Here is a 57,671-nt window from a genome sequence, read left to right as displayed (position 1 = left end):
AGAATGGTTAAAAGAAAATGGTGAAAAACCGTTCCGTGCAGCACAGATTTTCGATTGGCTATATAATAAACGTGTAAAGACATTTGAAGAAATGTCTAACCTTTCAAAGGGATTACGCGAAAAGCTTGAAGCAAGTTTCGCATTGACGACATTGTCAACAATTATTCAACAAGAATCTAAAGATGGAACGATCAAGTTTTTATTTCAATTACAAGACGGCTATTCCATTGAAACTGTATTAATGCGTCATGATTATGGAAACTCTGTTTGTGTTACTACACAAGTAGGTTGCCGCATTGGCTGTACGTTTTGTGCCTCAACGTTAGGTGGTTTAAAACGTCACTTATTAGCGGGAGAAATCGTAGAGCAAGTTGTAAAAGTACAACAGACTTTAGATGAAATGGGCGAGCGTGTGTCTCATATCGTCATTATGGGTATTGGGGAACCTTTCGATAATTATGATGCGATGATGAACTTCTTAAAAGTTATTAACCATGAAAAAGGGTTAAACATTGGTGCACGTCATATTACCGTATCAACATCAGGAATTGTTCCAAAAATTTATGAATTTGCTGATGAACAGCTACAAATCAATTTTGCAGTATCTTTACACGCACCAAACCAAGAGGCTCGTCAAAAACTCATGCCAATTGCACGTGCATACAAATTGGATGAATTAATGGAAGCCGTACGTTATTACACAAAAAAGACAGGCCGACGTGTTAGTTTTGAGTACGGTTTAATGTCTGGTGAAAATGATTCAGTTGAAATCGCAGAAGAATTATCTGCATTAATAAAAGGAATCAAATGCCACGTGAATTTAATTCCTGTAAACTACGTACCAGAACGTGATTACGTTCGCACATCTCGTAGTCAAATTTTTGCTTTTGAAAAAACATTAAAGAAGAATGGTATTAACGTAACGATCCGCCGAGAGCAAGGTTCTGATATCGCTGCTGCGTGTGGTCAATTACGTGCGCAAGAGAGATCTGAAGAAACGAGGTGACCAGTGTTGAAATACACAGTCGAGAGTGATATTGGGTTAAAACGAGCAATTAATGAAGACCGTGCTGCATTTTTTGAACGTCCAGATGGGCTTGCACTAGCACTTGTAGCGGATGGCATGGGTGGTCATAATGCTGGCGATGTAGCGAGTGATATGGCGATGAAACAAATGGAATCCGCTTTTTTACAGGAAGAGGTACATCATTTTGCATCAACAACATCAAAAAGAGAGTGGTTATTACAAGCAGTCAAGCAATTGAATAAAAGTATATATGACTATTCTTTATCACATGAAGACTGTAAAGGAATGGGCACGACGTTTATTGCAGTGTTAATTGAAAAAAGTCATTGCTTTATCGCACATGTAGGCGATAGTCGTGTGTATTATTTCTTTGAAGATGGTGCACAACAAATAACAAGAGATCACTCATATGTAAATGTTCTCGTTGAAAATGGTGAGATTAGTGAAGAGGAAGCGTTAACACATCCGAAGAAAAATTTCATCTTAAAAGCTGTAGGTACAGAAGAAACGATTGAACCAGACTTTTATGAGATAGACTTAGCATCAGAATCGTATTTACTCATTTGTTCGGACGGTTTAAGTAATAAACTCACAGTGTATGAAATGGCATCAATTATTATGTATCCAGATTCAATAGAGGAAAAAGGACGGAAACTTGTAGAATTAGCAAATGCAAGCGGGGGGGAAGACAATATCTCCCTCGTGCTACTCACAAGGCAAGATGAGGAGGTGTAAGTATGCTTGTAGGTAAACGAATTAGTGATCGCTATAAAATTATAGAGCTCATTGGTGGCGGTGGTATGTCTAATGTTTATTTGGCACATGACATGATATTAAACCGTGATGTAGCGATTAAAATATTACGATATGATTTTACGAATGAAGATGAATTACATCGACGTTTTCAGCGTGAGGCACTTTCTGTTACAAGCCTTACACATCCAAATATTGTTAGTATTTATGATGTAGGTGATGATGGCGATCTGCATTATATTGTGATGGAGTATGTCCAAGGGAAAACATTAAAGCAGTACATACAGGAATTTGCACCGATTTCTCCTGCCAGAAGTGTGCATATTATGAAGCAACTAACATCTGCTATTGCCAATGCTCATGAAAATCATATTATCCATCGTGACATTAAACCCCAAAATATTTTAATGGATGCTGAAGGTAATGTGAAAATAACTGATTTCGGCATAGCAATGACACTTAGTGCGACGTCATTTACACAAACAAATTCTGTGCTTGGAACAGTGCATTATTTATCACCAGAGCAGGCTCGTGGCGGTACAGCAACAAATAAATCTGATATTTATGCACTTGGTATTGTTTTATATGAATTATTAACAGGGGAATTGCCATTTTCAGGAGAGTCAGCTGTTTCGATTGCTCTAAAGCATTTACAGGCTGAGACACCGTCTGTGCGTGCCTTCGATGCCACAATTCCACAAAGCTTGGAAAATATTGTGCTGAAGGCTACAGCAAAAGACGCATCTCATCGTTATGCAACTGTAGAAGAAATGCAAGAAGATTTAGAGACGGTTTTATCGCCAAATCGTATTAATGAACCTAAATTTGTAATACCAGTAGATAATGATGTTACAAAGGCTATTCCGATTATAAAAGAGCCGGTTATACGTAAGGACGAAGATTTAACGCAGACTAGAGCAATTGAACCAATTGCACAATCAAAGCCGAAACCCGAAGTTAAGAAATCTGTTGACAAGGTAACTCCTGTAAAGAAAAAGAAGAAATGGCCAATATTTGTTGGGTTAGTTTTAGCAGCCATCGCTATTTTCCTATATTTATTATTTGCAACAGAGTTATTTAGCCCCAAAAAAATCCCTGTTCCTTCTGTAGCTAATATGACAATTGAGGAAGCTACTAAGACGTTAGAGGCTGAGGGCTTCACTGTTGGTGAACAAGAGAAGCGTTATGATGAGGTGATAGAAAAGGATAAAGTCATTGAAACCAACCCTGCAGAGGAGACGCTTCGTGCAAAAGGAACAGAAGTAGATTTAATCGTCAGTCTTGGGGTAGAAATGACGAAAGTAGACAATTATATTGGGCGACCAATTAGCCAAGTCGAAGCATTGATAAAAGATACATTTGCTAATATTACAATTAACGAAGTGTACTCATCAGAGCAGCCTGAAGGATACATTACTAAACAAGAACCAGAGGCAGGTATAGACGTAATTGCCAAAGATACAACCATTATTTTTACGGTTAGTAAAGGTATAAGAATGGTTAGGGTGGATAATGTAGTGAACTATACGAAAGCTCAAATGGATGAGTATGTTAAAAGAGTTGGCTTGACATGGCGTGTTGTTCGTGAAGAATATGATGCTACAATCCCAGCTGGAAGTGTTAAATCACAATTGACAAAAGAAGGAACTCAGGTTGAAGAAGGCTCAGCAATTGCCGTTATTTTAAGTAAAGGCCCTGCTGAAAGGCCTGATAAAACTTGGGTGGAAACTGTGCCAATTGAATATAAACCAAATGAGGAAGGTTTAGAGCAAACAATTCGAATTGATATTCAAGATAAAAACCATAAAATGTTAGAAACAGTTGATAAATTTACTATTACGGCTGATACAGAATACCAAATAAAACTTGTTATTGGAGATGGTCAGGATGTGGCCTATAAAATTATTCGTGATTCAGAAATTATTGATGAAAAAACATTCAACTACAATGATGTCAAATAAGGGGGAATTGGATGGCGCAAGGCCAAATTCGTAAAGCATTAAGCGGTTATTATTACGTATATGATGGAAAACAGCTTATACAATGTCGAGGACGTGGGGTTTTTCGCAATCGCGGCGAATCCCCTCTCGTTGGTGACATGGTAGAATATACACTGGAAACAGAGGGATCAGACGGTACCATTCAAAAAATTATGGATCGGGAAAATGAATTAGTACGCCCTCCGATTGCGAATATAGATCAAGGTATTCTAGTGTTTTCTGTAAAAGAACCTAATTTTAATACCATTTTATTGGACCGATTCTTAGTTGTTTTAGAGTCGTTTCATGTACATCCGATTATTTGTTTAACAAAGATGGATTTGCTAGAAGATCATGAACGAGAGGAATTACAAAGTTATATAGAAGATTATGAAAGTATAGGCTATACTGTACTACAAACCTTTAAGGGCGAGGAAGAATTAGTTGAACGTCTGCAACCCATACTAAAGGGAAAAACTTCTGTATTAGCAGGACAATCTGGAGTTGGAAAATCTACATTGCTTAATACCTTAATTCCGGATTTGAATTTAAAAACAGGCATTATTTCACAAAGTTTAGGGCGTGGAAAGCATACGACTCGCCACGTTGAATTAATCGAGGTATGCGATGGTTTATTAGCGGACACACCAGGATTTAGTTCATTTGATTTTGATGAAATCGAAAAAGAGGAGTTAGGCGCTTGCTTCCCGGAAATGGCCCGAATTGCAGAAGATTGTAAATTCAGAGGCTGTTTACACTTAAAGGAACCAAAATGTGCGGTAAAGGCAGCAGTAGAGGCGGAAGAAATTCGTGACTACCGTTATAAGCATTACGAACAATTTATGCAAGAAATTATGGATCGAAAGCCGAGGTATTAATGATGATACAAATAGCACCATCAATTTTAGCAGCCAACTTTGCTAAATTAGGAGAAGAAGTAAAGGAAGTAGAAAAAGCAGGTGCCCAGCTTATTCATATTGATGTGATGGACGGTCATTTTGTGCCAAACATTTCATTTGGTGCTATCGCATTAGACGCCATTCGTCCTTTAACTGATTTACCGTTGGATGTTCATTTAATGATTGAAAATCCTGATCAGTATATTGAACAATTCGCGAAAGCGGGAGCGGACTATATTACGGTGCATGTTGAAACTTGTCGTCATTTACACCGTACAATTCAGTTAATTCGTTCGTATGGAGTGAAACCAGGTGTTGTTTTAAATCCACATACACCAATAGAATCTATTCAACATATTTTAGAGGATATTGATATGGTGTTGTTGATGACCGTGAATCCAGGCTTTGGCGGACAAAAATTCATTCATTCTGTTGTGCCAAAAATTGAAGCTTTAGCGGCTATTATTAAAGAACGTAATCTTGATATTGCTATAGAAATCGACGGTGGTATTAATTCAGAGACCATTATTCCTTGTGCAAAAGCGGGAGCAACAATTTTTGTAGCTGGTTCAGCAATTTATAGCAAAGAAGATCGTACGGCAGCACTTCAGGAAATTCTAGCTGCTGGTGAGGCTGCGATTAAAGGATGACAGTAGTCGTTGTTTGTGCTGGTGGACCAAAAGAGGAACTGTGTTCATTTAGTCTGTTTCAAGAGCAAAATGATGTCGTATTTATCGGAGCTGACCGAGGTGCTTTGTATTTAATCGAGCAAGGCATCACACCACATGCTATTGTAGGAGATTTTGACTCCTTAACACATGAAGAATACGAACTTGTGATGACACATACAAATGATAGACAACGATTTCAAGAAGAAAAAAATGAAACAGATACTGATTTAGCGTTGTTAAAAGCGTATACTTATCAACCAAAGGAAATTGTGCTTACAGGCGTTACAGGTGGACGCTTAGATCATTATGAAGCAGCAGTCCGTTCGATTTATCGGTTGCAAAAAGAGCATCCACAAGTTGCATTAAAGATTATGAATCATGCAAATATGTTGCAATTTTTATCACCAGGCACGCACATCATTCCAGCGGATAAACAATATCGTTATTTATCTTTTTTTGCACATGAAGAACCGATTCAAGATGTTACATTAAGGCAAGTAAAATATGAAACAACTAATGAAGAAATTTCTCTAGGTACATCCCGATTTACAAGTAATGAAATAATAGGTGATTCAGGGTCTATATCTTTCACGCAGGGCATATGTTTAATGATAAGAAGCATAGATTAGCGTAAGGGGGAGAGAGTCCTGAAAGTATATACGTTCCAGCTACCAAAAGTTGTGAGTAGTATTACGCGTACGTGTATCAACCTTTTTAAAAAAGACAAGAAAGTAAAAAAATCCGACAAACTCTAGTCGGGTTTTTTTATAATGACGAAAAACCAACCCGTCTTTTTGAGGAAAAGAAAAACTTTAGTATATCTTAATCACCATTACTATAGAAAGCATACGATTGGTTGTACTGGATTTGATGCTGCTATATCAAAATAAATCCGCTAGCAATTATAACAAGACATAATTGCTAGCGGATTAGTCATTTCATTCCTATTTAAAAGAAAGAAAAAAATCGATTTGCACCAAATGCGAAATCGATTTTTTGGATGCAACGATTAAACGCGCTCGATTTTACCTGATTTTAATGCACGTGCAGAAACCCATACACGTTTTGGTTTACCGTCTACTAAGATACGAACTTTTTGAAGGTTAGCACCCCAAGTACGTTTGTTAGCGTTCATAGCGTGGGAACGGTTGTTACCAGTACGAGCTTTACGTCCAGTGATTACACATTGTTTTGGCATGTTGTATTCCCTCCTTACTGTTGATGCTGAAAGATTATTATTTCAGTTCGGTATTTTACATACCATAATAATTTAACATACGATGACGTTCAGTGCAACAGTTTTCACATAACCTTTCAAGAAAAAAACCTTTACAGACTAAAATCCTTTAAACGTAGACGTATAAATTTCGTTATTAAATAGGGCACATCTTAAAAGTGATCAATTATACCTCGGCATAATGGCGTCCGGTATCGGCTTTGTGCTTGGGACTGTAGATGTTTTTTGTGCGAAAGCGCAGTGCTAACGTAGCGACAGCAACAAGATGTTGGTCACTCAGTCGTGTGTTGTTGTTGCTGTCGCTTCGCTTTCGCACAGAAAAAACCGTGTTGCTGTCGCTTCGCTTTCGCACAGATAAATTGCCACAGGACGTGGCATTCTTAGACTGAGTTCCTCTATTTCAGTAGGTGTTTGGACATCTGTACCTGTCGCTACGCTTTCGGTACAAAAAACACTCGCTGAAAGAGGGTAAATCTTATTTCTCTCGATAGCCAAGTTTCATAGAAATACGTTTACCAGTTTCTAACAAGTATTCAGTGAGAGTTTGGATATGTTCTTTAGAAACATTAAAGCTTACAAAACCTATGCTTACGGCACCGACTATTTCACCAAAACCATTTAAAATGGAAACTGCAATGGAGGAGGTTCCCGCTGTTCTTTCTCCATGGCTAGTAGCAAAACCTTGTTGTCTTATTTGTTCAAGCTGTTTCTCTAATTCAATGATTTCTTTATGTGGAATTAGCTGTTGGAGAATTTCTCTCGCTTGAGCAACAGGCATAGCGGCTAAAATAGCTTTATTTGCAGCACCAATATGCATCGGTATACGAATCCCTAACTGATCGTAAATACGAATTGGATTAGCTGCACTGTCTATTCTTTCTATAATAATTGTATCTAACCCTGCAGGTTTATTTAAATAGACGCTTTCTTCGACATCTCTAGCTAAACGCTCTAATTCCGGTCTAATTTTACTAATATAGTCCATCGTATCATACACTTGTAAGCCAAGTTCCATCCATATTGTACCGAGACGATACTGCTTTGTTTGTTCGTCTTGTTCAATCATTCCTTGTTTAATCATCGCTTTTAAAATTCTATGTAAAGTACTAAGTGGCAAATCACATTTTGACGAAAGCTCTGAAATGGACAAACTGTTTTCGCTTTCTTCAGAAGCCAATACTTTAGCAATTGTCATAGCTCGTTCTAATAATTGCATTCATGTCTCACCTCTCCCTTATTTATTGTATTTTTATTCCTTGTCTACGTCTAGCTCCATAAATGTTTGCGTTGCGCGAAGTTTTGTAAAACAAATTTTTTTCTGAATATATTGACTGTATAACAAAAAACAAATATATTTTTCGTATACACTTTCCTGTTAACGGAAACAATTTCCGGTACACGGAAAAATGAGGGCTGGAAGGATAGCAATTTAACATTTAAAATACTGCTTTATCCCTTAATCCCCATATGGGTTGTTTCTTTATTGCTTGCATAACTTTCTAAATAAACACAGCTTTTTCTGAGATTGAATTAAAAAATGAGGATTCATTTGCAATCTTGAAAAATCGGATAAAGGAGATTTATATGAATAATTATCTTTGGAATACACATGAGAAATTGCGAGCATTATTGTGTGAAATTGTCAGTTGGGAAAGTAGAACATTAACGAAAGGTGAAAATGAATTTGCCTATAAATTAAAAAATATTTTGCAAACGCTTTCATATTTTCAGAAAAACCCAGAACTTATTGAGTTACATGATGCGGACCTGGGTCGTAATGCTGTGACTGCCTTGTATAAGCACCCAACTGCAATAGAAACAGTAGTGTTAATTAGTCACTTTGATACTGTTCATACAGAAGAGTATGGTGAGCTTGAGTCGTTTGCTTTCAATCCAGAAGAGCTAACGAAAAAGCTACTGGAGCCAAAATACAAAAAGGATTTACCTGAAGCGGCAAGAATTGATTTAGAATCGGGCAATTATTTATTTGGTCGCGGAACGATGGATATGAAGATGGGGTTAGCTTTACATATGCAGCTAATTGAAAAAGCAAGTATTGAAGAGTGGCCAATTAATCTGATTTTAACGTCTGTCCCAGATGAAGAAGTGAACTCTGCCGGGATGCGAGCTGCAGTCGTTGAGCTTGTAAGACTTCGTGAACAGCATGGGCTATCTTATAAACTATTTTTAAATAGTGAGCCTTCTTTTTCACAAGGGCCAGCTGATACAAATGAATATATTTATTCAGGTACTATTGGTAAGATTATGCCTGCTGCACTATTCTATGGTAAAGAGACACATGTAGGTGAACCGTTAAAAGGAATGACGGCAAATTTTATTGCATCCTATATGACACAGTATATGGAATGGAACCCGATTTTCCGTGAAACAGATCTTGGTGAAAGCACACCATTACCCGTATCCTTACAATTAAAAGACTTGAAAATGGAGTATTCCACACAAACACCGTATCGTGCAGCAGCACTTTACAATGTATTTTTATTAAAACGCACCGCATCTGAAGTAATGGATATTTTTGAACAAGTAGCATTGGAGGCAATGTCATCTTGTAACCAGCAGTATAAACAAGTTTGTGAGCGGGAAAAGGTACAGGGGGTAGGTGAGGTAAAAGTACTTCGCTATGAGGCACTTTTAGCGCATGCAATCAATAAATTAGGAGCTGGGGAAGTCAATTCTATAAAACGTCTAGTTCTTGAAAACGATGTATGGGATGATCGCGAAAAATCTATTCGCATCGTGGATCAGCTAATGATTCGGTGCCAGGAACTAACGCCAGCAACAGTGTTGTTATACGCACCACCTTACTATCCTGCCATCAATTCATCGAATCACCCTCTAGTAATCCAATCGATTGAATTGATGAAGAGAACAGCAAAAACATTTGAAATTGAAGTGGAGCAAATTCACTATTTTAATGGTATTTGTGATTTGAGCTATGTTAATTATTCTGATGACTCAAATGGATGGACAGCATTTGAGCACAACACACCAGTATGGGGGGATACGTATAGTATTCCATTTGAAGCAATGTCTTCTTTACAAGGGCCTGTTTTAAATGTGGGGCCATTTGGCAAGGATGCACACCAAAAGACTGAAAGATTACATGTGGACAGCGCATTTAAGGAAATGCCTGTGATGATTGATACCCTTATTAAAAGCCTATTTTAATTTGATAATAAAAAACGTGATTTAAGTAAGAAAGCTGATGCTAAAAAGAGTATCAGCTTTTTGGTGTTATAAAATTCTGGATTTTGGATAAAGTATTTGGATTTTCTTCCGTTTTGTGGGATTGTTAGTGTAGTGAATTGTATCGAATTGTCTAGAGAGGAGAATCATAAAATGCTAGATAAGTTACCGAAAGTTAGATTACGGAAGAAGGAATTTTAAGACAAGATCGTTTAAGGGAGGGCATATTTGTAGATCGCTTACGAATGAGTATCCTTAAAGCAAAATTTAAGGAAATCGATCAATACTAACGTGATTCTTTGGAAGGATTGCTTTGTATTTTTTGAGTTTCAGTGGATTTGTTTAATGAAAATGTCTGGCCTAAAATCAATCATTGAGGAAATTCAATTAGTCTGTTAAACCATTTTATTCGTTTTTCAACAATTTTACGGAGGCCACTTGTGTTTTTCGTTATTTAGACGATAAAAATAGGTAATATTATTTGAAAGATTGTCAGGAGCGAACGTTATGGAAAATCAAGAAAAGCTAGCTTTATCTATACGCAAAGAAATGATTCAATTTAATTTAAAACGTATGCGAACTGTAGCGTGGACCCTGATGTATGTGTCAACCATCATTACTATTATTCATTATGGTGAGATCTTTTTTTCGAAAACTGAAAGAGCGATGGTGCCAGCTTATATTACCATTCACGTTATTTTGTTTTATATAGATTTAGCAGTTCTATTATTTGTGAAAGAAAAGAAGATACAGATTTCAACTCATAATTTGCGAAAATACGAGTCTATCTTACTTGCATATATATATACAGTTTTATTGTTAATCACAGTAATAACTGCTATTGACGTATACTTCTTCAAACATGCGGTTCTGTATGAGGTGCTGTTTTTAATGATTTGTACTGTTTTTGCCGTTCCTTTCCGTAAATTTTATTGGATTATTTTAATAACAGTACCAGCCATTTTGATAAGTGCTTATATCAGTCATGGGATATCAAGTGAAAGTATTGATATATTTCTACCGATGTCACTTATTATTCCAATTGGGCTGGTTATTCAGCGACATACTTATAAGGTACAAAAGCAATTTATGACACAGCACATTTTATTAGATGAAGAAATGATAAAATCCAAGCAATTGGCAACATTATTAGCAAAGAAAAATAATGAGCTATCAGAGCAAGCTTATCGAGACACATTGACAAACCTTCCGAATCGGCGAGCTTTTAATAATAAACTGACACAAATAGGGCAACAACTTAATAATTCAAAGTCTTTAACGGTAATGATGATCGATATTGATTACTTTAAAAATTTTAATGATTATTATGGTCATTTGCAAGGGGATGAAGCATTAATAAGAGTGGCAGCCCTGTTAAAAGAAATTGCTGAGAAGTATAATGCATTTGCTGCACGTTGGGGAGGCGAAGAGTTCGTTTTTGTTAGCCAACATGCTCTAAAATTTGCAGAACATGTATGTGAGGAAGTTTTAGAAGAAGTCCGCTACTTAAATATTCGCCACGAACGTTCTAAAATAGCAGATATTATAACAGTCAGTATTGGGATGTGCCATGTCAATGTATCAAATATTGAACAATTGAAAACATGCTGTGATTTAGCCGATCAAGCATTATACAAGGCAAAGCAAAATGGACGTAATACGTTCTATAGCAAAAATGAAAATTATGATGAAGGGGTATGTTCACCTATATAATGTCAGTAAAAACGTTGATACAGAGCGCTTCCTTGCCCTCCTAGGTTGCTTATTGTGTAACGAAAGTGTTACAATATAGCTTAGTCAAAAAGAGCCAAGGGGGCATTTCTATGTCAATTGAGTTAAACAATGAATTCGGCCAAATTGATATTTCAACAGATGTACTTGCGCAAATTGCTGGTGGCGCTGCTGTAGAATGCTACGGTATTGTGGGCATGGCATCTAAACATCAAATTCGTGATGGTCTAACTGATATTTTACGTAAAGAAAACTTTGCAAAAGGTGTTGTGATTCGACAACAGGACGACGATTTACATATTGATATGTACATTATTGTTAGTTACGGGACGAAAATTTCGGAAGTTGCTTATCAAGTACAATCGAAAGTCAAATATACAGTGGATAAAACATTAGGTATGAGCGTAAAATCTGTCAATATCTTTGTGCAGGGCGTTCGTGTAGCGAATTAAGAGGAGGAACTAAATCTAATGCAGTCTTTAGACGGAATAAAGTTTGCAGAAATGGTGCAAATGGGTGCGCATCACCTATTCCAAAATGCAAATTATGTTGATTCATTAAATGTATTTCCAGTACCAGATGGTGATACAGGAACGAATATGAACTTATCGATGTCATCTGGCGCAAAAGAGACAGAGCTTTCTGCATCAGAACATATCGGTAAAACAGCACAGGCTTTATCAAAAGGTTTACTTATGGGAGCGCGCGGAAATTCTGGCGTTATTTTATCGCAGTTATTCCGTGGCTTTGGTAAGTTTATTGAAAAAGAAGCGACAATTGATGCCAAAGGCTTTGCAAATGCCTTCCAAGCAGGTGTTGATACAGCCTATAAAGCAGTAATGAAGCCAGTCGAAGGAACGATTTTAACGGTAGCACGAGAAGCGGCGAAAAAAGGCGTAGAAGTGGCAGAAACTGAAACCGATATCATTGCAGTGATGGAAGCATTTACTGCCGAAGCACAGGCTTCCTTGGAACGTACACCTGAGCTTTTACCTGTTCTGAAAGAAGTAGGTGTTGTAGATAGCGGCGGTCAAGGTCTTCTATTTGTGTACGAAGGGTTCTTAGCATCCTTAAAAGGTGAGCCATTACCACAAAAAAATGAAGCGACTTTAGATGATTTAATCAATGCAGAGCATCATAGAGCACAAGATTTCATGAATACAGTGGATATTGAATTTGGTTATTGTACAGAAATCATGGTACGTTTTGAAGAAGGAAAAGAGCCATTTAGCGAAGAACAATTCCGCAATGAATTAAACCCTCTAGGTGATTCTTTACTCGTTATTTCAGATGAAGAAATTGCAAAAGTGCATATTCATTCTGAGCAACCAGGCGCTGTTTTAGCAATGGGTCAAAAATATGGTAGTCTCATTAAAATTAAAGTAGACAATATGCGTGAACAACATTCTGCCATTGTTGGTGAGGATCATAAAGCACCTACTCCAGCTAAAAAAGCAGAAAAGCATCCATATGCAATTGTAACGATTGCAATGGGCGAGGGAGTTGCGGAATTGCTTCGTTCAATTGGTGCTTCTTATGTGATTGAAGGCGGTCAAACGATGAACCCTTCAACCGAAGATATTGTTAAGGCAGTTCAAGAAATTGGTGCAGAAAAAGTGTTAATTTTACCGAACAACAAAAATATTGTCATGGCTGCAGAACAAGCGGTAGAACTTTTAGATATTGAAGCGGCTGTAGTTCCAACGAAAACAATTCCTCAAGGTATGGCAGCTATTTTATCATTCAATCCAGAAGCAGCAGTTGAAATGAACCAAGCAACGATGACTGAAGCCTTTGCGAATGTGAAAACAGGCCAAGTAACTTATGCAGTTCGTGATACATCTATTGATGGTGTAGAAATCCATAAGGACGATTTCATGGCTCTTGCAGAAGGGAAAATTGTGTTATCTACTCCAGCATTAAAAGATGCTGCTGAGAAGGTAATTACTGATTTAGTGGATGAAGATGCTGAAATTGTAACTGTTATTTATGGTGAGGATACAACGGAAGAAAATGCCTCGGAATTAGTACGATTTATTGAAGAGAGCTATCCAGAGGTTGAAGTTGAGTTATTTAATGGTAAACAGGGATTATATCCATATATTATTTCAGTAGAATAATACAATGCTACTTTACGTATAAGTAGATAAGGCAGTGCACAAGTCGTGTACTGCTTTTGTTTATGGTACGAGGAGAACAGGGCATAATAAACTATAAAAAATAGCCAAAAATAAATAATTCTCTGTATGCACCCAGAGGACAAGGTGCTTGGAAATATTGGAATATCAATCTTTTAAAATCTTTGTGTTTGTTGAATGGACAATATAAAAGCAACATTTTCAAAGTGTAAATTATAGTCGTGTAAATTTTCTGAAAGTTGATAAATTAGTGCTTTACTTTTATAGTAGCAATCAAGCATGATATAAATAAATATTATTATAGGAATAGAATTGAGGGGTGTTTGTATGAAGTTTACTTCTGTATTTGATATTATTGGACCCGTAATGATTGGGCCTTCCTCCTCTCATACGGCAGGTGCAGCTCGAATTGGACGCGTTGCAAGGGATTTATTTGGGAGACAGCCGAAGTGGGCAAAAATTCATTTATATGGTTCGTTTGCAGAAACGTACAGAGGGCATGGAACCGATGTAGCGTTGATAGGAGGCCTATTAAATTACGATACATTTGATGAGCGAATTAAAACATCTTTTGCTGAAGCGGAAAAAGTAGGGTTAGAGTATGAATTTATCCCAGAAACAGCTAATACAGAGCATCCGAATACAGCTCGCCTTGTCATTGGTGATGATGAAGGAGAAATATCAGTTGTTGGGATATCAATTGGTGGCGGTAAAATTGAAGTGAGTGAGGTAAATGGCTTCAAGCTGCGTTTAACAGGTGGGATGCCAGCGATTCTTGTTGTACATGATGATCGCGCTGGTTGTATTGCCAATGTTGCAAATTGCTTAGCGATGCATGAAGTTAATATTGGACATATGGAAGTTTCACGTATTGAACGCGGTTTAATGGCCCTGATGGTGATAGAAGTCGATCAAAATATCGAGGATAAAGTTCTACAACAAATTTCGTTAATACCACATATTACAAAGGTATCTAAAATAAATAATTAAGGGGGTGTCCTAGCATGGACGTATTGTTTCATAATGTTCGTGAGCTAGTAGAACGAGCAGAGCAAGAAGAAAAACTAATTTCTGAAATTATGATTGAGCAAGAAATGTTAATAACTGGACGCTCTCGCGAAGAAATTATAAAGCAAATGGATCGTAATTTAACGGTCATGGAGGAAGCTATTGAACGAGGCTTAAAAGGTGTGCAATCTGTGACAGGTTTAACTGGTGGTGACGCAGTATTGCTTCAAAATTATATTGCCCAAGGAAATTCCTTATCAGGGGATTTATTACTTGACGCAGTGAGTAAAGCGGTTGCAACAAACGAGGTGAATGCTGCAATGGGTACAATATGTGCAACACCAACGGCAGGCTCAGCTGGAGTTGTACCTGGAACACTATTTGCTGTGAAAAACAAGCTAAATCCGACACGTGAGCAAATGATTCATTATTTATTCACATCGGGTGCATTTGGCTTCGTTGTAGCCAATAATGCATCGATTTCAGGTGCTGCAGGTGGCTGTCAGGCAGAGGTTGGCTCTGCTGCGGGTATGGCTGCTGCAGCGATTGTAGAGATGGCGGGTGGTTCCCCTCAGCAATGTGCGGAAGCTTTTGCAATTACCCTTAAAAATATGCTTGGACTCGTTTGTGACCCAGTAGCTGGATTAGTAGAGGTGCCTTGTGTAAAACGAAATGCTATGGGTGCGGCGAATTCGCTCGTGGCAGCGGATATGGCACTTGCAGGTGTCACAAGTCGTATCCCATGTGATGAAGTGATTGGTGCGATGTATCGAATTGGACAATCAATGAGTCCGAATTTAAAAGAAACTGCTCGTGGTGGTCTAGCTGCAACACCAACAGGTAGGGCTATTAGTAAAGCCATACTGGATAACGGCAATTTAGAGAGTATCCAATCACTTCAAAAATAAAAGTATTAAACACGCTTTCTCTTATTGGGCGTGTTTTTTTATGAGCTTCTAATTTTATTGAATAGAGGAACGCTGACACTTTATTTTGATAGTTTTTTTTACTACTAACATTAAGCCAATAAAAAGCCTTTTGGTTTTTACCATAAGGCTTTTAGGGTTTTAGTATGGGGTAGGGGTTGGATAACAGGCAACGGCATCTATCAGTCCTTCGTCAAATCCGTAGAACTCCCAATAAGCAACGTTCCATCGATATCCAGATACTTCACCCATTTCAATACGAGTAGGGTAAAACCAAAACTGTTGCCCATTTCTAAGCCATACATAAGTGTTTTGATATATACAGTCAATGATATAAGACGCATAAGGTTTTGGTGGTCTGTTGGCTGGTGGAGGTGATTGCGGTCTCATTGTTATGATTTCACTCCTTTTAGTTAACCTCTCAACATTATATGCTGAGAAAAAGTTATTGGATTATTTACGAAGAAGCGTAAAGCACAGGGAGTTAAATCAAATAATATGTGTACCTTTCTGCTATCTTAGTGAAAATGAAAAGATATATAATACTATTGAAGATAAAAATGCGCAGTATGAATTGTTCAAAAAGTGCCTAATACAAGTAAGAATATGAAAGCTAAGAGTAATCTAATCGTAACGAAAGAGGAAACTCTTAAGCTAAAAAGTAGAATGGTTATGCTAATGACTACAGGTAAGGCACTTGTAGTAAAAATCTTTGAAGGAGCTGTCGTGTAAGGTGAATGATTTAACGAGTCCCGTTACCGATTTAAAGGGAATCGGGAAAGAAACAGCAGGACATTTAGAGGCATTAGGTATCGAGACGGTAGCGGACTTATTATGGACGTTTCCACATCGTCATGAAGATTTTCGTTTGAAGGATTTAGCACAAACACCACATAATGAACGTGTCACTGTTGAGTGTAAAGTTGAACGTGAACCAACAATATTGTTTTTAGGGCGCAATAAATCAAGACTGCAAGTGACGGTGCTAGCAGGGCGACATTTAGTAAAGGTTGTTTTTTTTAATCAAGGCTATTTGAAACCAAAACTTGTTCCAGGAGCTATTATTACTGTGACAGGAAAATGGGATCGAGGCAGACAAGTTATAAATGGAACGACTGTTACATTTGGTCCGAAAACAGATCAGGTCGACTTTGAACCTGTTTATAGTTTAAGAGGCTTGATTCCGCAAAAACGTTTTCGTAAGTACATGCGACAAGTGTTGGATGATTTTGGTGTAGAGGTACAGGATGCTATCCCACAGCATTTACAAGCGGATTATAAGCTTGTCTCGATGCGTGATGGGCTTGAGGGAATTCATTTTCCCCTTGATGCGGGACATGCAAAGCAAGCGAGAAGACGCTTTGCCTATGAAGAATTACTAAACTTTCAACTACGAATACAAGCTTTGCGTAAAGTTCGAAAGGATAGTGAGAAAGGGACAGTTATTCAGTTTGATGTGCATAAGTTACGTGCCTTTATTGCATCATTGCCATACGATTTAACAGGTGCTCAAAAACGCGTCGTTAATGAAATTTGCAAAGATTTAAAAGAACCTCATCGTATGAATCGTTTACTTCAAGGTGATGTAGGATCGGGGAAAACTGTCGTTGCGGCAATATGTTTATATGCAGCTGTTACTTCTGGTTTTCAGGGAGCGTTAATGGCGCCCACGGAGATTTTAGCTGAGCAACATGCTGAAAATTTAAAAGTTTGGTTTGAGCCATTTGATGTGCGTGTAGCTTTATTATCAGGATCAACGAAAGCAAAGGAGCGTCGATTGCTTTTAGAAGAGCTTGCAAATGGTGATATAGATATTTTAATTGGTACGCATGCGCTTATTCAGCCCGATGTAGTTTTTTACAAGCTTGGTTTTGTTATAACAGACGAACAGCATCGTTTTGGTGTCGAGCAACGTAGAATATTACGGGATAAAGGAGAGAATCCAGATGTGCTCTTTATGACGGCGACACCTATTCCGCGTACACTTGCTATCACAGCATTTGGTGAAATGGATGTCTCGATGATTGACGAAATGCCAGCAGGTCGTAAACAAATCGAAACACATTGGATGAAAAAAGAGCAATTAGGCTCTGTTATGTCAAAGTTAGAATTAGAGCTTGCTGCTGGTAGACAGGCATATGCTATTTGTCCCCTTATTGAGGAGTCAGATAAACTTGATGTACAAAATGCTGTAGAAATCTACGAGCAGCTTGCCACATATTTCAGTGGACGATACAATGTCGGATTAATGCATGGCCGCCTAACAGCAGATGAAAAAGATGCCGTTATGCGAGCCTTTAGTGAAGGTACTATTCATGTGCTCGTATCGACAACAGTCGTTGAGGTTGGAGTAAACGTTCCGAATGCTACTTTTATGATTGTTTATGATGCTGAACGCTTCGGATTAGCTCAATTGCATCAGCTACGAGGGCGTGTTGGACGAGGTGAGCATCAATCATACTGTGTGTTGCTTGCTGATCCAAAGTCTGATGAAGGTAAAGAACGAATGCAGTCAATGACCGAAACGAATGATGGCTTCAGACTAGCAGAAAAAGATTTGGAATTACGTGGACCAGGTGATTTCTTTGGACGTAAACAAAGTGGCTTGCCTGATTTCAAAGTAGCGGACTTAGTGCATGACTATCGAATTCTTGAGACAGCAAGAAAAGATGCTACGGACATGCTTGAGAGTGATGCTTTTTGGCGTGATGATGAGTATAAACATTTACGTGAAATGCTTAAAGAGTCGGGTGTGTTACTAGGCGAACGTTTTGACTAACGATAAATAGTGAGTTACTGCTCGAAGAATGCAAGCGCTTGTTTTTAAAACAAGTCTTGCATTCTTTTTTTATACTCTATATACTGATATTAGTACCAAGTGCTAATAACAACTAAAAAGGTGGCGAATGATGTTGAGACGAACAAAAAAAGAGCGACAGCGACTATTAACTGAAACGATAGCTGAAAACCCATTCGTCACAGATGAACAGCTAGCAACACAATTTCAGGTTAGTGTCCAAACGATTCGTTTAGATCGTATGGAATTAGCGATTCCAGAATTACGAGAACGAATTAAAGATGTTGCTTCGAAGACCTATGAAAATGAAGTAAAGTCACTACCGATTGATGAAGTAATCGGGGAAATTATTGATATTGAATTGGATAATCGTGCATTATCTATTTTTGACGTTAAAGAAGAGCATGTTTTTCAGCGCAATGGCATCGCACGTGGACATCATTTGTTTGCACAGGCAAACTCATTAGCGGTAGCCGTTATTGATGACGAATTGGCATTAACCGTGCATTCCAATATTACATTTGTGAAACCTGTTAGAGCTGGAGATCGTGTTATTACAAAAGCTATCGTTATCGGACGTGATGAAAAAAATCATCGTACAAAAGTAGAGGTAACATCCACCGTTAACGGTGAAACAGTTTTTGTTGGTGAATTTGATATGTACCGCACGAAAGGTAAAGGTGAATTACAATGAAATTAGCGCTTGATGGAATGGGTGGCGACAACGCACCAAAATCAGTTGTTGAAGGTGCTTTATTAGCTTTAGAGCAAATTCCGAATTTAGAAATTCAACTATATGGTCGGCAGGAAAAGCTTGAACCATTTTTAAAAATACATGAACGATTGACTGTAGTGCATTGTGAGGAAGTTGTAGAAGGGACAGATGATCCAGCACGTGCTGTTCGTCGAAAAAAGGATTCTTCTATGGCAAAAATGATGGATGCAGTGGAAGAAGGAAAGGCAGATGCATGTCTTTCTGCAGGTAATACAGGTGCTTTAATGGCTGGAGGCTTATTTAAAGTAGGACGTATTGAAGGGATTGCTAGACCTGCTTTAGCCACTACACTACCGACTTTGGACGGTAAAGGCTTCTTAATGCTTGATTTAGGGGCAAATGCAGATGCGCGACCAGAGCATTTATTGCAATATGCGATTATGGGCGATATTTACGCGAAAAAGGTAGGCGGCTTACAAATGCCACGTATCGGCTTGCTAAATATCGGTACTGAGGATAAAAAAGGGAATGAATTAACGAAAGCTACCTTCGAGTTATTAAAAGCAGCGGACTTGAACTTTATCGGCAACGTAGAAGCTCGTGACTTACTTGAAGGGGTAGCGGACGTTGTTGTAACAGATGGCTTTACAGGTAATATGGTGTTGAAATCGATAGAAGGTACTGCTGGCGCGTTATTTTCCATGCTAAAAGAGGCGTTTATGTCTTCAACAAAAACAAAAATTTCAGCAGCACTTATGAAAAAAAATTTACGTGATTTGAAAAATAAAATGGATTACACAGAGTATGGCGGTGCAGGTTTGTTTGGTTTACAAGCGCCTGTGATTAAGGCACATGGATCATCCAATGCCAAGGCAATTTACAGTGCAATTCGCCAAGCAAATACGATGGTAGAGCATACAGTCATCTCGACGATTACAGATACAGTACGTCACTTAGAAATTGATTAACTTCTTTCAGTAGGTGCCTTTTGTACCTAAAGTGTAGCGACAGGTACATGTGTCCAAACACCCGCTGAAATAAATATTGAAACTCAGTCTAAGAACGTCACCTGTGGCAATGACTGAGTGACCAACATCGTGTTGTTGCTGTCGCTACGCTTTCGCACAGACAAAACCATGTTGCTGCCACTGCGTTAACACTACGTTTTCGCACAGAAAACATTTGTTGGCCTAAAGCCTCCGGCGGATGTCACGGAATCGGAAAGGAGTTCAATAATGGATGTTAGCCTAAAATCATCGCATTCATGCGATAACGGCTAACTGACCTGCATCGGTAAAAAACGCCACGTCCTGTGGCTTTACCGAAATGACCGACGTCGTGTCGGCCCTCTCGCAGGCCTAGGCACAAAGCCGATTCCGGACGCAAATTATGCCGAGGCATAATTGATAAAAGGGGATGAATGAAAAATGACGAAAATAGCATTTATTTTTCCAGGCCAAGGTTCTCAAGTAGTTGGAATGGGGCAAGAGTTTGTAGAGAATACCGTTGAAAGTAAAGTGTTTTATGACCGTGCGAATCAATCACTTGGATTTGAACTATCTAAGCTTATGTTAGAGGGTCCAGCTGAGGAGTTAACATTGACATACAATGCACAGCCGGCATTATTAACTACTGGTGTGATGGTTGCAGAGAAATTACGTGCAGCCGGTATTACGCCAAACTATGCGGCTGGCCATTCACTTGGAGAATATGGTGCATTAGTAATCGCTGGTGTGCTTTCGTTCGAGGATGCAGTTTCAGTCGTTCATAAGCGTGGTCTTTATATGAATGAAGCTGTGCCAGCAGGGAAAGGTGCTATGGCAGCCATTCTTGGGATGGAGCTTGAGGCACTGCATGAAGTAACTGAAAAAGTATCTGTAGCAGGAGATCCGGTTCAGGTAGCGAATGTAAACTGCCCGGGGCAAATCGTTATTTCTGGTACAAAAGAAGGCGTTGAAAAGGCTTCTTTAGCTGCGAAGGAAGCAGGAGCCAAACGAGCAATACCTTTAGTTGTTAGTGGACCATTCCATTCAGAGTTAATGCGTCCGTCATCTGAAAAATTAAGAGGAGCGTTAGCTGATCTTTCATTGTCAGCTCCACAAATCCCTGTAATCGGTAACGTAATGGCGAAAGAATTAGAGGATATACCGGCTATTCAACATGAGTTAGTAGAGCAAGTATATAGCGCAGTGCAATGGGAAGCATCTGTGCGTGAAATGATTGCACAAGGTGTCGATGTCTTTATTGAATGTGGACCAGGCAAAGTATTAAGTGGATTAGTGAAAAAAATTGATCGATCTGTTGCAACATACTGTGTTTATGATGAAGCATCGTTAGAGACTGTGCTAGAAGCGGCGAAGGAGTGGACAATTAATGCGTAAATTAGAAGGTAAAGTAGCTGTTGTAACAGGTGCTTCACGTGGAATAGGGCGCGCTATTGCATTAAAGCTCGCTGATGCAGGAGCTAAAGTTGTCGTTAACTATAGTGGCTCTCAGACAAAGGCAGAAGAAGTTGTCGCAATAATTCAAGAGAATGGTGGCGAGGCTATTGCCGTACAAGCAAGTGTGTCAAAAACAGAGGAAGTTTCAGCTTTAATGGATGCAGCGGTGAAAACATTTGGCTCACTTGATATTTTAGTAAATAATGCTGGTATTACACGTGATAACTTGTTAATGCGTATGAAAGAAGACGAATGGGACGATGTGTTAGATACAAACCTTAAAGGTGTTTTCCTTTGTACAAAAGCAGTAACGCGTCAAATGATGAAGCAGCGAGCAGGCCGTATCATCAATATTTCATCGATTGTTGGTGTAGCTGGTAATGCAGGGCAAGCTAACTATGTGGCTGCAAAAGCAGGAGTCATTGGGCTAACGAAAACGACTGCTAAGGAATTAGCCTCACGCAATATTTTAGTCAATGCGATTGCACCAGGTTTTATAGAAACTGAAATGACTGATCAACTACCTGAAGATATAAAGCAAGGAATGCTTACTCAAATTCCTCTTGCTAAACTTGGGCAGCCGGAGGATATCGCAAAGGCAGTGGTTTTTCTAGCTTCAGATGATGCTAACTATATGACGGGTCAAACGTTACATATAGATGGCGGCATGGTGATGTAATTTCAATTAGTCATAGATAATGTTTTTTTGTATAATCATTTGAGGGGAGGTGAATGATTTGTCTACAGTATTAGAACGCGTTACAAAAGTAATCGTGGACCGTTTAGGTGTTGAAGAAAGCGAAGTAACTCTAGAAGCTTCTTTCCGTGATGATTTAGGTGCTGACTCATTAGACGTAGTTGAGCTTGTAATGGAGCTTGAAGACGAATTCGATATGGAAATCTCTGATGAAGATGCTGAAAAAATCTCAACAGTAGGTTCTGCAATTTCATACATCGAAGGTAAATTAAACTAATTTCATTTTAACTTTATTTAGCAAATATTTATCACCTTTATAGGTGATGACACTTCAATTAGTGTTTATAAATTAGGTGAATAAAGTTAAAGCTTCTGGCAGAAATTTTGGCTGTTCTTATTCGAATGGAAAGAGCGGGTATACTTTGCTAAGATGTATTTAAAAGGGTACGAAATGGTTCGTTTTTCGAACTATGGACGTCCCTTTTTTTATTTTGGAAAAAAATTTGCAAAAAAATTTCCAAAACATTGTATTTGAGCCGAAATAATTTTGCATAAACGCCTTGAAAAAGGTACACTTAGACGGTAGAAACTATTAGGAAGGCAGATTGTTCAATGGCTATGAAAAGAAAAGGAACTATGCAGAAATCAGGCGTACTTCCTGAAAAAGTACGCAACCAATTCGAGCTGTTACAGCATGAATTAAATATCACATTTATTAATAAAAATTTATTGTATCAAGCATTCACGCATTCATCTTATGTGAATGAGCATCGCCGTAAATTGTTTACGGATAATGAGCGTCTTGAATTTTTAGGAGATGCAGTACTTGAACTGTCTGTTTCTAAATACCTTTTTGAGAAATACCCTAATATGAGTGAGGGTGAGTTAACGAAGCTACGAGCATCAATTGTATGTGAGCCATCCCTCGTTATCTTTGCAAATGAATTAGGTTTTGGTCGCTTCGTATTACTTGGAAAAGGTGAGGAATTAACAGGTGGACGGGAACGACCAGCGCTACTTGCAGATGTTTTTGAGTCATTTGTAGGAGCTCTCTATTTAGATCAAGGTTTACAAACGGTCGTGTCATTTTTAGAACGAATCGTGTTCCCAAAAGTAGAAATCGGTGCTTTTTCGCATGTGATGGATTTTAAAAGCCAATTACAAGAAATGGTACAGCAAACAAATAACGGCCTTCTCCATTATGAAATTGTTGATGAAAAAGGTCCTGCACATAACCGTACCTTTGTATCGAGTGTATTATTAAATGGACAGGAACTTGGTATTGGTCGTGGGAAATCAAAAAAAGAAGCCGAACAGCAAGCCGCACAATGTGCTATGCGTACAATGCGCGAGCAAACTGCGAAAGAGGAGGCTTAATAGATGTTCCTAAAACGACTCGAAGTGATTGGCTTTAAATCTTTTGCGGAGCGCATTGGAATTGATTTTGTACCCGGTGTTACAGCGGTTGTTGGACCAAATGGCAGTGGAAAAAGTAATGTCACGGATGCTATTCGTTGGGTACTTGGGGAGCAATCGGCAAAGTCGTTACGCGGGGCAAAGATGGAGGATGTTATTTTTGCTGGAAGTGATTCCCGTAAGCCACTTAATTTTGCAGAGGTAACATTAGTTTTAGATAATACAGATGAGCAGCTTGCTTTTTCATACACAGAAGTCAGCGTAACAAGACGCGTATACCGTTCAGGTGATAGTGAATATTTATTAAATAACCAGCAGTGTCGCCTGAAGGATATTACGGACTTGTTTATGGACTCGGGACTTGGGAAAGAGGCATTTTCAATTATTTCACAAGGTCGTGTCGATGAAATTTTAAATAGTAGACCTGATGACCGTCGTTCGATTTTTGAAGAGGCAGCTGGTGTATTAAAATATAAACTAAGAAAGAAAAAGGCAGAGCATAAACTTGTTGAAACAGATGAAAATTTGTATCGCGTTTTAGATATATTACATGAACTAGATAGTCGGCTAGAGCCGTTAGAAATTCAAGCATCTAGTGCAAGAGACTATATGCAAATGTCAACAGAGTTAAAGGATTTTGATATCGCCATTCTTGTGCACGATTTAAAAAATTGTGCACAATCTTTGCATGCTCTGAAAGCTGAATTTACAGAGTTAACTGAGACAGAGCAAAAACAAGCTCATGATATTGCTTTAATTGAAAAGCAAACTGTAAGTATTCGTAAGCTTTTGAAAGAACTAGATGATTATTTGGATGCTACACAAGCTGAATTTGTTAATGCGACAATGGAAGTAGAACGTTGGGATGGTCGTAAAGCGCTGATGGCTGAAAAACGGCAAAATGCTTCTAATCAACTACTACAATTGAATACAGCATTACAAGAAGCAAAAGATGAGGTAGAGGCTCTAATTGTTCAAGAGCAAGAGAAAAAAGAAATATTTAATGAAAAACAGCAAGATGTATTAGTGCTAAAACAAAGCATTAAGCACATGGAACAAACTTTAAATCGTTCGGTTTCAGAAATTGAGCAAGAAATTGAAGAGCACAAAAATCGCTATATCGATTCCTTGAACGAAGAAGCAACCATTAAAAATGAATTAAAAAACATTGATCAGCAATTAGTGCAACAAAAAGCGATGGCTGCAAGAATGTCAGGCCAAACGGATGAAATCGGGCAGGAGCTTGCACAAAAAGTTGTAGAGAAAGAAAAGCTAGTTGTGGCACATGCTACAACAAGTACCGAATTACAGGATAAACTTAAGCTATATGAAACTTTACAAATTCAACTTAAGAACGTAAATACTTCGTTTAATGAAAAGCAAGATATGCTTTATAAGGCTTATCAACATCAGCAACAATTGAAAGCTAGAAAAGATACGCTAGCTGAGCTCGAGGCGGATTTCTCAGGATTCTTCCACGGGGTAAAAGAAGTTTTGCTTGCACGGGATAAAGGTGAATTAGTTGGTATTGAAGGAGCTGTTGCCGAGTTAATTCAAGTAGATGCTAAATATTCCCAGGCTGTTGAAACAGCTTTAGGCGCAGCCTCTCAGCATATTGTGACAACAGATGAACGTCATGCTCAACAGGCGATTCATTGGTTAAAGCAAAAAAGAGCTGGTCGTGCGACGTTTTTACCGAAAACAGTCATTAATTCACGCAAAATCAACCTATCTACAGTTCAACTAGCTACAGAGCACCCTGCATTTGTCCAAATGGCAGATGCACTTGTTACATTCGATGAAAACAATCGGACAATTGTCGAAAACCTACTTGGTAATGTAATTGTTGCATCGAGTTTAGAAGGAGCAAGCCAAATTGCTCGATTATGTGGTTTTCGATATCGTGTCGTAACACTTGAAGGTGATATCGTGAATGCAGGCGGCTCACTAACAGGTGGTTCTGTGAAGCAACAATCGTCTCTATTTACTAGAAAAGCGGAATTAGATGACTTAATCGTAAAATTAAAATCGTTAGAGGCATCTATTTATAGTGCAGAACAGGCTGTCGCAGCAGAAAAAGAGAAACTTGCAACATTGCGGGATAGGGTAGAGCAATTGAAGCTTGAAGGCGAACAACTTCGTAACGATGAAATGCAGCAGGCAAGCCGTATTCGTGAATTAGAAGTTGTGGAGAAAAGCTTATCTGCACGTGTATCTTTTGCTTCAAATGAAACACAAGATGTAAAAACACGAGAAGAAGCATTGTTAGCTCAACAAGAAACAGCTAGACAACGTTTAACAGCGCTTTCAACGGAACTGTTAGAGATCAATGAAACTGTAGAACAACTAAGTAAAATAAAACTGCAAAGCGAAACAGAGAAGGATGTACTTCGTGATCAATTGGCAGAAAAACGCTCGGAGTTAGCAGTTATGCAGGAGCAAATGTCACAGGTACAAATTGCTACCGCAGAATTAGCCCTACAATTAAACAAAGCCCGTCAAAAAGTCGACAATATTTCTCAGGAAATAATCTGGCTTCAATCTGATGAATCGACAAATCTTTTAAGTGATGAAGAAGTCGAGGAGCAGGTTGCTACGTGGAAAATAAGAAGAGAATCGTTGCAAGATACTATTTCACAGAAAAAAGATGAAAAAGTAGCGCAACAACAAGAACTTGTTACTTTAGAAGAGCAGCTGAAGGAATTGCAACGTATTCATAAAGGCTACCTTGAAGCAATACGTGCAAATGAATTGAAGCGAAGTCGCTTAGAATTTGAAATAAATAATTTCGATGAACAGCTAGAGGAAAACTATCAGCTAACATTTGAAGAAGCTGAGGAGATAGCCCTTGCGATTGAAGATGAAGAGCATATGCGACGTAGAGTCAAACTGCTGAAGAAATCTATCGAGGAGCTCGGCCCTGTTAATTTAAGTTCTATCGAGGAATATGATAGAGTGCTCGAACGCCATTCATTTTTAACAGAGCAACGTGAGGATCTACTAGCCGCACAGGAGACATTGCATGAAGCCATTAGAGAAATGGATGAGGAAATGACACAGCGTTTTAGCGAAACATTCTATGCTATTCGAGAGCAATTTAAACGTGTATTCCGTGAATTGTTTGGTGGAGGTCAGGCAGATTTAGTGTTACTAGATCCTCAAAATTTACTAGAAACTGGTATAGAAATTGTAGCACAACCTCCAGGGAAAAAATTACAAAATTTAAGTTTGCTATCGGGTGGTGAGCGTGCTCTTACTGCCATCGCCTTATTATTCTCCATCTTAAATATACGACCAGTACCTTTCTGTATTCTAGATGAGGTAGAGGCTGCATTAGATGAGGCGAATGTTGATCGATATAGTCAATATTTGAAGAAATTTAGTCGTAATACGCAGTTCATTGTTATTACACATCGTAAAGGAACGATGGAGGGAGCAGATGTGTTGTATGGTATTACAATGCAAGAATCTGGTGTCTCCAAACTTGTTTCAGTAAAATTAGAAGACGAACCCGTACTTGCGGAGCAAAGGAGCGAACAAGCATGAGTTTTTTTAAACGTTTAAAAGATAAATTGATGGGCAATGAGGATGAAAAAGTAGTAGCAATCAATGAAGAAGAAGCTGCTGAACAGAAGCAAGACGAAGCAACAGAGCATGCTCGAATTGAAGCAACTATAGATGAAATTGAAAAAGTTGAGGAAGATTCTACAACGGAAAGCTCAATTGAAACAGAAAATCCTGTAGCAATAGAAGATCAAGAGCAACAAGAAGTACAAGAGGTCGCAATAGTGGAAGAATCTGTAGATGAGAAAAAACCTTCTGCATGGTCTATTACACAAAAGTTCAAGGCTGGACTTGAAAAAACGCGTAATTCATTTACTTCTAAAGTAAACGACTTAGTTGCGCGTTATCGAAAAGTGGACGAAGATTTCTTTGAAGAATTAGAAGACTTATTATTACAGGCAGATGTTGGCTTTGAAACAGTAATGGAGCTAATGGACAAATTACGCTTCGAGGTTCAGCGTAAAAATATAAAAGATACAAACGGTATTCAAACGATTATTTCTGAAAAACTTGTAGAAATTTATGAACAAGGAGAAGAAGATTTAATCGAACTTAATATGCAGCCTAAAAATGAGCTTACTGTTATTTTATTCGTTGGTGTAAACGGTGTAGGGAAAACAACAACAATTGGTAAACTTGCCCATCGTCTAAAATCTCAAGGTAAAACAGTTGTCTTAGCGGCAGGCGATACTTTCCGTGCTGGTGCTATCGATCAATTACAAGTTTGGGGAGACCGTGTTGGCTGTGAAGTGATTAAACAATCTGAGGGTTCGGATCCAGCAGCAGTTATGTATGATGCCATTCGTGCAGCGAAAAACCGTAAAGCAGATGTGTTAATTTGCGATACAGCAGGACGTTTGCAAAATAAAGTAAATTTAATGAACGAACTTGAGAAAGTTCATCGTGTCATTTCACGTGAAATTCCAAATGCTCCACATGAAGTGCTATTAGCATTGGATGCAACAACAGGTCAAAATGCACTTGTTCAGGCACAAACATTTAAAGAAGCTACAAATGTAACAGGAATCGTCTTAACAAAGCTTGACGGCACGGCAAAAGGTGGTATTGTTCTTGCTATTCGCAATAAATTACACATTCCAGTGAAATTTGTTGGTCTAGGAGAAAAAATGGATGATTTACAGCCATTTGATGCAGAGCGCTATGTGTACGGTTTATTTGCTGATGGTTTAGATAAGGAATTACAAAATAGTGAGGATTAACAAATTACATGGCTATGTTATTTGTTGATAGAAACGCTCATCTTGTGGATAAGGTGAATTGTAATGTATCAATTATGCCTCGGCATAATTGTGTCCGGAATCGGCTTTGTGTTTACAAGAACTACTTTCCGATTCCGTGACATCCGCCGGAGGCTTTGGGCCAACAAATGTTTTCTGTGCGAAAACGTAGTGTTAACGCAGTGGCAGCAACATGGTTTTGTCTGTGCGATAGCGTAGCGACAGCAACAACATGATGTTGGTCATTCAGTCGTTGCCACAGGACGTGGCGTTCTTAGACTGAGTTCCTCTATTTCAGCGGGTGTCCAAACACCCGCTGAAAGTAGTTAAAAGGGAAATACTAGCTATGGGCGAAAACGCCTGAAAAGCAGTTAATTAAGGCTTTTAGACAAGGGGATTACCTTGACACAGATGGGCGCTTTTCGTTATGATACAAATGACTAATAACGGGAGGAGAAATATTCGATGCTACTTGAAAAAACAACACGCATGAACTTTCTCTTCGACTTTTATCAAGCATTATTAACAGAGAAGCAACGAAGTTATATGGAACTATATTATTTAGATGATCACTCACTTGGAGAAATCGCTGAATCATATGGAGTTTCACGCCAAGCTGTTTATGATAATATTCGTCGAACAGAAGCGATGCTTGAAGAATATGAAGAAAAACTATGTTTACTGGAAAAATTTCAACAACGTACACAAATGCTTGCACAGCTAACAATGGGAATATCAGAACAAAGTATGAAGGTTGAAGAGCAGTTGGCGCTTATTGAACAGTTGAAAGAATGGGATTAGGAGGCGAAAGCAATGGCTTTTGAAGGATTAGCGGAACGACTCCAAGGAACGATCCAAAAGATTAAAGGAAAAGGAAAAGTATCGGAGCAAGACGTTAAAGAAATGATGCGAGAAGTCCGATTTGCTTTAATCGAGGCGGATGTTAACTTAAAAGTAGTCAAAGAATTCGTTAAAAAGGTCAGTGAACGTGCTGTTGGTGTAGATGTTATGCAAAGCTTAACACCAGGACAGCAAGTTATTAAAATCGTACAAGACGAATTAACAGAATTGATGGGCGGCGAACAAAGCCCAATCAAATTTAATACAAAGCCACCAACTGTTATTATGATGGTCGGCTTACAAGGTGCAGGGAAAACGACGACTACAGGTAAACTGGCAAATGTGTTACGTAAAAAATATAATCGTAAGCCATTACTAGTAGCAGCAGACGTTTATCGCCCGGCGGCTGTACAGCAATTACAAACATTAGGTAAACAGTTATCTCTACCTGTATTCGCGTTAGGCACTGATGTATCTCCTGTAGAAATTGCACGTCAGGCAATTGAACTGGCAAAAGAAGAACATCATGATGTCGTTATTATCGATACAGCGGGTCGCTTGCATATCGACGAAGATTTAATGCAGGAATTAAAAGATATTCGCGCATTAAAAGAGCCAGATGAAGTATTCCTAGTTGTGGATGCTATGACAGGGCAGGATGCTGTAAACGTAGCAGAAAGCTTTAATGAAGCAATCGGTATTACGGGAGTTGTTTTAACAAAGCTTGATGGTGATACACGTGGTGGTGCTGCATTATCAATTCGTTCTGTTACTCAAAAACCAATTAAATTTGTTGGTATGGGTGAAAAAATGGATGCACTGGAACCTTTCCATCCAGAACGAATGGCGTCACGTATATTAGGAATGGGTGACGTTCTATCGCTTATTGAAAAGGCTCAAGCAAATGTTGACGAAGCAAAGGCCAAAGAACTAGAGGAGAAATTTAAAACCCAAACCTTTACGTTAGATGATTTTGTTGAACAATTGCAGCAAGTGAAGAAAATGGGTCCTCTTGATGAAATTTTGAAAATGCTACCAGGCGCCAACAAAATCAAAGGCTTAGACAATGTTAAAGTTGATGATAAGCAAATGGGCCACGTAGAAGCGATTATTTATTCGATGACACCTGCTGAAAAGACGAATCCAGAAATTATTAATGGTAGCCGTAAAAAGCGTATAGCGAAGGGTTCTGGAACGTCAATACAAGAGGTAAATCGTTTAATAAAACAGTTTGATGAAATGAAAAAAATGATGAAGCAAATGACAGGTATGGCAAGTGGTAAAGGAAAGAAAAAGATGAAATTACCTGGCTTTGATTCATTGTTTAAATAATAATTTTTAGGTGTTAAGAAAAAACACTTTACAAACAACCTAAACATTGATAATATACTATCTTGTGTGAAACTTATTCGGAGGTGCTATTAAAATGGCAGTTAAAATTCGCTTAAAACGTATGGGAGCTAAAAAATCTCCTTTCTATCGTATCGTAGTTGCAGACGCTCGTTCACCACGTGACGGTCGTTCAATCGAAACAGTTGGTACTTACAACCCACTTACTCAACCAGCTACTGTAAATATCGATGAAGAGAAAGCTCTTAAATGGTTAACTGACGGTGCAAAACCATCAGATACAGTGCGTAACTTGTTCTCAGAACAAGGTATCATGGAAAAATTCCATAACCAAAAATTCAGTAAATAATCGGGGGCGACGTCTTTGAAGCAGCTGATTGAAGCAATCGTTTTACCGTTAGTCGATTATCCAGAAGAAGTTCGTATTGAGACGGATGAAAATGCAAATCGAATTGTTTATAAACTTTTTGTTCATCCAGAGGATCGAGGGAAAGTCATAGGCAAACAAGGGCGAGTAGCAAAAGCGATTCGTACAATTGTTTATTCAGCGGCAGGTAGTCACCATCAAAAAAAGACTTACGTCGATATATTGGATTGATAGAAAAGATTTTTGCACTCTTTTACACGCGACAAGCACTGCAAAGTCCTGATAGGTATGTTTACATGCGCTTGGGGATTCGAAGTGGCCTTGGGCATAGAGTGTAAAATCTGGACTAAAGAGGAGGGAGCTTGCCGGTTCCTTCCTTTTTTTATCTTTATCCCATTCAGTAAATGTTTTTTTGCTCGGAAATGGCGATGAGTGAGGATGAGCTGTTTAGTCACAAAATTGAATTGTATTTGCAATTTAAACCCGAACGTAATTATATTAAGAGATAATTGAACATAATGAGATTAAGGACTACTAGTCAACGTCTTAGTTAAAACACCATCTTCCCCAAATTTAATCTGCTGAAAAGTGAGAGAATTGATAAGGATAAGGTGTTTTAGCATTTTTTATACGAGGTGAGATTGGAATGGAATGGTTTAATGTAGGTCGTATTGTCAATACGCATGGTATCCGTGGAGAGATCCGTGTACTATCAACAACAGATTTTGAAGAAGAACGCTTTACGGTAGGAAATAAAATTGCTGCGTTTAAAAAAGATGATAAAAAGCCAACATGGGTAACAATAGAATCAGTGCGTCGCCATAAAAACTTTATTTTATTAACTTTTGAAGGGATGAATAACATCAATTTAGTTGAGCCTTTCAAAGAAGGAATGCTAAAAGTTACGAAAGATCAAATGACAGACGATTTATTAGAGGAAAATGAATATTTCTTCCATGAAATTATTGGCTGTACAGTTGTTTCTGAAGAGGGTGAAACAATCGGCGTAATAAAAGATATTCTCCAAACAGGTGCGAATGATGTATGGGTAGTCAAGGGTGCTAAAAAAGAGCATTACATCCCGTATATAGAAGATATCGTCAAGGAAATTGATGTTGTCGAGAAGAAAATTGTGATACATGTTATGGAAGGCCTGCTATGATGAATATTCATGTGTTAAGTCTGTTTCCTGATATGTTTACAGGAGTCTTTGGTGCTTCAATTGTAAAGAAAGCGCAGGAAAAAGGTGCTGTAAAGCTAGAAGTAACAGATATTCGTGCATTTTCGGGCAACAAGCATAATCAAGTAGACGATTATCCGTACGGTGGTGGTGCGGGAATGGTCTTAAAGCCAGAGCCGATGTTTAGTGCTGTAGAGACTATTACTGCAGGGAAAAATCCCCGTATCATTTTGATGTGTCCCCAAGGTGAGCGTTTTACTCAAAAAAAGGCTGAAGAGCTGGCACAAGAAAAAGAGCTAGTATTTTTATGTGGTCATTACGAAGGCTATGATGAACGCATACGTCAGCATCTTGTCACAGACGAGATTTCAATTGGAGATTTCGTATTAACTGGTGGGGAGTTAGGGGCAATGACGGTTATAGATAGCGTTGTAAGACTTCTACCTGGTGTTTTAGGACAAGAGGATTCCCATATACAAGATTCTTTCTCAACAGGTCTTTTAGAGCACCCACATTATACGAGACCTTCTGAATTTCGTGGAATGAAAGTACCTGATGTTTTACTATCAGGTAATCACGCAAAAATTGAGCAATGGCGTGAGGAAGAATCACTGAAAAGAACATTCGAACGTCGTCCAGATTTACTTGAGAGTTATCCATTAACAGATAAGCAAAAAATGTATTTAGAAAAACTTAAAAACAATCATAAAGATGCTTGATTGCTTTCTATATTTGTGATATCATCTATTCTGTACTTCTATGTGAAGTACTGAATTACGGTGTTCCGCTGTGGCATAGATTGCGTGCAAGAGCATCTGTCTAAGGAGAGAAAACAATGTCAAACATTATTACAGAAATTACAAAAGCTCAGCTTCGTACTGATCTACCATCTTTCCGTCCTGGTGATACTGTTAAGGTACACGTGAAAGTAGTAGAGGGTACTCGTGAACGTATCCAAGTATACGAAGGTGTAGTTATTAAACGTCGTGGTGGCGGTATTAGCGAAACTTTCACAGTGCGTAAAATTTCTTACGGTGTAGGTGTTGAACGTACATTCCCTGTACACACACCAAAAATCGCTAACTTAGAAGTTGTACGTCGTGGTAAAGTACGTCGTGCTAAACTTTACTACCTACGTAACCTACGTGGTAAAGCTGCTCGTATTAAAGAAATTCGATAATTATGACTTAAAAGTGAGGGGCTTGTATGACAAGCCCCTTTTCTTTTTGCTTGTCATCTTAAATAACTATCATCTAAAATGATGATAGACAAGGGGGCAAATCTAGATGGAAAAACAAGTGAAAGAAAAGAATGAGTTATGGGAATGGACGAAGGCACTTCTAATTGCATTTGCGATTGCAGCAATTATTCGTTATTTTTTATTTACACCCATTGCAGTAGATGGTGAGTCCATGATGCCAACCCTTGAAAATGGGGATCGTATGATTGTGAATAAAATTGGTTATAAAATAGGTGAGCCAAAACGCTTTGATATTGTTGTGTTCCATGCTCCGGAGCAAAAAAACTATATTAAACGTGTTATTGGGCTACCAGGAGAAACATTGGAATATAAAAATGATCAATTATACATTAACGGTGAACCGATAGATGAGCCTTATTTAGATGCCTATAAATCAAAAATTACAGAAGGTACATTAACAGAAGATTTTACATTAAAAGACATTGACGTTTCAATAAATGATGTCATTCCAGAGGGCTATATTTTCGTTATGGGAGATAATCGTCGATACAGTAAGGACAGCCGTCATATTGGACTTGTCGACCAGAAAGAGATTATTGGTAATACAAGTCTAATTTTCTGGCCGTTTAGTGATATAAAAATTGTGAAGTAATGCATGAAAGGGAGGACCAACACTCCCTTTTTCTTTTAGTTTAGGAGGTATAGATATGACTATACAATGGTTTCCCGGGCATATGGCGAAAGCCCGAAGAGAAGTAACAGAAAAATTAAAGCTTGTTGATATTATATTTGAATTAATTGATGCCCGTTTACCATTATCTTCGCGTAATCCGATGATAGACGAAGTGATCAATCAAAAACCGCGTCTTCTCATTTTAAATAAATCAGATATGGCAGATGAGCAAGAAACACGTAAGTGGGTAGAGTACTTTGCAGAACGTGGTCATAAGGCAGTGGCTATCAATTCTCTTGAAGGTAAAGGATTACAACTGGTAACAAAGGCTGCCCAAGAAATTTTAAAAGAAAAATTCGAGCGTATGAAAGCGCGTGGAATGAAGCCAAGAGCCATACGTGCCATGATTGTTGGCATTCCAAACGTAGGAAAATCAACGCTTATTAACCGCTTAGCGAAGAAAAATATTGCAAAGACAGGAAACACTCCAGGGGTGACGAAGGCTCAGCAATGGATAAAAGTCGGTAAAGAGCTTGAATTACTCGATACGCCAGGTATTTTATGGCCGAAATTTGAAGATCAAGAAGTAGGCTACAAATTAGCTCTAACAGGTGCTATAAAGGATACAATCACAAATATGGAAGATTTAGCTGTCTATGGACTGCGCTTTTTATCTATTCACTATCCAAAGCGAATGGAGGAGCGCTATGGCTTTGAGTTTCTCCATGAAGATTTAGTGGAAACCTTCGACCATATCGGTAAACTTCGACGTGTTTTTGGTCCTGGAGGAGAAATCGATTATGATCAAGTAGCTCAACTAATCGTTCGAGATATTCGAGGATTACAATTAGGCAAACTAACATTTGACTTTGTTGACGAACAGCTTGAAAAAGAAGCACAGCAGCAATAAGAAAAAAACTGTCATACTCACTGAGCGTGGCAGTTTTTCTTTTAGGAATACTTCTTCTTGCCGATAAATGATATAGAGTGAGAAAAAGAAGTTATAATTATTTTTATATAGAAAAAAGGGAATTACATATTAGTAGCAGACGCCAAAAGATTAAGGTGAACCCTCATCCCGCAAGCAAAAAAACGACGAACTGTAAGAGCGAAATAGAACGTAAGATTTAGCTATTAACTGTTGAGAACCAAAAGGGAGTAATTAAATGAAAACAATTAAAGAAATTACAGTAGCATTGAAAGAAGCTGAGGAATGGCAGGATTGGATGACAGCTGTAGCAATAGACGAACGAGCAGGTGTGCAAAAAGCTTGGCAAAGCTGGAAAAAACGTCAGGATAAAAAACAACAGCTACTACAAGAACATCAAGAGAAAGTCGATTTCGACCAAAGCTACGGAGGGGTAGACGCTTTTATTGCAGGTGTAGATGAAGCAGGGCGTGGACCGTTAGCAGGACCGGTAGTAACTGCTGCTGTTATTTTACCTGCAAACTGTAAGCTTCTTGTGGGATTAAATGATTCGAAGCAATTATCAAAGGATAAGCGTAATGCTTATGCTGCTTTAATAAAAGAACATGCATTAAGTTATTTTATTCATTTCCAATCAGCGCAACAAATTGATGACTTAAATATCTATGAAGCGACAAAACAGTCCATGAAAACTAGTGTAGAATCGTTATCTATAAAGCCTCATTATGTGTTAGTTGATGCTATGACGCTACCAATCTCTACGCCACAAGATTCGATTATAAAAGGGGATGCGAAAAGCTTAGCTATTGCAGCTGCATCGATATTAGCGAAAACCGCTCGAGATGATTATATGGATCAATTGGACAAAGAATTCCCTATGTATGGTTTTGCTCAACATGCAGGCTACGGTACAAAGCAACATTTAAAAGCTCTTGAAGAATTCGGTCCAACTATCCATCATCGCAAATCTTTTGAGCCGATAAAGTCAATGTTTTAATGTATTGAAGACAAAAATTATTCGAGAAGCCTACTAAAAACAAAAAATGGAGCCAATTACGCCAAGGAGTAATTGATGAAAGGAGTATGTATATGACAGCCACATCTTTTAATCCGATTCAAATGCAACAAGCTGCGATAACTTCAACTAATCAGCCGCTTACTTTAAAACAAGGACAGGTATTTCACGGAACGATCAAACAGTTATACCCAGATCAAACGGCAGAAATACAAATTGGCAATCAGAAGCTTATTGCTAAGCTAGAAGTCCCTCTGAAGACAGGTGATGCCCATTTCTTTCAAGTAACAGGTACAAGCCCGCAAACAGAACTAAAAGTTGTTACTGGTCCTATGGAGCAAACGGCTTCCCAAGGTCAACAAATTAACCAGTTGCTTGAATCGATGAATTTACCAAAAACAGCTGAAATGCAACAACTTCTATCTCATTTTATGAAGGCGCAGCTACCGATTTCAAAAGAGCAACTAATGCAGGCTGAGATATGGTTAAAGGCTTTACCTGAGGGCATTACTAAGATGGATGCCTTGCAAGCTATTCAAAAAATGGTAGAGCTAAAAATGCCAATGACGAATGAAGTTTTCCAAGCACTTATCAGTGGGCAAAAAACTACAGGTATGAATTCTATTATGGAAAACTTTGCGCAGCTTTTATCACAGGATACAGCTTTATCAGCAAGCCTAAAGCAAAATCTAATGCAACAAGTCCAGGCAATTGCGAAGCCATTTGAAGTAGAAACAGGCGGTTTAGTACTTGCCAAGTCTATTCAAATACTAACGAATGATACAGCTTCTATGAGTGCAAAGATTCAGGCCTTGAATATTTTAAAGGAAGCAGGGATAGTACCTCAGCAAGCTACATTACAAAACTGGTCAAATCCCAACGATACAAAGTCTACTCAGCCAAATCAACTTCAACAGGCTGGACAAGTTATTCAAACAATTCTAACGACAAACCCTGACGATAAAAATCAGCTTATTAATCAGCTTAAATCCTGGACAGCGAATCAAAGCTTTTTAAACAATGAACAGAAGCAACAATTAAATCAGCTTATCGAGAGATTTGTCCAATTACCAACAACTAAACAAACACTAGAGGTTTTTGCAAAGCAGATGCAAGAACAATTGATAAAAGCATTTGCTCAAAATGCTTCTGATCGTTTATTTACACAAGATGCTAATGCTCTTTCAGTGAAGGATCATTTATTGTCACTTTTAAAGCATGAGGCAACTACTCCTATACAAAATGAAGCGTTGATGAGAAATCTTATGAAAAATAGTGCCGAATCCCCACAATCTATGATACAGCAAATTGTGACGCAGGCAGATGCCCATGTAGAAAATTCTATGGATAGTAAAGCGATGGAGCATGCACTTAAAACGGTTTTAAAGAATCTAGGAGTTAGTTATGAGGCCACACTTGGTAATAAGTCTGCTGATTTACAGGTGATTGCACATCAATTAAAACCACAGCTTCATACGTTAATGCAGGAAACACATATCATGCCGCAGCTGAAGGAGGCTGCGGAAATGTTAATGGCACGTATGAATGGAATGCAGCTATCATCGGGGGAGAATGGCCATCAGCATCAGCTTATTATGCAAGTGCCGCTAGAATTTTTCGGAAGGAAAATGGATGCAACCTTACAGTGGAATGGGCGCATGAAGGAAGATGGTAAGATTGATGCAAATTTCGCCCGGATACTATTTTATTTGCAAATGGAATCAATGAAAGAGACCGTTATTGATATGCAGGTTCAAAATCGTGTCGTTACAGTGACAGTATTCAATGAGAATAAAGGTATTACTCCGCTTGCAGAGCCTCTAAAAGCAGCATTAAAAATAGGCTTAGCTGAAAAAAATTATCAACTTTCAGGAGTTTTTATTAAACAATTTGAAAAGGCTCAACCTGAAAAAATAACTGCTGTAGTAGAACAGCAGGAGGAACATAATGGGGTGGATTTCCGCGTATGAGTGAAGAAAAATTTACTCGAAAAGAGGCTATCGCTCTTACGTATAAGCTAGGACGTTTTGATAGTCCAACAGTAGTAGCAAAAGGAAAAGGGAAAATAGCGGAAAACATTTTAGCGCGAGCAAATGAGCATGATGTGCCGATTTATGAAGATCCCAACCTTGTTCAACTGCTTGGACAATTAGATTTAAATGAGTCGATTCCTGAAGAATTATATCAAGCCGTCGCTGAGGTTTTTGCATTCATTTATCGTTTAGACCAACAACATGCACAAAATATAGAAAAAACGAAGAATTCTGATATTTTGAAAAATCTGTTTTAGTACACGAAGCAGAAGAAAATGTCATAATAATAGATAAAATACGAACAAAAGACAAAGTGTAGACTTTATCAGAATCTTTAGTTAGAATAGATTATGTTAGTAAAACAATTTTATGCAAATGTTTGATGGGAGGATGTATTATGAATATCCATGAATATCAAGGGAAAGAGATTCTTAGAAAGTATGGTGTAGCTGTACCAAATGGAAAAGTTGCTTTTTCCCCTGATGAGGCAGTGAAAGTAGCGAAGGAACTTGGCTCTAATGTGACAGTAGTCAAGGCGCAAATTCATGCAGGTGGACGCGGTAAAGCAGGTGGTGTAAAAATCGCTAAAAACCTTGACGAGGTGCGTACATATGCGAAGGAATTATTAGGGAAAATTTTAGTGACTCATCAAACAGGTCCTGAAGGAAAAGAAGTAAAACGCTTATATATTGAAGAGGGTTCTGATATTCAAAAAGAGTACTATTTAAGTTTAGTATTAGACCGTGCAACATCCCGTGTAACAATGATGGGATCTGAAGAAGGCGGCATGGATATTGAAGAAGTAGCGGAAGCACATCCAGAAAAAATCTTCAAAGAAGTTGTGGATCCTGTAGTTGGATTAACAAGCTTCCAGGCACGTCGTATGGCGTTTAATATGAATATTCCAGCAAACCTAATAGGGAAAGCTGTTAAATTAATGTTAGGCTTATATCAAGCATTTATCGATAAGGATGCTTCTATTGTAGAAATTAATCCACTTGTTGTAACTGGACAAGGAGACGTTTTAGCATTAGATGCAAAATTTAATTTCGATGCAAATGCATTGTATCGTCACAAGGATATTGTCGAATTACGCGATTTTGATGAAGAAGATCCAAAGGAAATCGAGGCATCAAAATATGACCTTAGCTATATTTCACTAGATGGTAACATTGGCTGTATGGTTAATGGAGCTGGTCTTGCAATGGCTACAATGGACACAATTAGCTATTACGGCGGAAGCCCTGCTAACTTCCTAGATGTAGGGGGCGGTGCAACAGCTGAAAAAGTAACAGAAGCTTTCAAAATTATCCTTTCTGATCCAAATGTAAAAGGTATTTTCGTAAACATTTTTGGCGGAATTATGAAATGTAACATTATCGCTGAAGGTGTTGTAACAGCTGCCAAAGAAATTGGCTTAGCTGTGCCGTTAGTAGTACGTTTAGAAGGTACAAATGTAGATCTTGGAAAAGAAATTTTAAATGCATCTGGTTTAAACATCGTAGCAGCGGATTCAATGGCTGACGGTGCACAAAAAATTGTGGAACTAGTAGGCTAAGGAAGGCAGGGAGAATAATGGCTGTATTTATTAATAAAGATACAAAGGTAATTGTACAAGGGATTACGGGCGAAACAGCACTTTTTCATACAAAACAAATGCTTGAGTATGGTACAAAAATCGTAGCGGGAGTAACACCTGGTAAAGGCGGTCTTGAAATCGAGGGAGTACCTGTGTTTAACACTGTAGCAGAGGCTGTAGCTGCAACAGGTGCAACAGCATCTGTTATTTATGTACCTGCTCCATTTGCGGCAGATGCAATTTTAGAGGCTGTTGACGCTGAATTAGCATTAACGATCTGTATAACGGAGCATATTCCTGTCCTAGATATGGTTAAGGTTAAACGTTATATGGAAGGTAAAAAGACTCGTCTAGTAGGTCCAAACTGTCCAGGTGTTATAACAGCAGATGAATGTAAGATTGGTATTATGCCTGGCTATATCCATACAAAAGGGCATGTAGGAGTTGTTTCTCGCTCTGGTACGTTAACATATGAAGCCGTACACCAATTAACACAAGCTGGTATTGGTCAAACTACAGCTGTAGGTATCGGTGGTGACCCTGTCAATGGAACAAACTTTATCGATGTTTTGGAAGCATTTAATAATGACCCAGAAACATATGCGGTAGTAATGATTGGGGAAATCGGCGGTACAGCTGAAGAGGAAGCGGCTGAATGGGTTAAAGCGAATATGACGAAACCTGTCGTTGGCTTCATCGGTGGGCAAACAGCACCTCCAGGAAAACGTATGGGCCACGCTGGGGCTATTATTTCTGGTGGTAAAGGAACAGCAGCAGAGAAAATTAAGGCAATGAATGCAGCTGGCATTGAAGTAGCGGAAACGCCGTCTGTCATAGGTGAAACGCTTATTAAAGTAATTAAAGAAAAAGGGCTATACGAAAAGTGTAAAACCCATTAAAATGGAAGATGTAGCACATAGTGGCTACATCTTTTCTTTTCTCTATTTAGACACTGCTTAACATGCCTCTCATGAAATTGTGTTCAAGCGATGCAATTTCAAATTTTCCTACTTACTTAGTTTGAAAGTGTTGATATACTTTACGCCAAGGCGTAATTGATAGTATGTTGTGATGAAAATTTAAATATGCGGTCATTTAATTTCTTCTATTATAAAAGGAGGTTTTTAAATGATTTTTTCAGTCGATAAACAGAGATTACTAGCTTTGCATTATATATACCCATTACCACTTCAAAAACTTCAGCGATTATTGTCCCCGGTGGATGTATTTAGTAATTTTGAAGAAGCGCCCCCCTATGAGATTGCAAACGCACTGCAAATAACATTGCAAAGAGCCATGCAAATTTCTCAGAGCTTTCGACAAATTGCGACATTTCCGTTTGAAGAGGCCTATGAACGTTCTAATATTTTCCCCATCCCTTTTTATCATCCTTTTTATCCGGGGCAATTATTTGATATATCCAGTCCACCTACTGTATTGTATGTGAAAGGTCGGTATTCTCTATTAACGATAGAAAAGCAAGTAGCTATTATAGGCTCTAGAAAGGCTACAACTTACACAAAGACTGCGATGGACATAATTGTTCCACCTCTTGTTAAACATGGATATACGGTCGTGAGCGGGCTTGCAAGAGGGGCAGATACGATGGCTCATGAGACAACAATAAGAGTTGGTGGTCACACAATTGCGGTACTAGGACACGGTTTTAATTATATATATCCTAAAGAAAACCAAGTTCTTGCTGAGAAAATGGCTGAGCACCAGTTACTTGTCACGGAGTATCCTCCTTATATGAAGCCTGAGAAATGGCATTTTCCAATGCGTAACAGAATAATTAGTGGTTTGTCACAAGCTTTAGTCGTAACAGAAGCTGCATTAAGAAGTGGGACGCTCATCACAACAGAATGTGCACTTGAGCAAGGGAAAGATGTATTTGTTGTACCAGGTCCAATTGATGCGGAGCAGTCAAAAGGGACAAATAAATTACTATTAGAAGGGGCAATTCCAGTGTGCGATGGTCACGAAATCGTTCAAACACTTGCGCTCTTTTCTAACAAAAATTGAAAAAAAGTTGCATTATCTTAAAATCTGTTATACATTTTGCAACAGGTAACTTAAAAAATTAGCAATAGACCTCGCTAAGGGGGAGACATAGATGGCGGATTATTTAGTGATTGTAGAATCACCAGCAAAGGCAAAAACAATTGAACGTTATTTAGGGAAGAAATACAAAGTAAAGGCGTCTATCGGACATGTTCGCGACCTACCGCGTAGCCAAATGGGCGTTAGTGCCGAAAATAATTACGAACCTAAATATATTACTATTCGTGGTAAAGGACCTGTTTTACAGGAGTTAAAGTCTGCGGCTAAAAAAGTGAAGAAAGTCTATCTAGCGGCCGATCCAGACCGTGAGGGAGAAGCGATTGCTTGGCACCTTGCGACCGCGTTAAATATTGATATTCATTCAGATTGTCGTGTCGTTTTTAACGAAATTACAAAAGATGCGATTATCGATTCCTTTAAAAATCCACGTCCTATTAACATGGATTTAGTAGATGCACAGCAAACAAGACGTATATTGGACAGACTTGTTGGTTATAACATTAGCCCGATTCTTTGGAAAAAAGTTAAAAAGGGATTATCAGCAGGACGGGTTCAATCAGTTGCACTACGCATGATCATTGATCGTGAGAATGAAATTAAAAACTTCCAACCCGAGGAGTATTGGACAATTGAAGCCTCTTTTGAAAAAGGAAAAAAAACGTTCGATGCACTTTATTATGGTGATGGCAAAGACAAAATTAAATTAACAAATGAAGAACAAGTGAAAGCCATTTTAAAGAATGTTAAAGGTACAGATTTTGATGTTGTCAATGTATCTAAAAAAGAACGTAAACGAAACGCAGCACCGGCTTTTACAACATCTTCTTTACAGCAAGAGGCCGCGCGTAAGTTAAATTTCCGTGCCAAGAAAACGATGATGCTTGCACAACAATTATATGAAGGTATTGATATTGGTAAAAAAGAGGGTACAGTCGGTTTAATCACTTATATGCGTACCGATTCAACACGTATTTCAGAAACAGCAAAAGCGGAATCCATTGCATACATTGAATCCAAATACGGTAAGGAATATATTTCTACAGAAACGAAGCAGGCTAAAAAATCATCGAATGCACAAGATGCCCATGAGGCTATTCGTCCAACTAGTACGATGCGAACTCCAGATGAATTAAAAGCAGTCCTTAGTCGCGACCAATTGCGCTTATATCGTTTGATTTGGGAGCGCTTTATTGCAAGCCAGATGGCACCAGCAGTACTTGATACAGTTGCTGTAGACCTTCAAAATGGTGATGTTTTATTCCGTGCAAATGGCTCACAAGTTAAATTTGCAGGCTTTATGAAGCTATATATTGAGGGTACAGATGACCAAACAGAAGAGACAACTAAGCTTCTGCCTGAAATGGAAGTTGGCGATCAAGTAAAATCTCTTGAAATCGAGCCAAAGCAACATTTTACACAGCCACCACCACGTTATTCAGAGGCGCGTCTTGTAAAAACAATGGAAGAGTTAGGTATAGGGCGCCCGTCCACATACGCACCAACCCTCGATACAATTCAGCGCCGTGGCTATGTCGTGTTAGATGCAAAACGATTTATGCCGACAGAGCTAGGAGAAATCGTGCACCAACTCGTACTAGAATTTTTCCCTGATATTATAGATATCGAATTCACTGCACAAATGGAGCAAGATTTGGATGATATTGAAGAAGGTAGTCGTCAGTGGAAAGAAGTTGTACATGAGTTTTATAAGGATTTTGAGGTTCATGTAAAACATGCAGATGAGGCTATGGAAAAAGTTGTTATAAAAGATGAACCTGCGGGCGAGGATTGTGAGCTTTGCGGATCTCCAATGGTCTATAAGCTTGGAAGATATGGGAAATTTATGGCTTGTTCAAACTTCCCAGATTGCCGTAATACAAAAGCTATAATGAAACCTATTGGCGTAAAATGCCCTTCTTGTGAAACAGGTGAAATTGTAGAGCGCAAGAGTAAAACAAAGCGTTTATTCTATGGTTGCAATCAGTATCCTGAGTGTGAATTTGTCTCTTGGGACAAGCCAATTAATAGACCGTGCCCGAAATGTAGTGCATTATTAGTAGAGAAAAAAATTAAAAAAGGTGTGCAAATTCAGTGTACGAAATGTGACTATGAAGAGGCACCTACTCAATGATAGAAAGATGGTAAGAACATGACTGAACAAGTAGTAAATGTAATAGGTGCAGGTCTTGCGGGCAGCGAAGCGGCTTGGCAAATTGCTAAACGTGGTATCAAAGTTAAACTTTATGAAATGCGTCCAGTAAAGCAAACACCAGCTCACCATACTGATAAATTTGCGGAGCTTGTTTGTTCCAACTCTTTACGTGCTAATGGTTTAACAAATGCCGTAGGTGTTATTAAAGAAGAAATGCGTATTTTAGATTCTGTTATATTAAAGGCAGCTGATGCTTGCTCAGTACCAGCGGGTGGAGCTTTAGCAGTAGATCGTCATGAATTTGCAGGGTATGTGACGGACGCAGTGAAAAATCATCCTCTTGTGGAAGTCATTCATGAAGAAGTCACTGAAATTCCAGAAGGTATTACTGTGATTGCCACAGGCCCACTGACTTCGAAAGCTTTGGCAGAAAAAATTCAAGGCTTAACAGGCTTAGACTATCTATATTTCTATGATGCGGCAGCACCAATTATCGAAAAAGATAGTATTGATATGGATAAGGTTTATTTAAAATCTCGTTACGATAAAGGGGAAGCAGCTTATTTAAACTGTCCTATGACAAAGGAAGAATTCGATCGTTTCCGCCAAGCGTTGATCGATGCTGAGGTAGTGCCATTAAAAGAATTTGAAAAAGAAATTTACTTTGAAGGCTGTATGCCTATTGAAGTAATGGCATCACGCGGGGAGAAAACAATGTTATTTGGACCGATGAAGCCAGTAGGTCTTGAAGATCCGAAAACAGGGAAACGTCCATATGCTGTTGTCCAATTACGACAAGATGATGCAGCGGGTACTCTTTACAATATTGTTGGCTTCCAAACACATCTAAAATGGGGACCACAGAAAGAAGTACTACAGCTCATCCCGGGGTTAGAAAATGTTGAAATCGTTCGTTATGGAGTAATGCATAGAAATACGTTCATAAATTCACCAAAAGTTCTAGAGAAAACTTATCAGCTTCGTGAACAAAAAAATATTTTCTTCGCAGGTCAAATGACAGGTGTCGAAGGGTATGTTGAATCCGCTGGTAGTGGATTAATTGCTGGTATTAATGCAGCTCGATTAGCATTAGGGCAAGAACAGATTATTTTCCCATTTGAAACTGCGTTAGGAAGTATGGCGCGTTATATAACAGAAGCACAGTCGAAAAACTTCCAGCCGATGAATGTCAACTTCGGAATTTTCCCTGAATTACCTCCAGGTCGTCGTTCAAAACCAGAACGTGCAGAGATGCATGCAACACGAGCAATAAGCACAATTCGCAATTTTGTGAATTCACAAACAATTTAATTGCAAAAGGCCTCTAAAAGTTGATATACTCTTAGAGGCTTTTTCTTTTTTTTGTAGGCAAAATGCTTGTTTACACGTATTTTATTATTTTGTATGGAGATTTTCTCAAAATATAACCATTTTCACTTGCTATATTATGAAGATAGGTATAGTGTCAGTATGTATGTTTATCTTCATTCAGCAAAAGACTCCCATCTCTATAGATGGTGAGATGAATGCGATTTTGATTACTTTCTCAGTGGGTATCTAAACACCTACTGAAATAGAGGAACTCAGTCAAAGAACGCCACGTCCTGTGGCAAAGACTGAGTGACCAATATCATGTTGTTGCTGTCGCTACGCTTTCGCACAGACAAAACCATGTTGCTGCCACTGCGTTAACACTACGTTTTCGCACAGAAAACATTTGTTGGTCCAAAGCCTCCGGCGGATGTTACGGATTTTCAAAGGAGGCCTACACGATGTTGGTCAGTTAACCGTTGTCACAGGAAGTGACGGTTTTAGGTTAACTTCCTAAAATAGCACAATTCAAAATCCGAACGCAATTACGCCAAGGCGAAATTGATTAACGATACCTTAAGCAACAATTTAATGAAGGGTATGAACGAAAGAATTCATCCTTTGTTTTGCAAGTGTAAGTAATTTGACAAGGTTTTTAATAATTCATTGGTGGTGAATCTTTAAATGTTAGTTTCGTCCCAAGATGCACTTGAACAGTTCATGCTTTACATCCAGGTTGAAAAGAACTTCTCTGTTCATACGGTGCGAGAATATGAATCAGACCTACTAGATTTTTTAGCCTTTTTACAAGCAGAGGGTGTGAATGATTTAGCTAGTGTTGAGTATATACATGCACGTCTTTATGTAACAAAGTTGTACGATGAAAAAAGAGCAAGATCTTCTGTATCAAGAAAAATTTCTTCGATACGCTCCTTTTTTCGCTTTCTAAATAGACAGTTCGGCTTAGATGATGGGGCATTTCGTTCACTTTATCATCCGAAAAAAGAATCACGCTTACCTAGTTTTTTCTACGAAGAGGAATTAATGCAGCTATTTAATGCGAATACTGGTGATGATTTGAAATCATTAAGAAATATGGCTATATTAGAGCTGTTATATGCGACAGGTATTCGTGTAAGTGAGCTCACTTCAATTCAAGTGGGAGATGTAGATTTTCATTATTCAATTATTAGAGTAATGGGAAAAGGGCGAAAAGAACGTATTATTCCATTCGGTCAATTTGCGAGTTTAGCTATGCAGGACTACATAGAGCAAGCTCGTCCAAGATTGATGAAAAAAACAAATCATCAGCAATTATTTGTCAACATGCGCGGTGGGGAACTTACTCCTCGAGGGGTACGTCATATTTTAACAGAAATGATTGACAAGGCCTCACTCCATACGAAAATATATCCACATATGCTTCGTCACACCTTTGCCACACACTTATTGAATAATGGCGCAGATTTACGTACGGTGCAGGAGTTATTGGGCCACACACATTTATCTTCTACGCAGGTTTACACACATGTAACAAAAGAGCATCTTCGTCAAACATATATGAATGCTCATCCGAGGGCATAATAGAGATAAGGAGGAAGGCAAATGGGACAAATTCATGCGACAACGATATTTGCAGTTCATCATAATGGGGGTTGCGCTATGGCTGGTGATGGCCAAGTGACCCTTGGGAATGCGGTTGTGATGAAGGGTACAGCTAGGAAGGTCAGACGTCTGTTTAATGGGCATGTACTTGCTGGCTTTGCTGGATCGGTTGCCGATGCTTTTACACTTTTTGAGATGTTTGAAGGAAAATTAAATGAATACAATGGCAATTTACAGCGTGCTGCCGTAGAAGTTGCAAAGCAATGGCGCGGCGATAAAATGCTACGTCAATTAGAAGCTATGCTACTTGTAATGGATAAAAACACGCTCCTTCTTGTTTCAGGAACAGGAGAAGTAATTGAACCTGATGATGGTATTTTAGCAATTGGTTCAGGGGGTAACTATGCATTATCTGCAGGCCGTGCTTTAAAAAAGTATGCAGGTGATACAATGACTGCACGTGAAATTGCAGAGGCGGCATTAGAGACTGCGGCTGAAATATGTGTATTTACGAATCATAATATTATCGTGGAGGCGCTTAACTAATGAAACAAAATAATTTAACGCCAAGACAAATTACTGAGCATTTGGATCGTTATATCGTTGGGCAAAATGAAGCAAAACGGGCAGTTGCAATTGCCTTACGTAATCGTTATCGTCGCTCGCTTTTAAGTGATGATATGAAGGCTGAGGTTCTTCCTAAGAATATTTTAATGATTGGGCCAACAGGTGTTGGGAAAACAGAAATTGCTAGAAGAATTGCGAAGTTAACGAATGCACCCTTTGTCAAAGTTGAAGCAACGAAATTTACAGAAGTGGGATATGTTGGACGTGATGTAGAGTCGATGGTGCGTGATGTCGTAGAAGCTTCACATCGTCTTGTAAAGGAAGAGATGATGGAGTCTGTGAAGGAGCAAGCAGAAGAACTAGCAAACGAAGCGATTGTTAAATTATTGGTTCCTTCCTTACGTAAGAAACAAACCATGCAAAATCCATTTGAAATGTTGTTTGGTGGTAAAGACTCACAATCAAATGACGATACATCTTCTGATGAAACTGAAGTACGTTCCAAACGTGCGCAAATCGCCATCGATTTACGTAATGGTAAATTAGAAAATGAATGGATTACAGTTGAAGTTACAGAACAAAATTCTTCTATTTTTGATGCATTACAAGGAACGGGTATGGATATGTCTGCAAATAGTGGTATGCAGGATATGCTATCTAGTTTGATGCCTAAAAAAACGAAGAAACGTAGGGTCCAAGTTAAAGATGCGCGACGTATTCTAACAATTGAGGAAGCAAATAAGCTAATAGATGCAGATGAGGTTGCGCAAGAAGCAATATTAAGAGCTGAACAGTCAGGTATTATTTTCATTGATGAAATCGATAAAATCGCTAGTAAGGAAAGTAACTCTTCTGCGAGTGTATCACGTGAAGGTGTGCAACGTGATATTCTACCAATAGTTGAGGGTTCAACTGTCACTACTAAGTATGGTGCTGTGAAAACAGACTACATGCTTTTCGTTGCGGCCGGAGCATTCCACATGTCAAAGCCTTCAGACTTAATTCCTGAATTACAAGGTAGATTCCCGATTCGAGTAGAGCTTGAAAAATTAACAAAACAAGATTTTGTACGTATTTTACAAGAGCCAGACCAATCGCTGATTTTGCAATATAAGGCATTGTTAGAAACTGAGGGCGTGGAAATAAACTTTACAGAAGATGCGATTGAACGAATTGCAGAAATTGCAACAGAGGTTAATCAGGAAACAGATAATATAGGAGCTCGACGTTTGCATACGATTTTAGAACGTTTGCTAGAAGAATTATCATTTGAAGCATCTGAAATTGCACCTGCAAATATCCCGATCACTGCTGCATATGTAGATCAAAAACTTGCGGGTATAGTAAAAAACAAAGATTTGTCACAGTTTATATTGTAAGATAAGGCTGAATAGTATCATTCAGTTGTAAAAACATTTAGAATATTAAGTGAATACTCTTCGGATTATTTATAGGAGGAACATATAATGAATTTATTAGAAAAAACGCGTAAAATTAACTCAATGCTTCAAGCATCTGCTGGTAAGCCAGTAAACTTCAAGGAAATGGCAGATACATTAGGGGACATTATTGACAGTAATGTTTATATTGTGAGCCGAAAAGGGAAACTTTTAGGTATCTCAATTCACCAACAAATTGAAAACGAACGTATGAAAAAAATGTTCGAAGAGCGTCAATTCCCAGAAGAATACACACATAGCTTATTTACAATTTCTGAGACATCTTCAAATTTAGATATTAATAACGAACACACGGCCTTCCCGGTTGAAAACAAAGAGTTATTCCAAAACGCATTAACAACGATTGTACCGATTGTTGGTGGTGGTGAGCGTCTTGGTACGTTAATTCTTGCTCGTTTATCTGCACAATTCGAGGATGATGATTTAATTTTAGCTGAGTATGGTGCAACAGTAGTTGGTATGGAAATTTTACGTGAGAAATCTGAGGAAATCGAAGAGGAAGCTCGTAGTAAAGCTGTTGTACAAATGGCGATTAATTCTCTTTCATATAGTGAGTTAGAGGCTATTGAACATATCTTTGAAGAACTTGATGGAAATGAAGGTTTACTTGTTGCTTCAAAAATTGCAGACCGAGTTGGTATTACACGTTCAGTAATCGTAAATGCATTACGTAAACTAGAATCTGCAGGTGTAATCGAATCTCGCTCTCTAGGTATGAAAGGTACTTACATTAAAGTACTAAACGATAAATTCTTAAATGCATTAGCAGAGATTAAAATGAAATAAGATATACTTTCTTTAAAAGGCATCTGGAACAATTTTGTTCCAGATGCCTTTTTTTGAACTCTTAAGCATTTATAGGTATGAGTCTAGCTGATTAGTAATGCTTTATTTAGACAAGCAGGTAGTACTATGTCATGAAGGTAGATATCTCTATATTAAAATTTATTAGTTAAGTTCTAAACTTAAAAACGTTACTTCATTTCTTTTTCACCAAGTCTATTCGCTGGAATTTCACTACTATTAGCATAAAAGTTAAGATACAACCTCCTCTTTTGTTACTTGTTTGCTAGTATCGTAAATTTTCCTATGAATTAATTTGCACCATTTGTACCTTGATTGAAGTAGTAAAAAGGAACTCCGGATTAGACATTAAGTCGAACGCGATAAAGTGAAAAAAAGGAATTATTTAATATGAAAACCGTAAACACTGTCGAAATAGTGTAAATTAACTAGAAAGAAGGTGGACCTCTATAAACGCAGGTGGCTCAAGGGGTGCGGCTGTTTTGTCCTGGTTAATCGCGGAAAAAAATAGGGCGTATATACTATTAAAAAATGACAAAAGACAATAGACACTAAGGATTATCTTAATTACAATTGAATTACTGGATAAATTAAGATGTAAAAAGATAGAAATAAAAATGAGGTGAATGGTTTTGAATTTATTTGGAGGAACTATTAGTAGCCTGGAAAATGGTCTTTCCTACGCAACGTTAAAACATAAAACAATCGCCAATAACATTGCGAATGTCGATACGCCAAATTACAAGGCGAAAAGTGTAAGTTTTAAGGATATGTTGGAAGAAGAACAACAAACTTCAATTTCGTCATATCGAACTGATAGTAGACATTATGATTTTTCAATTCGACAATCTACGCCTGGTGTAAATAATATCGATGGCTTACGATATCGAAATAACGGAAATGCTGTAGATATGGACGCAGAACAGGCTAAATTGGCAGAGAATCAAATCTATTACAATGCTTTAATTGACCGTATGAACGGTAAGTTTAATACATTGAACACTGTTATAAAAGGAGGTAAGTAATATATGTCTATTTTTCATGGAATGAATACCACTGCCTCAGCTTTAACAGCGCAGCGTTTACGTATGGATGTCATTTCTTCAAATATGGCTAACATGGATTCAACGCGTGCTAGACAAGTGAACGGGGAGTGGGAACCCTATCGCCGCAAGTCTGTAACATTCACTGCTCAAGAGGGACAGTTTTCAAAATTCTTTAATGTTGCTCTTGGTAAGAACGCAAAAAGTGGCGTTGGCAACGGTGTGAAAGTTACACAAATTAAAGAAGATAGAGAAACACCTTTCAAACTTGTGTATGATCCAACTCATCCAGATGCAAATGCAGATGGCTATGTTAATATGCCGAATGTGGATCCATTAAAAGAAATGGTAGATTTAATGTCAGCTACTCGTTCTTATGAGGCAAACGTAACCGTTTTTAATGCAAATAAATCCATGCTGACAAAGGCTTTAGAGATTGGTAAATAAATAAGAGGAAAGGAAGATACATAATGACAATTTCGTCCGTTTCACTAATGGCACCTACTCAGGTTGTAAATGAAACTAATAAACTCAATACGACACCTTATGAAGCACAACAGAGCTTTGCGAACTCGTTAAAAGAAGCAATAGCTAAAGTTAATGATCAGCAAATTACGTCTGATAAATTCACACAAAAGTTGATTAACGGTGATGATGTAGAGTTGCATGATGTGATGATTGCATCACAAAAGGCGAGCATTACATTAAATGCAACAATTGAAGTTCGCAATAAGGTGATTGAAGCTTACCAAGAAATAATGCGAATGAGTGTCTAGCTTTATTGAACAGGCGATACATTCACTATTGACATAAAGATTATATCTCTTAAGGTTCAAACTACTTTAAATACATAATTGAATGTTAAGAGATATCACTGTTTTCGCAAATTATTAATGGCTAGGTTATTCACTATAACCGGAGGATTCGTAATGAATGAACGATTGACGAAAATAAAAAACGACACCAGCCAATTTTGGACAAGTCGTAGTAAAAAACAAAAATTTGTAATGATTGGTTCACTAGTAGGGGTAATAGCCCTTGCAGCTATTGTTACATTTTTTGCGACAAGAACTACATACGTACCACTTTATAAGGATTTATCGACAAGAGAAATCGGACAGGTAAAGGAAGCGTTGGACAAGCAAGGTGCAAAGTATGAAATTGCACCAGGAGGAACAACGATTTTAGTACCTGAGGATCAAGCAGATTCACTATTAGTGCAATTAGCATCGGAAGGATATCCACAAACAGGAACGATTGATTACTCCTTTGCGAACAGCTCTGGATTTGGTATGACAGATAATGAGTTTAACCTATTAAAAAAAGCAGCAACTGAAACAGAAATAGCTAAGCTCATTAAAAATCTAGAAGGTGTAAAAGATGCAAAAGTTATGATTAATGTTCCTGAAGAAGGACTTTTCGTAAACGATACAAAAGAAGAAGCTACTGCATCGATTGTATTGAATACCGATCCTGGATATAAATTTACAGAGCAACAAATTGCAACTATGTACAACTTAGTTGCTAAAAGTATTCCAAACTTAAAAACTGATAATATCGTTATTTCTAACCAATTCTCTGAGTACTTTGATCTTAATGCAGCAACTGCTGATGGAACATCAACAACGACAGCTGAAGGTCAGTTACAAATGAAGAAAATGGTTGAGCGTGATCTACAACGTCAAGTGCAAAATATGCTAGGTACGTTAATGGGGCAGGACAAAGTTATGGTTTCTGTCACAACAGACATCGATTTCAAAAAAGAAATTCGTCAAGAAAAACTAGTTACTCCAGTTGATGAAGAGAATATGGCCGGAATCGCTATTAGTGCTCAACGCATTTCGGAGCAATATTCTGGTACAGGAGCTACTGCAACTGGCACACCTGAAGCTGAAACAACAACAGATAACTTTACAACTTATAACGAAGGTGCAAATGGTAACGGTGATTACGAACGTACAGAAGAAACAATTAATAATGAAGTGAACCGTATAAACAAAGATATCCAAGAGGCACCGTATAAAATTCAAGATATAGGTATCCAAGTAATTGTTGAACCACCGACAGCAACTGATGCAGCATCATTACCGGATGGGGTTCGTCAGGATATCGAGAAAATTTTAAGTACTATTGTTCGTACGACGATTTCAAAAGATGTAGCAGCTGAACTTACACAAGATCAAATCAATGAGAAAGTGGCAGTATCAGTACAACCGTTATATGGTAAGGCTACAGATGTAGCTAACGAAAAATCTGTTATTCCATGGTGGATTTGGGTAGTTGGCGGTATATTACTAGCTGTAATATTATTGCTTGCATTCTTCATTATCCGTTCACGTAAACGTGCGAAGGAAGAAGAAGAGCTTAGCATCCTAGAAGAACAAGAAGAACTAATGATTGATGATATTAATGAAGAAATTGAAACGGAAGCTACAATGCGTCGTAAGCAGCTTGAAAAAATGGCAAAAGATAAGCCAGACGATTTTGCAAAGTTACTGCGTAGTTGGATTGCGGAAGACTAACTAGGAGGTTCGGCTGTGTCCAAGAAAGAAAAAGAATTAACCGGAAAACAAAAGGCCGCTCTCTTGTTAATTTCATTAGGGCCTGAGGTTTCGGCTTCTGTCTATAAACATTTAACAGAGGAAGAAATAGAACGTTTAACATTAGAAATTTCAAGTGTAAAAAAAGTAGAAGCAAATGTTAAAGAGGAGATTATTGAAGAATTCCATAATATTGCTCTTGCGCAAGATTATATTACCCAGGGTGGTATTGGTTATGCGAAGACAGTGTTAGAGAAAGCTCTTGGTGTAGAGCAAGCACAAACGATTATTAATCGTTTAACATCTTCTTTACAAGTGCGACCTTTTGACTTTGCACGTAGAGCTGATCCATCACAAATTTTTAACTTTATACAAAATGAACATCCACAAACAATTGCCCTTATTCTATCTTATTTAGAGGCAGGGCAAGCGGGTGTAATCTTATCTTCATTACCGCAGGAAGTACAGGCTGATATTGCTAAACGTATAGCTGTTATGGAATCAACCTCACCTGAAGTCATTAGTGAGATTGAATCTGTATTAGAGCGTAAATTATCATCGACTGTTACACAAGATTACACAGAAACGGGTGGCATTGATGCAGTCGTTGAAGTGTTAAATGGTGTAGATCGTCAAACAGAAAAAACGATTCTCGATGCACTCGAAATTCAAGATCCAGAGCTTGCAGAAGAAATCAAAAAACGTATGTTTGTATTCGAGGACATTGTTACGCTCGACAACCGTTCGATTCAACGTGTTATTCGTGATTGTGAAAATGAAGACTTATTACTATCAATGAAAGTTTCAAGTGAGGAAGTAAAAGACATTATTTTCCGCAATATGTCGCAACGTATGGCTGAGACCTTTAAAGAAGAGATGGAAATTATGGGGCCTGTACGCTTACGTGACGTAGAGGAGGCACAATCTCGAATTGTTGCGGTTATTCGTCGCCTAGAGGATGCTGGTGAAATTATTATTGCACGTGGTGGAGGAGATGACGTCATTGTCTAAAATCATCCGTTCTATATATGCACAAACCAATGGCGATGAAGTAAAAAAGATACAAATTCGTGACATGTTTGAGACGTCTGAAGTAGAAATAGAAGATGAAGAAGCTTCACCTCAACTTACTTTGGTAGAAGTACTGGAAGAGCGCAATCGCTTACTCGCAGAAGCTAGATTTACTATTGAGGCTGATCGACAGGCTTTTGAACAAGAGAAGCAAATATTCCTCCAAGAGATAGAACACTTAAAGCAAAGTTGGGAAGAAGAGCGACCTAACCGAGTGCAAGAAGCTTATGACGAAGGATTTGGTCAAGGCTATGAGGATGGGATAAACAAAGCTAATGAAGTGATGACACAATCACTCCAAACAGCTAATGAAGTAATTACTCATGCAAGAGAGAATGCAAGAAAATATATTGAAGATCAGGAAGCTATCCTATTAGAGTTAGGCTTAACTGCAGCAGAGCGAATTATTAATGCTTCTTTAGAGCGGGATAATGAATTGTTTGTTTCTATCGTTCGTCGAGGACTTAAAGAAGCGAGAGAAATGAAGGAAATAAAAATTTATGTTTCACCTACCTATTATGCATTAATTACGTCTAATCGAGATGAACTTGCTGAAATGTTCCCAACAGACGTACCATTTATGATTTTTGTAAATGAAGATTTGGAAAATGAAACAGATTGCTATATTGAAACAAATCATGGTCGCATTGTAGTAAGTATTGATGAACAGTTGAATGAACTAAGATTAAAGCTACATGAAATATTAGAAAGTAAGGAATGATCTAGATGAAAACGGCTCAATTAATCGAACAAATTCCTCATATGCCGACTTTTAAAAAGTTTGGTAGAGTAACTAGAGTTGTCGGCTTGATGATTGAGTCGCAAGGTCCAGAAAGTTCTATTGGTGATGTTTGTAAAATTCATGTGGAAACATCAAAAAATGGTCATCAGATCATCTTAGCGGAGGTTGTTGGTTTTAAAGATGAAATTGTCGTCTTAATGCCTTTTACCTCTCTTCGAGAAATATCAATTGGCTGTCTAGTTGAAGGCACAGGGGCACCGCTTGAAGTAAAAGTGGGTCCTGAGCTGATTGGTAAAGTACTTGATTCTATGGGGAATCCAATAGATGGAACTTTATTACCGAAAGGATTAATGTCAGTCCCAACAGAACAGGATCCACCAAATCCACTGACGCGTCCACCGATTAATGAAAGACTTGAAGTTGGTGTTAAGGCAATTGATGGCATGCTCACAGTTGGCAATGGACAACGTGTAGGTATTTTCGCTGGTTCCGGGGTCGGGAAAAGTACATTACTAGGTATGATTGCACGAAATACGCAAGCTGATTTAAACGTGATTGCACTAGTTGGAGAGCGTGGTCGTGAGGTCCGTGAATTTATAGAACGCGATTTAGGGCCTGAAGGTTTAAGTAGATCCATAGTAGTAGCTGCCACTTCTGATCAGCCAGCATTGATGCGTATTAAAGGGGCCTTTACCGCAACAGCGATTGCAGAATATTTTAGAAATCGTGGTTTAAATGTCATGTTGATGATGGACTCTGTGACTCGTGTTGCTATGGCTCAGCGTGAGATTGGACTAGCGACAGGAGAACCACCAGCTCAAAAAGGATATACACCATCTGTTTTTGCGATTTTACCTAAACTATTAGAGCGCACAGGTACGAATGAAAAGGGCTCCATTACTGCCTTCTATACAGTATTAGTAGATGGTGATGATATGAATGAGCCAATTGCAGATACTGTGCGAGGGATTTTAGATGGTCATATTGTCCTTGATCGAAACCTTGCCAATAAAGGTCAATATCCAGCTATTAATGTATTGAAAAGCGTTAGCCGTTTGATGAATCATGTGGCAGAGCCAGAACATAAAAAGGCTGCAGAGAGACTAAGGGAGCTTTATTATACATATGACAAGTCGGAGGATCTAATTAACATCGGCGCCTATAAACGTGGGACATCAAAAGAAATTGATGAAGCTATTTATTATGAACCTCTTATTACGACATATTTAAAGCAGGGCTATTTAGAAAAAGTGACTCTTGAGGAAAGTATGAATGAGTTAATTACATTATCTAACGGTGGTGGAAAGTAGATGGTTAGTTATATTTATCGTTTTGAAAAAGTGTTAACCATTCGTGAGCAGGAGAAAAATGAAACTGAAATTGCCTATAAAGAATCGGTACGCGCTTTTGAAGCAATAGCAACTAAACTATATGAATTGCTGAAGAAGAAAGAAAATCTAATAGAGTTTCAGCAGGAACGTTTAGCTGTAGGTTCATCTATAGAAGAGATTCATCATTATGCTCGTTTTATTGATAGTCTAGAAAAAACAATTGCTGAAGTACAGCAGAAAGTTGTACAAGCCCGTGCAAAAATGAATTGGCACGAAGAAAAACTACTAGAAAAAAACTTAGAAGTACGTAAATTCGAAAAAATGCGAGAAAAGGATTTTAAGTTATACCAGCAAGAGCAAGATCGTATCGAAGGCATTTTTCTAGATGAGATATCATCGCTTACGTATAACAAGAGAGAAATCAGGTGATTTCATGGCAAAAAAAGATAATCGACTTACAACGGAATTAGCAGAACCACAATCAAAGCGTAAATCTGGTGGTCTTCTAAAGTTTTTTACTTGGATTGTACTGCCAATCATGACCGTAGTAGCAGTTTTACTTGTTGTTGCAACGCTAATGAATACGAATGTCTTTGATTTAGGAAAAAAGGCAATTGGAAGCTTACCTTTTGTTCCATCTGAAGAGCAACAAGCAAAAGATGCTGTTGTTAATAATGATTCGAAAATGGTCAAATTACAGGCCGAAATGCAAGAAAAAGAAGCAGAGATTGCTCAGTTACAAAAGAAATTAGAGACGACAATAACTGAGAAGGATAAGCTAGCTACAGAAAAAGAACAGCTTCAATTTGAAATTGAAAAATTAAATCGAGAGCAAGATCAAGTAAAGCGTGATTTTACTGATATTTTATCAACCTTTGATAAGATGTCCCCTAAAGCTGCAGCGCCGGTGCTTATTAAAATGAGCGATACAGAGGCTCTCCGTATTTTAACAAATTTAAAGCCGGATAAATTAGCAGCAATTCTAGAAAAAATGAGCCCACAGGATGCGGCGAAATATACAGAAATGATGACGAAACAATAAGGGTATATGAAGGGAGGTGAAATTTATGGAAATGGCAATGATGCAAATGATGTCGAAGGCTATGCCAACTAAAACAGCAGCTACAAAACCTGCTTCAACAGCAGGGGATTCTACTGTTAAAACAAGTGGAGCAACGAACAAAGATAATCTATCAACGTTTGGTTCTGTTTTTGGACAAATTATATCTTCTAATAATCAAACACAGCAGTCTAAACAGCCAACAGAGACAAATGATACTGCTGAATTAGCTTCTATTTTAAATGCTGATTCTGTTGAAGACGTATTAGATTTACTAGGTATTCCACACGATGATGGTTTATTAATGCTGC

At 38.2% G+C, this 57,671-nt stretch carries 58 protein-coding genes (2 of these 58 running past the window's edge); 54 read left to right on the top strand and 4 right to left on the bottom strand.

What is annotated here, in order from left to right; all coding sequences use genetic code 11:
- The 7 genes in view from rlmN to spoVM are tightly spaced (at most 18 nt apart) and all read left to right on the top strand, a layout consistent with a single transcriptional unit that may run on beyond the window.
- Nucleotides 1-1,006: the 3' portion of a dual-specificity RNA methyltransferase RlmN gene (gene rlmN / locus ACIQXF_RS01230; protein ID WP_402777963.1), read on the top strand. The gene continues 137 nt to the left of window position 1, outside the view; the window shows 1,006 of its 1,143 coding nt (coding positions 138-1,143); its start codon lies beyond the left edge, outside the window; it ends in the stop codon at nt 1,004-1,006.
- Nucleotides 1,007-1,012: 6 nt separating this feature from the next.
- Nucleotides 1,013-1,762, top strand: a complete 750-nt coding sequence (locus ACIQXF_RS01225; protein WP_402778269.1) for a Stp1/IreP family PP2C-type Ser/Thr phosphatase — start codon at nt 1,013-1,015, stop codon at nt 1,760-1,762.
- 2 nt (nt 1,763-1,764) lie between these two features.
- Nucleotides 1,765-3,741, top strand: a complete 1,977-nt coding sequence (pknB, locus tag ACIQXF_RS01220; protein WP_402777960.1) for a Stk1 family PASTA domain-containing Ser/Thr kinase — start codon at nt 1,765-1,767, stop codon at nt 3,739-3,741.
- An 11-nt stretch (nt 3,742-3,752) separates the two neighbouring features.
- Complete coding sequence (gene rsgA / locus ACIQXF_RS01215) at nt 3,753-4,637, top strand: ribosome small subunit-dependent GTPase A (RefSeq protein WP_402777957.1); 885 nt, start codon at nt 3,753-3,755, stop codon at nt 4,635-4,637.
- 2 nt (nt 4,638-4,639) lie between these two features.
- Complete coding sequence (rpe, locus tag ACIQXF_RS01210; RefSeq protein ID WP_402778266.1) at nt 4,640-5,308, top strand: ribulose-phosphate 3-epimerase; 669 nt, start codon at nt 4,640-4,642, stop codon at nt 5,306-5,308.
- Complete coding sequence (locus ACIQXF_RS01205) at nt 5,305-5,958, top strand: thiamine diphosphokinase (protein WP_402777955.1); 654 nt, start codon at nt 5,305-5,307, stop codon at nt 5,956-5,958. Before rpe ends, ACIQXF_RS01205 begins: the two co-directional genes overlap by 4 nt.
- Nucleotides 5,959-5,976: 18 nt before the next feature.
- Nucleotides 5,977-6,084 carry a stage V sporulation protein SpoVM gene (gene spoVM / locus ACIQXF_RS01200; protein WP_402778263.1) on the top strand — a complete coding sequence of 36 codons (108 nt, stop codon included), beginning with the start codon at nt 5,977-5,979 and terminating at the stop codon, nt 6,082-6,084.
- Between the two features lie 254 nt (nt 6,085-6,338).
- Here the strand turns inward: spoVM and rpmB are convergent, their stop codons facing one another.
- The 3 genes from rpmB to ACIQXF_RS01185 form a co-directional block, all read right to left on the bottom strand.
- Nucleotides 6,339-6,527, bottom strand: coding sequence for a 50S ribosomal protein L28 (rpmB, locus tag ACIQXF_RS01195; RefSeq protein ID WP_004227417.1), 189 nt, complete (start codon nt 6,525-6,527; stop codon nt 6,339-6,341).
- Between the two features lie 315 nt (nt 6,528-6,842).
- Nucleotides 6,843-7,061: a hypothetical protein gene (locus ACIQXF_RS01190; RefSeq protein WP_402777944.1), complete on the bottom strand. Its 219-nt coding sequence runs from the start codon at nt 7,059-7,061 to the stop codon at nt 6,843-6,845.
- Nucleotides 7,042-7,782, bottom strand: a complete 741-nt coding sequence (locus tag ACIQXF_RS01185; RefSeq protein ID WP_402777941.1) for an IclR family transcriptional regulator — start codon at nt 7,780-7,782, stop codon at nt 7,042-7,044. The genes ACIQXF_RS01190 and ACIQXF_RS01185 overlap by 20 nt, the downstream gene beginning before the upstream one ends.
- Nucleotides 7,783-8,150: 368 nt before the next feature.
- Here ACIQXF_RS01185 and ACIQXF_RS01180 point away from each other — a divergent pair, with 368 nt between their 5' ends.
- The 6 genes from ACIQXF_RS01180 to sdaAA all read left to right on the top strand — a co-directional run bounded on the left by ACIQXF_RS01180 (nt 8,151) and on the right by sdaAA (nt 15,558).
- Nucleotides 8,151-9,755, top strand: a complete 1,605-nt coding sequence (locus tag ACIQXF_RS01180) for a M20/M25/M40 family metallo-hydrolase (RefSeq protein ID WP_402777938.1) — start codon at nt 8,151-8,153, stop codon at nt 9,753-9,755.
- 525 nt (nt 9,756-10,280) lie between these two features.
- Nucleotides 10,281-11,486, top strand: a complete 1,206-nt coding sequence (locus ACIQXF_RS01175) for a GGDEF domain-containing protein (protein ID WP_402777936.1) — start codon at nt 10,281-10,283, stop codon at nt 11,484-11,486.
- Between the two features lie 110 nt (nt 11,487-11,596).
- Nucleotides 11,597-11,956 carry an Asp23/Gls24 family envelope stress response protein gene (locus ACIQXF_RS01170; RefSeq protein ID WP_004269431.1) on the top strand — a complete coding sequence of 120 codons (360 nt, stop codon included), beginning with the start codon at nt 11,597-11,599 and terminating at the stop codon, nt 11,954-11,956.
- A gap of 18 nt (nt 11,957-11,974) precedes the next feature.
- Nucleotides 11,975-13,624 (top strand): DAK2 domain-containing protein, encoded by a 1,650-nt coding sequence (locus ACIQXF_RS01165; RefSeq protein WP_402777932.1) that lies wholly within the window; start codon nt 11,975-11,977, stop codon nt 13,622-13,624.
- A 345-nt stretch (nt 13,625-13,969) separates the two neighbouring features.
- Nucleotides 13,970-14,632, top strand: a complete 663-nt coding sequence (gene sdaAB, locus ACIQXF_RS01160; protein WP_402777929.1) for an L-serine ammonia-lyase, iron-sulfur-dependent subunit beta — start codon at nt 13,970-13,972, stop codon at nt 14,630-14,632.
- 14 nt (nt 14,633-14,646) lie between these two features.
- On the top strand, nt 14,647-15,558 hold the full coding sequence (sdaAA, locus tag ACIQXF_RS01155) for an L-serine ammonia-lyase, iron-sulfur-dependent, subunit alpha (protein ID WP_402777926.1): 912 nt from the start codon (nt 14,647-14,649) through the stop codon (nt 15,556-15,558).
- A 159-nt stretch (nt 15,559-15,717) separates the two neighbouring features.
- On the opposite strand, the gene ACIQXF_RS01150 is transcribed toward sdaAA, so the two are convergent.
- Complete coding sequence (locus ACIQXF_RS01150; RefSeq protein WP_402777923.1) at nt 15,718-15,966, bottom strand: transporter; 249 nt, start codon at nt 15,964-15,966, stop codon at nt 15,718-15,720.
- Between the two features lie 216 nt (nt 15,967-16,182).
- Here ACIQXF_RS01150 and ACIQXF_RS01145 point away from each other — a divergent pair, with 216 nt between their 5' ends.
- The 41 genes from ACIQXF_RS01145 to ACIQXF_RS00945 all read left to right on the top strand — a co-directional run.
- Nucleotides 16,183-16,308 carry a hypothetical protein gene (locus ACIQXF_RS01145; protein ID WP_402777920.1) on the top strand — a complete coding sequence of 42 codons (126 nt, stop codon included), beginning with the start codon at nt 16,183-16,185 and terminating at the stop codon, nt 16,306-16,308.
- 1 nt (nt 16,309) lies between these two features.
- Entirely contained in the window at nt 16,310-18,355 is a 2,046-nt protein-coding gene (gene recG, locus ACIQXF_RS01140; RefSeq protein WP_402777917.1) for an ATP-dependent DNA helicase RecG, read from the top strand.
- Nucleotides 18,356-18,488: 133 nt separating this feature from the next.
- Nucleotides 18,489-19,067 carry a transcription factor FapR gene (gene fapR / locus ACIQXF_RS01135; RefSeq protein ID WP_402778260.1) on the top strand — a complete coding sequence of 193 codons (579 nt, stop codon included), beginning with the start codon at nt 18,489-18,491 and terminating at the stop codon, nt 19,065-19,067.
- A complete protein-coding gene (gene plsX, locus ACIQXF_RS01130; protein WP_402777915.1) occupies nt 19,064-20,056 on the top strand; it encodes a phosphate acyltransferase PlsX in 993 nt (330 codons plus the stop codon). The genes fapR and plsX overlap by 4 nt, the downstream gene beginning before the upstream one ends.
- Before the next feature lie 459 nt (nt 20,057-20,515).
- On the top strand, nt 20,516-21,469 hold the full coding sequence (gene fabD, locus ACIQXF_RS01125) for an ACP S-malonyltransferase (protein WP_402777912.1): 954 nt from the start codon (nt 20,516-20,518) through the stop codon (nt 21,467-21,469).
- A complete protein-coding gene (gene fabG, locus ACIQXF_RS01120; RefSeq protein WP_402777909.1) occupies nt 21,462-22,208 on the top strand; it encodes a 3-oxoacyl-[acyl-carrier-protein] reductase in 747 nt (248 codons plus the stop codon). The genes fabD and fabG overlap by 8 nt, the downstream gene beginning before the upstream one ends.
- Nucleotides 22,209-22,266: 58 nt before the next feature.
- Nucleotides 22,267-22,503 carry an acyl carrier protein gene (gene acpP / locus ACIQXF_RS01115; RefSeq protein WP_053993894.1) on the top strand — a complete coding sequence of 79 codons (237 nt, stop codon included), beginning with the start codon at nt 22,267-22,269 and terminating at the stop codon, nt 22,501-22,503.
- A gap of 335 nt (nt 22,504-22,838) precedes the next feature.
- Nucleotides 22,839-23,603, top strand: coding sequence for a ribonuclease III (rnc, locus tag ACIQXF_RS01110; protein WP_402777905.1), 765 nt, complete (start codon nt 22,839-22,841; stop codon nt 23,601-23,603).
- A gap of 3 nt (nt 23,604-23,606) precedes the next feature.
- On the top strand, nt 23,607-27,188 hold the full coding sequence (smc, locus tag ACIQXF_RS01105) for a chromosome segregation protein SMC (RefSeq protein ID WP_402777902.1): 3,582 nt from the start codon (nt 23,607-23,609) through the stop codon (nt 27,186-27,188).
- Entirely contained in the window at nt 27,185-28,426 is a 1,242-nt protein-coding gene (gene ftsY / locus ACIQXF_RS01100; RefSeq protein WP_402777899.1) for a signal recognition particle-docking protein FtsY, read from the top strand. Before smc ends, ftsY begins: the two co-directional genes overlap by 4 nt.
- Before the next feature lie 483 nt (nt 28,427-28,909).
- Nucleotides 28,910-29,245, top strand: coding sequence for a putative DNA-binding protein (locus tag ACIQXF_RS01095; RefSeq protein WP_402777896.1), 336 nt, complete (start codon nt 28,910-28,912; stop codon nt 29,243-29,245).
- A 12-nt stretch (nt 29,246-29,257) separates the two neighbouring features.
- Nucleotides 29,258-30,616 (top strand): signal recognition particle protein, encoded by a 1,359-nt coding sequence (ffh, locus tag ACIQXF_RS01090; protein WP_402777894.1) that lies wholly within the window; start codon nt 29,258-29,260, stop codon nt 30,614-30,616.
- A gap of 94 nt (nt 30,617-30,710) precedes the next feature.
- Nucleotides 30,711-30,983 carry a 30S ribosomal protein S16 gene (gene rpsP / locus ACIQXF_RS01085; protein WP_053483320.1) on the top strand — a complete coding sequence of 91 codons (273 nt, stop codon included), beginning with the start codon at nt 30,711-30,713 and terminating at the stop codon, nt 30,981-30,983.
- 15 nt (nt 30,984-30,998) lie between these two features.
- Complete coding sequence (locus ACIQXF_RS01080; protein ID WP_004269410.1) at nt 30,999-31,232, top strand: KH domain-containing protein; 234 nt, start codon at nt 30,999-31,001, stop codon at nt 31,230-31,232.
- Nucleotides 31,233-31,647: 415 nt separating this feature from the next.
- Entirely contained in the window at nt 31,648-32,163 is a 516-nt protein-coding gene (gene rimM, locus ACIQXF_RS01075; RefSeq protein ID WP_402777892.1) for a ribosome maturation factor RimM, read from the top strand.
- Nucleotides 32,163-32,900 (top strand): tRNA (guanosine(37)-N1)-methyltransferase TrmD, encoded by a 738-nt coding sequence (gene trmD, locus ACIQXF_RS01070; RefSeq protein ID WP_402778257.1) that lies wholly within the window; start codon nt 32,163-32,165, stop codon nt 32,898-32,900. Before rimM ends, trmD begins: the two co-directional genes overlap by 1 nt.
- Nucleotides 32,901-33,016: 116 nt before the next feature.
- On the top strand, nt 33,017-33,361 hold the full coding sequence (rplS, locus tag ACIQXF_RS01065) for a 50S ribosomal protein L19 (protein WP_402777889.1): 345 nt from the start codon (nt 33,017-33,019) through the stop codon (nt 33,359-33,361).
- A gap of 106 nt (nt 33,362-33,467) precedes the next feature.
- A complete protein-coding gene (lepB, locus tag ACIQXF_RS01060; protein ID WP_402777886.1) occupies nt 33,468-34,034 on the top strand; it encodes a signal peptidase I in 567 nt (188 codons plus the stop codon).
- 55 nt (nt 34,035-34,089) lie between these two features.
- The gene (gene ylqF / locus ACIQXF_RS01055) at nt 34,090-34,965 is read left to right on the top strand and encodes a ribosome biogenesis GTPase YlqF (RefSeq protein ID WP_402777884.1); all 876 of its coding nucleotides are present in this window, start codon (nt 34,090-34,092) and stop codon (nt 34,963-34,965) included.
- Between the two features lie 256 nt (nt 34,966-35,221).
- Nucleotides 35,222-35,980 (top strand): ribonuclease HII, encoded by a 759-nt coding sequence (locus ACIQXF_RS01050; protein ID WP_402777881.1) that lies wholly within the window; start codon nt 35,222-35,224, stop codon nt 35,978-35,980.
- Between the two features lie 92 nt (nt 35,981-36,072).
- A complete protein-coding gene (locus ACIQXF_RS01045) occupies nt 36,073-37,968 on the top strand; it encodes a hypothetical protein (RefSeq protein WP_402777879.1) in 1,896 nt (631 codons plus the stop codon).
- A complete protein-coding gene (locus ACIQXF_RS01040; RefSeq protein ID WP_402777877.1) occupies nt 37,965-38,288 on the top strand; it encodes an EscU/YscU/HrcU family type III secretion system export apparatus switch protein in 324 nt (107 codons plus the stop codon). The genes ACIQXF_RS01045 and ACIQXF_RS01040 overlap by 4 nt, the downstream gene beginning before the upstream one ends.
- A gap of 140 nt (nt 38,289-38,428) precedes the next feature.
- Nucleotides 38,429-39,589: an ADP-forming succinate--CoA ligase subunit beta gene (sucC, locus tag ACIQXF_RS01035; protein WP_402777874.1), complete on the top strand. Its 1,161-nt coding sequence runs from the start codon at nt 38,429-38,431 to the stop codon at nt 39,587-39,589.
- Between the two features lie 17 nt (nt 39,590-39,606).
- Nucleotides 39,607-40,509, top strand: a complete 903-nt coding sequence (sucD, locus tag ACIQXF_RS01030) for a succinate--CoA ligase subunit alpha (RefSeq protein WP_402777871.1) — start codon at nt 39,607-39,609, stop codon at nt 40,507-40,509.
- A 229-nt stretch (nt 40,510-40,738) separates the two neighbouring features.
- Nucleotides 40,739-41,635, top strand: a complete 897-nt coding sequence (gene dprA / locus ACIQXF_RS01025; RefSeq protein ID WP_402777868.1) for a DNA-processing protein DprA — start codon at nt 40,739-40,741, stop codon at nt 41,633-41,635.
- Between the two features lie 91 nt (nt 41,636-41,726).
- Complete coding sequence (gene topA, locus ACIQXF_RS01020) at nt 41,727-43,805, top strand: type I DNA topoisomerase (RefSeq protein WP_402777865.1); 2,079 nt, start codon at nt 41,727-41,729, stop codon at nt 43,803-43,805.
- 18 nt (nt 43,806-43,823) lie between these two features.
- On the top strand, nt 43,824-45,137 hold the full coding sequence (trmFO, locus tag ACIQXF_RS01015) for an FADH(2)-oxidizing methylenetetrahydrofolate--tRNA-(uracil(54)-C(5))-methyltransferase TrmFO (RefSeq protein ID WP_402777862.1): 1,314 nt from the start codon (nt 43,824-43,826) through the stop codon (nt 45,135-45,137).
- A 684-nt stretch (nt 45,138-45,821) separates the two neighbouring features.
- Nucleotides 45,822-46,721, top strand: coding sequence for a tyrosine recombinase XerC (xerC, locus tag ACIQXF_RS01010; RefSeq protein ID WP_402777859.1), 900 nt, complete (start codon nt 45,822-45,824; stop codon nt 46,719-46,721).
- A 21-nt stretch (nt 46,722-46,742) separates the two neighbouring features.
- Nucleotides 46,743-47,288: an ATP-dependent protease subunit HslV gene (hslV, locus tag ACIQXF_RS01005; protein WP_402777856.1), complete on the top strand. Its 546-nt coding sequence runs from the start codon at nt 46,743-46,745 to the stop codon at nt 47,286-47,288.
- The gene (hslU, locus tag ACIQXF_RS01000; RefSeq protein ID WP_402777853.1) at nt 47,288-48,688 is read left to right on the top strand and encodes an ATP-dependent protease ATPase subunit HslU; all 1,401 of its coding nucleotides are present in this window, start codon (nt 47,288-47,290) and stop codon (nt 48,686-48,688) included. The genes hslV and hslU overlap by 1 nt, the downstream gene beginning before the upstream one ends.
- A gap of 87 nt (nt 48,689-48,775) precedes the next feature.
- A complete protein-coding gene (codY, locus tag ACIQXF_RS00995) occupies nt 48,776-49,555 on the top strand; it encodes a GTP-sensing pleiotropic transcriptional regulator CodY (protein WP_107923084.1) in 780 nt (259 codons plus the stop codon).
- 650 nt (nt 49,556-50,205) lie between these two features.
- Nucleotides 50,206-50,598 (top strand): flagellar basal body rod protein FlgB, encoded by a 393-nt coding sequence (gene flgB, locus ACIQXF_RS00990; protein WP_402777849.1) that lies wholly within the window; start codon nt 50,206-50,208, stop codon nt 50,596-50,598.
- Between the two features lie 3 nt (nt 50,599-50,601).
- Nucleotides 50,602-51,063, top strand: a complete 462-nt coding sequence (gene flgC / locus ACIQXF_RS00985; protein ID WP_402777847.1) for a flagellar basal body rod protein FlgC — start codon at nt 50,602-50,604, stop codon at nt 51,061-51,063.
- Between the two features lie 23 nt (nt 51,064-51,086).
- Nucleotides 51,087-51,392, top strand: a complete 306-nt coding sequence (fliE, locus tag ACIQXF_RS00980; RefSeq protein WP_402777844.1) for a flagellar hook-basal body complex protein FliE — start codon at nt 51,087-51,089, stop codon at nt 51,390-51,392.
- 153 nt (nt 51,393-51,545) lie between these two features.
- A complete protein-coding gene (gene fliF / locus ACIQXF_RS00975) occupies nt 51,546-53,138 on the top strand; it encodes a flagellar basal-body MS-ring/collar protein FliF (protein ID WP_402777841.1) in 1,593 nt (530 codons plus the stop codon).
- Between the two features lie 15 nt (nt 53,139-53,153).
- Complete coding sequence (gene fliG / locus ACIQXF_RS00970; protein WP_100543939.1) at nt 53,154-54,167, top strand: flagellar motor switch protein FliG; 1,014 nt, start codon at nt 53,154-53,156, stop codon at nt 54,165-54,167.
- Entirely contained in the window at nt 54,160-54,948 is a 789-nt protein-coding gene (gene fliH / locus ACIQXF_RS00965) for a flagellar assembly protein FliH (protein ID WP_402777839.1), read from the top strand. The genes fliG and fliH overlap by 8 nt, the downstream gene beginning before the upstream one ends.
- A gap of 5 nt (nt 54,949-54,953) precedes the next feature.
- Entirely contained in the window at nt 54,954-56,279 is a 1,326-nt protein-coding gene (fliI, locus tag ACIQXF_RS00960) for a flagellar protein export ATPase FliI (protein WP_402777836.1), read from the top strand.
- On the top strand, nt 56,280-56,729 hold the full coding sequence (gene fliJ, locus ACIQXF_RS00955; protein WP_402777833.1) for a flagellar export protein FliJ: 450 nt from the start codon (nt 56,280-56,282) through the stop codon (nt 56,727-56,729).
- Nucleotides 56,730-56,733: 4 nt separating this feature from the next.
- Nucleotides 56,734-57,342 (top strand): MotE family protein, encoded by a 609-nt coding sequence (locus tag ACIQXF_RS00950; RefSeq protein WP_402777831.1) that lies wholly within the window; start codon nt 56,734-56,736, stop codon nt 57,340-57,342.
- 25 nt (nt 57,343-57,367) lie between these two features.
- Nucleotides 57,368-57,671 carry the 5' end (the start) of a flagellar hook-length control protein FliK gene (locus tag ACIQXF_RS00945; protein ID WP_402777828.1) on the top strand. It continues 992 nt past the right edge of the window, so 304 of the gene's 1,296 nt are visible here — the first part of the coding sequence; it begins with the start codon at nt 57,368-57,370; its stop codon lies beyond the right edge, outside the window.

Origin of the sequence: Lysinibacillus sp. NPDC097231, assembly GCF_044761885.1 — a bacterium.
GTDB lineage: Bacteria > Bacillota > Bacilli > Bacillales_A > Planococcaceae > Lysinibacillus.
This window is presented reverse-complemented; position numbering and strand designations above follow the sequence as displayed.

Coding starts and splice junctions, on each gene's coding strand:
- hslU (WP_402777853.1), top strand. CDS start 47,288: ATGAAACAAAATAATTTAACGCCAAGACAAATTACTGAGCATTTGGAT.
- fliJ (WP_402777833.1), top strand. CDS start 56,280: ATGGTTAGTTATATTTATCGTTTTGAAAAAGTGTTAACCATTCGTGAG.
- codY (WP_107923084.1), top strand. CDS start 48,776: ATGAATTTATTAGAAAAAACGCGTAAAATTAACTCAATGCTTCAAGCA.
- rpe (WP_402778266.1), top strand. CDS start 4,640: ATGATACAAATAGCACCATCAATTTTAGCAGCCAACTTTGCTAAATTA.
- rplS (WP_402777889.1), top strand. CDS start 33,017: ATGTCAAACATTATTACAGAAATTACAAAAGCTCAGCTTCGTACTGAT.
- fliI (WP_402777836.1), top strand. CDS start 54,954: ATGAAAACGGCTCAATTAATCGAACAAATTCCTCATATGCCGACTTTT.
- topA (WP_402777865.1), top strand. CDS start 41,727: ATGGCGGATTATTTAGTGATTGTAGAATCACCAGCAAAGGCAAAAACA.
- ACIQXF_RS01165 (WP_402777932.1), top strand. CDS start 11,975: ATGCAGTCTTTAGACGGAATAAAGTTTGCAGAAATGGTGCAAATGGGT.
- ffh (WP_402777894.1), top strand. CDS start 29,258: ATGGCTTTTGAAGGATTAGCGGAACGACTCCAAGGAACGATCCAAAAG.
- ACIQXF_RS01175 (WP_402777936.1), top strand. CDS start 10,281: ATGGAAAATCAAGAAAAGCTAGCTTTATCTATACGCAAAGAAATGATT.
- trmFO (WP_402777862.1), top strand. CDS start 43,824: ATGACTGAACAAGTAGTAAATGTAATAGGTGCAGGTCTTGCGGGCAGC.
- ACIQXF_RS01205 (WP_402777955.1), top strand. CDS start 5,305: ATGACAGTAGTCGTTGTTTGTGCTGGTGGACCAAAAGAGGAACTGTGT.
- sucD (WP_402777871.1), top strand. CDS start 39,607: ATGGCTGTATTTATTAATAAAGATACAAAGGTAATTGTACAAGGGATT.
- ACIQXF_RS01145 (WP_402777920.1), top strand. CDS start 16,183: ATGAAAGCTAAGAGTAATCTAATCGTAACGAAAGAGGAAACTCTTAAG.
- sdaAA (WP_402777926.1), top strand. CDS start 14,647: ATGGACGTATTGTTTCATAATGTTCGTGAGCTAGTAGAACGAGCAGAG.
- fliF (WP_402777841.1), top strand. CDS start 51,546: ATGAATGAACGATTGACGAAAATAAAAAACGACACCAGCCAATTTTGG.
- pknB (WP_402777960.1), top strand. CDS start 1,765: ATGCTTGTAGGTAAACGAATTAGTGATCGCTATAAAATTATAGAGCTC.
- ACIQXF_RS01180 (WP_402777938.1), top strand. CDS start 8,151: ATGAATAATTATCTTTGGAATACACATGAGAAATTGCGAGCATTATTG.
- ACIQXF_RS01185 (WP_402777941.1), bottom strand. CDS start 7,782: ATGCAATTATTAGAACGAGCTATGACAATTGCTAAAGTATTGGCTTCT.
- hslV (WP_402777856.1), top strand. CDS start 46,743: ATGGGACAAATTCATGCGACAACGATATTTGCAGTTCATCATAATGGG.
- trmD (WP_402778257.1), top strand. CDS start 32,163: ATGAATATTCATGTGTTAAGTCTGTTTCCTGATATGTTTACAGGAGTC.
- rpmB (WP_004227417.1), bottom strand. CDS start 6,527: ATGCCAAAACAATGTGTAATCACTGGACGTAAAGCTCGTACTGGTAAC.
- fliE (WP_402777844.1), top strand. CDS start 51,087: ATGACAATTTCGTCCGTTTCACTAATGGCACCTACTCAGGTTGTAAAT.
- lepB (WP_402777886.1), top strand. CDS start 33,468: ATGGAAAAACAAGTGAAAGAAAAGAATGAGTTATGGGAATGGACGAAG.
- ACIQXF_RS00950 (WP_402777831.1), top strand. CDS start 56,734: ATGGCAAAAAAAGATAATCGACTTACAACGGAATTAGCAGAACCACAA.
- fabD (WP_402777912.1), top strand. CDS start 20,516: ATGACGAAAATAGCATTTATTTTTCCAGGCCAAGGTTCTCAAGTAGTT.
- flgC (WP_402777847.1), top strand. CDS start 50,602: ATGTCTATTTTTCATGGAATGAATACCACTGCCTCAGCTTTAACAGCG.
- ftsY (WP_402777899.1), top strand. CDS start 27,185: ATGAGTTTTTTTAAACGTTTAAAAGATAAATTGATGGGCAATGAGGAT.
- fabG (WP_402777909.1), top strand. CDS start 21,462: ATGCGTAAATTAGAAGGTAAAGTAGCTGTTGTAACAGGTGCTTCACGT.
- ACIQXF_RS01150 (WP_402777923.1), bottom strand. CDS start 15,966: ATGAGACCGCAATCACCTCCACCAGCCAACAGACCACCAAAACCTTAT.
- sdaAB (WP_402777929.1), top strand. CDS start 13,970: ATGAAGTTTACTTCTGTATTTGATATTATTGGACCCGTAATGATTGGG.
- xerC (WP_402777859.1), top strand. CDS start 45,822: ATGTTAGTTTCGTCCCAAGATGCACTTGAACAGTTCATGCTTTACATC.
- ACIQXF_RS01095 (WP_402777896.1), top strand. CDS start 28,910: ATGCTACTTGAAAAAACAACACGCATGAACTTTCTCTTCGACTTTTAT.
- ACIQXF_RS01045 (WP_402777879.1), top strand. CDS start 36,073: ATGACAGCCACATCTTTTAATCCGATTCAAATGCAACAAGCTGCGATA.
- ylqF (WP_402777884.1), top strand. CDS start 34,090: ATGACTATACAATGGTTTCCCGGGCATATGGCGAAAGCCCGAAGAGAA.
- ACIQXF_RS01170 (WP_004269431.1), top strand. CDS start 11,597: ATGTCAATTGAGTTAAACAATGAATTCGGCCAAATTGATATTTCAACA.
- rimM (WP_402777892.1), top strand. CDS start 31,648: ATGGAATGGTTTAATGTAGGTCGTATTGTCAATACGCATGGTATCCGT.
- ACIQXF_RS01050 (WP_402777881.1), top strand. CDS start 35,222: ATGAAAACAATTAAAGAAATTACAGTAGCATTGAAAGAAGCTGAGGAA.
- ACIQXF_RS01040 (WP_402777877.1), top strand. CDS start 37,965: ATGAGTGAAGAAAAATTTACTCGAAAAGAGGCTATCGCTCTTACGTAT.
- plsX (WP_402777915.1), top strand. CDS start 19,064: ATGAAATTAGCGCTTGATGGAATGGGTGGCGACAACGCACCAAAATCA.
- smc (WP_402777902.1), top strand. CDS start 23,607: ATGTTCCTAAAACGACTCGAAGTGATTGGCTTTAAATCTTTTGCGGAG.
- rpsP (WP_053483320.1), top strand. CDS start 30,711: ATGGCAGTTAAAATTCGCTTAAAACGTATGGGAGCTAAAAAATCTCCT.
- sucC (WP_402777874.1), top strand. CDS start 38,429: ATGAATATCCATGAATATCAAGGGAAAGAGATTCTTAGAAAGTATGGT.
- rsgA (WP_402777957.1), top strand. CDS start 3,753: ATGGCGCAAGGCCAAATTCGTAAAGCATTAAGCGGTTATTATTACGTA.
- rnc (WP_402777905.1), top strand. CDS start 22,839: ATGGCTATGAAAAGAAAAGGAACTATGCAGAAATCAGGCGTACTTCCT.
- dprA (WP_402777868.1), top strand. CDS start 40,739: ATGATTTTTTCAGTCGATAAACAGAGATTACTAGCTTTGCATTATATA.